Genomic DNA, 57,671 nt, shown 5'->3' with positions numbered 1-57,671 from the left:
TGGTTCTTTCCCATCGACAATGCGCATAGCGCGAAAGTCTTGCCATGCACCGGCATCATGGATACAGAACAGATTCCCGACCGCCCGTTTAAAATCACCCAATCAACGTCGAACGCCTTAGCTGGACCAGACAAATTAATGGTCGCCACTTCCCCCCCAGACAACCCTGTGCCCGTCACAGTAAGGCGTCGCGCGTGCGAAGGCGCCGCGCACAGCACCATCTCGATTGGACCGTCACACCATTCAACAGCTGGGGCATCGCCGAACCGGACCACGATACGAGCATCGCTGCTCAACGAGCAATAACCCTGAATCGACTTCAAATCTGGTGGCACCTCCACATAACACGTCAACGTGAACGTGCTACTTCCGAGCGACGGGTCCACGTCCAACTCGAGAACTGATCCCGACGGCGACGTCTTGATTTGCACTCGCTGAATACACGGCGCGCGAGAATCATCCGGAATAACGGAATTGTAGGATAATCCCTGATCACCAACACCTTCATCCGCGAGAGCCCAACAAACGTCCGCGGTCGTCAAACAGACGCACAAATTGTATTTTTGGGAAATATCCCTAAAATCAAAAATAACCGGGACAAGATTCATTATGCCCCTCCGATCATAAGAGCAAACGATCCCCTCTGCGTCACATTCGTTTCATCGATTTCCGACTCAAATCTGGCCCAACCGCCGGTTGACAAATCGACGCGACCCTGAATCAGCGATTCACTCGAATTCAGATATAGCGAGATTCTAAGCTCGTCACAAGCATTCGATGTTTTAAATGAAAGCCGACGACGATTTAATCCAAAACTACGCATCGGCATGACCCCGCCTCGAGGAACCTCAATTGTCATCTGAGTGACACCGATTCCCTTTCCGCCACTTGACCAATTCGCGTTACAGAAAGGATAGATTATAACATCCGCTTTTCCGTCGGCTGGCAATTGATAAAGCACGATAGTAACGGGATAGAGTTTCGAGGAATTCTCTGTAGAATACTGAGATCGGTCTCCTTTGATCGGCGAAATATGTGTCGGGGCTGAGCGAGCATGCACGTCGTCCGCCGAATCCGGGTGAGGCGAAGATCCGTCTGGTGGCGATGGCTCTCCCTTCATGCTTACAAGCTCGCTTTCGTTCACGTGGTCCATCGCGTACCTCGCAGGTCAGCAACCATCATTCAGATAAACAACTCAGCTCGAAGTGGCGCTCCATTACCTCTTGTCGCGATCATTAAAAACCCAATCATAAGTCGCCTGCCAACGATTATTGCTCAGTAGAGCTCTTTGACCGCAAAGCTCCACGGACGCGGTCGCTTCATACGAACTTCGGAAATACAGCGTCGCCTGCGCTGTGCCAGATACCGCGCTCAGAAAGGTATCGACATGAATCAATGAAAACAGTGGCGAGATCGCCTCAGTGTGCTTAACATCGGATGTAGCAGCAATATCTTCGCCCGCCACTTGCAGTGACAAAACATCACCTTGGGCGCTAAAAAGAGACAGGCCAATCGGAACTGTCCATTCCCGACCCACCACTGTCCGCTGAATCTTCAGGCATCCCTTTTCATCACCCACGGAGCAGGACCAGATCGTTGGCGCGTTGCTCGCCTCCTCGCCTGACAATCCCATTTTGTCGGTCGCGAGTCTGATTATTTCGCCCGGAACAAAATTCTCGAATCTAATCGTACAATTGTTGAATTCCGGATACGATTGGGTGATAGGCATATGACCTCTCATCTACTGCAGGATATCGATTCAGCGGCACACCGGTGGTCGACTCGACGCTCAACCCTCGGGACGGAAGTAGAAAGATCCGGTGAACTGAAGGTGATTCAACTTACATCCCACCGCCGGCGCTTTTGCGTCGTACACGTGAATCGTTAATTGCGCAGGCGGACTCGACACGGAAAGAGGGACCTTTGTCTTGCTCGTCACCGTATTGTCCGCCAGCAAAAAGAACTGGAGACTCATCCCATTGAAATCGGTATTCGGTGGGATTTTTATCTCAACGGCATTATGCAGATTTGCATCGACGGCAAGAATCGAAAAAGAGCAAAGCGGCAGCGCCAATGGCGAATCAAACGTGCCGGCTTGATTCATCACGGTCGTCCCACTCCCGCTCAGCGGATTGCACAACCCCCACGAAAAATGCTCACCCAAAGTTCCCAGCGTGCTCCATTTTATGGTGACCCCGTTCGTTCCACCATTAATAGGAGAGTCAGTTATATAGTCCACCTTGATCGGCATATATTGCGTTATGGGTCCCATATATCACTCCAAATTTTAAATATTGCTTAGATTAAAGCCATCAGTCATATATCAGACAGCACAACCGGCGAAATAGCAACTTGCTAATTCAGGGCTAGCGTGCAACACGATATAAATCTCGGAATAAAAATCGCATCTCACACGATTCAACCTACACCCAGCCTATCGAATTTACGCCACACCTCAAGCATCACATTCAATCGTTGTTGATAAAAATCAACGCGGAACTTTGAGGTTCGTCAAATGTCAGAACAGCCTTATTGGTTGAATCACTTCCATCTCTTATCGTGATCTGCAATTGAGTCGGAATAGCTGCTGCGGTGAAGTCAACTGGCGTTTTGTTTTGCACCGTTTTGTCTGCCAGCAGATAAAACTGAAATACCAAACCCGGAAAAGTAATACCCGTAGGAATTATTATCTTTACCGTATTAAGCAATGCAACGCTATCGTCGGCATCTTGGATGGAAAAATATGAAATATTAAGCGGCGACTTCGAGTCCCACGACGCGAGTTGATTCATGTACATGGCGCCCTCTGGGTTCAACGGGGACCATAGAGACCAAGCGAATGGCATCGGATCGTTCTGATCCATTCCCCACTCCACGGTTGTATCAGAATCGGGAGAATAGGGAGTACTAGGATCTAAAAGCGAATATTCGACTTGAATCGACATGTATTGCGTTGCGTTATTCATAAGCGATCTCCAAGATTCACAGGACGCCACGACTAAAAATCGAAGCAATTCGGCGTAAGCAACGGACATCACACAATAAGCTCGAGCGACTTTCTTTTTCGCCTTTCCCTCATTGCTTTCAATATCAAGTCTCAGTCTATCTTTACAAGGACAGCAGTCAACCCCACCGCAAGACCAACTCAATACATAAAATCAGATGTTGAGATTCTAAAATCAGTAACCGGGAAATGGCCCAGTTTCTCCGCCCCGCCACCCAATATTTGGTTAAATTCCATCTGTTTATGTCGATACGCAAGCAAACGGCAAAACACGAAGCACTTGGATTGCCGAGCTCCGTCCTGCGGCCGGCCACGACCACTCGACTTCCGCCTCCGGCCCGCCCCCGTGAAGGGGAATGCGCAGCACCCAAAGAAAGCGGCTTCGGCCCGCGACGCCGAGGCGACGAATTTCTGATTGCGGCGACTATGGCTGGATAATTCAAAATCGGACGAACCGTCGATGCGTGATCGGGATTCCAGGGCCTTTTGACGTACCCGATCACTCCGGGACCGGAGTTCGTGGCGATGCGGTCCCTGGGTAATCCTCCCGTCCAGTAAGCGGGATCAGAAGTAGAATTTCCAGCAAAGGGAGTTCTACGCAATGAAGAAGTCGAAGTTCACGGATAGCCAGATCATGGAAGCGCTCAAGCGAGCGGAAGCTGGCGTGGCGGTGCCGGAGATTTGCCGGGAGTTCGGCATTAGCACGGCGACCTTCTACAACTGCCCGATCAATTCTAGACAGACAATCTTCGTCATGTCATTTGCCATCGACGGCCGGTCAGATAAATCCACGGACGTTTTTTTTATTCCCGGATACTGGGCTTACGTCACGTGCTAAGGCGAAAAGAGCAGCGGATTATGCGAAATCGGTCGCAATCGGGCCGTTGAATAGAAGGCAAGTGGTCGTTTCTTAGATATTGAACAAGACCAACCGCAGCAACGCATTTGGTATTTTGCGATCCGGGCGGCGTTTCCGGTTTCGCGCGGTCATTTCACGACTCGCTATATCGTCACCCCACCCGCAAACCCTCCCTCTCAACCCGATACCGCTCGTACCGAGCCCCCTCTTCCTCGACCTGCTCGACCCACCGCATACCAATCTTGACCGCCACGCGTTTCGACGCAACGTTCCCGCTAGCGATATCCGCAATCACCCGGGGCAGCCTTCTCGTCCCAAGCGCATATGCAACCAACGCCCTCGCCGCCTCACTGGCAATCCCTCTCCCCCAAGCATCCCGAACGAGCCGCCACCCGATCTCCACCTCCGGCCCAACCCCATGATCGGGGATGAGCAGCACCCAGCCGACGAACTCCTCCGGCGCGCGGCGCTCGCGAATCGACCAATACCCGAGTCCCGGCGGATATGGCCGGGTGATGCGAAACTCGACAAACTTTCGATGCTCGGCGGGATCATTCCAAGGCCCTTTGATATACCGCGTCACTTCGGGATCGCGGTCCATGGCGATGCAATCTTCGAGATCGGCGAGCGTGCGCTGCCGGATCAAGAGGCGGGGCGTATCAAGGGGAGGCAAAACGGAGCCGGTCGACATACGAGCACTACCCATTTCGAAAGAAAAAATCGCAACAACTACTCAGAGCAGGCAAGACAAAAAACAAGACCATTAGCGAACCCAAGCATGGCTAGCCGCGCAAGCCTACACGCCATTTTCACCGCAAAAGGTAACCAACAGCAGGCTGCAAACCGCAAAACCGACCCATCCCTTTCAATCCCCCAACAATCAACGCGAAACCTGCGCATTCGCCCATCTTCCACGTAGGGATTAGCCCGCATACCCCCTCCCCGACCCTGCGTCCGCTTAAAGAGCGCGTACACTTGAACGGCCCCACGGGGCGATGCAAGCCCTTACGCCACATGTGCCAAAAGCATCCGAGACGACTCGCCAGTACACAGCAGCTGGAGCCAAAGGAGAATCTCAAATGACGTGGACCAAGGAACAACGAAACGTAACGATCGCCGCCTACCTGGGCTGGACGCTCGACGCATTCGACTTCTTTCTCATGGTGTTCGTGCTGAAAGACATCGCAGCCGAATTCCATACGAAAATCCCCGAAGTCGCTTTCGCCATCACCTTGACGCTCGCCATGCGCCCCATCGGTGCGCTGATCTTCGGCCGCCTCGCCGACAAGTTCGGCCGTCGCCCGACGCTGATGGTCAACGTCGCGTGCTACTCGCTGCTCGAATTGGTCTCCGGCTTCTCGCCGAACCTCGCCACGTTGCTCGTCTTGCGCGCGCTGTTCGGCATCGCCATGGGCGGAGAATGGGGTGTCGGTTCGGCCTTGACGATGGAAACCATTCCCGCCAAATCGCGCGGCCTCGTCTCCGGCCTCTTGCAAGCGGGCTATCCCAGCGGCTACCTAATTGCCTCGATCGTCTTCGGCGTGCTCTATCAATACGTGGGCTGGCGCGGCATGTTCTTCGTCGGGGTCGTCCCGGCGTTGCTCGTGCTCTACATCCGCGGCAACGTGCAGGAATCGCCGGCTTGGAAGGCGCTCGATACAAAGCGCGTTCGCCCGAGCATGCTGGCCACATTCAGGAAGAATTGGACGCTCGCGCTGTATTCGATCATTCTCATGACGGCGTTCAACTTCTTCTCGCACGGCACTCAGGATCTCTACCCGACCTTCCTTCGCGAGCAACATCACTTCGATCCGCATACGGTTTCGATCATTGCTATCGTGCTCAATATCGGCGCGATCGTCGGCGGCCTGTTCTTCGGTTCGCTCTCGGAGAAGATCGGCCGGCGCCGCGCCATCTGTATCGCCGCTTTGATCGCCTTGCCCGTCTTGCCGTTGTGGGCCTTCTCGAGCGGCCCCGTCCTGCTCGCGGTCGGTGCGTTCTTGATGCAGATTTCGGTGCAAGGCGCATGGGGCGTCATCCCCGTCCATCTGAACGAAATTTCTCCCGATGAAGTGCGCGCGACATTCCCGGGCCTGGTCTATCAGCTCGGCAACCTGATCGCGTCGGTCAACGCGACCATGCAAGCGTCCGTCGCCGTGAGCAATGGCAATAACTATGCGTTCGCGCTCGCCGTCGTCGCGGGTATCGCCTCGGTCGTCATCGCCATCTTCATCCTATTTGGCCCCGAAAAACGCGGCATCGATATGACACGTTCGGCGCAGGAAGTCGCCGCGTCTCCCGTTGTCTGACATCGCTCGTTGCACATGCGGGAAAGCGCTAAACGCGCCTTCCCGCGTTCGCTCCCGTTCCGTCCTCCGCCCGTATTGCTGCACTGCAACGCAAATTGGGGTTCCTCCGGCCACTAGAGGGCTCCACCCACAAAGAACGCTTGCCGCCATTTCCCAGCGTTTTTATCGTGCTAAAAATAACGAATTTCAAGCGGAGACTTGAATCGCTTGTTCGCGGCCGGTCACCGGCGTAGCTATGCATGGGAGCGGGGTCGAGCGCCAAAGCGTTCGCTCTGATCGACAGGGAGGCATACATGGCAGTTCGAACACCAAGCCGGACCACCGGCGATACCAAGGCGCGCATTCTCGACGCCGCCGAAGACATCTTCATCGAATGCGGCTACGAAGCCATGTCGCTGCGGCAAATCACGTCGCGCGCCGATGTGAATCTTGCCGCGGTCAACTATCACTTCGGCAGTAAGGAAGCGCTCATTCATGCAATGCTCGCGCGCCGTTTGGACACGCTCAATGTCGAGCGATTGAAGTTGCTCGATCGTTTCGAGGCTCAGCTAGCCGATCGCTTGACCTGCGAGCACGTGCTCGGCGCAATGTTCATTCCCGCATTGCGCCTCTCGCGCGATCCGCGTGCCGGCGGCCCCGCCTTTCTGCGTTTGCTCGGTCGCGCCTATACCGATCCGTCCGCCTTCATTCACGATTTCCTGAACGGCCACTACGCCGATGTCGCCGAGCGTTTCTTCGATGCGTTTCAGCATGCCTTGCCGCATCTGCCGCGAGAAGAACTCGGGTGGCGGTTGCATTTCGCGATCGGTGCGCTGTCGGGCGTCTTGGCCGGGGCGGACACCGACAACCTGATCGCCGAATTCTCCAAAGGGCAAGCGATCAGCGATCTGCATCTGATCGCGCGGCTCGCGTCGCTGATGGTCGCCGCGCTCAAAGCGCCGTTGCCTGATGGCACCCAACTTGCGGCGTTCGCCGCCGTGTTGGGCGATGCCGGCGACAGTTGCGACGCGGCCGCCGCCATCGGCGAATGTGGCCCGCTCGTTGCGCCTGCGCCGCACGACGAGGCACAGGGCGAGGTCAAGCCCGAGGAACACGCAGGCGCACCGGTAGCAGGCGCTCACGCATTGCAAGCGGCCGGCGCGCACGCCGGACAGCAGCAAGAAGGCGTGCGTCCCGCACTCTAACTGCGCACGGCGCGCATGCGCGCCGCACGGAGAAACGCACATGGCATCGCTCGTCGTGGCGCTCGTCGTCGCGGGTGCAATCTTGATCTTCAACGAAGCGGCGGCACTGTGGTGGCTGATCACGCTTGGCGCATGGGTCGCGATCGTGGCCGCGACGAAAGCCGCCGGGCTTGCCGCCTGCATCGCACTCGCCATCGTGCTCGTGCTGCCCGCCCTGATCATGACGCTCAAGCCGCTGCGGCGCGCGCTCGTTAGCGCGCGCGTGCTGTCGATGTTTCGTCGCGCGCTGCCGGAGATGTCGGCCACCGAGCGCGATGCGATCGAAGCGGGCACCGTCTGGTGGGACGCCGAGCTATTCACCGGCCGCCCCGACTGGGACGCCCTGCTTGCACACGGCCCGCCCGTGCTGACCGACGAGGAGCGCGCGTTCGTCGATAACGAGTGCGCGGCCCTGGCCGATAGCGCGAACGATTGGGAAACTACCGCGCGCTGGCAAGACCTATCGCCGCAATCTTGGCAGTACATCAAGCAGAAAGGCTTCCTCGGCTTGATCATCGACAAGGGCCACGGCGGCAAGGGCTTCAGCGCCTATGCGCATTCGCAAGTGATCGCGAAGCTCGCCTCGCGCTGCTCGGCGGCAACCGTCTCTGTCATGGTGCCCAACTCGCTCGGGCCCGCCGAGTTGCTGTCGCATTACGGCACCGAGGAGCAAAAGGCCTATTACCTTCCCCGCCTCGCTCGCGGCGAAGAAATCCCTTGCTTCGCCCTCACGAGTCCCTACGCCGGATCCGACGCCGCGGCCATCCCCGATCTCGGCGTCGTCTGCAAAGGAACGTATCAAGGCCGCGAAACGCTGGGCTTTCGCGTGACGTGGGATAAGCGCTACATCACGCTAGGCCCGATCGCCACGGTGCTCGGCCTCGCGTTTCGCGTGAGCGATCCCGAGCATCTACTCGGCCCCGACGACGAGCCCGGGATCACCTGCGCCTTGATTCCGACGGCGCACCCGGGCGTATCGATCGGCCGGCGTCACTGGCCGCTCAACGCGGTCTTTCAAAACGGGCCGAACTCGGGCAAGGATGTCTTCATTCCCATCGATTGGGTGATCGGTGGCCCCGCGCAAGTGGGCAACGGCTGGCGCATGTTGATGGAATGCCTCGCTGCCGGCCGCGCGATCTCATTGCCTTCCGGAGGCGTTGGCACGGCCAAGCTCGCCGTGCGCGGCACGAGCGCGTATGCGGCGCTGCGCCGCCAGTTCAAAACGCCGATCGGCAAGTTCGAAGGCATTCATGAAGCGCTCGGCCGCATGGGCGGCAATCTCTACGTCATCGACGCGATGCGGCGCTTTTGCGCGCAAGCGGTCGATCTCGGAGAACGGCCCGCCGTGCTGTCGGCCATCGCCAAATATCACGTGACCGAACGCGCCCGAAAGATCGTGAACGATGCGATGGATATTGCCGGTGGCAAGGGCATTTGTCTCGGGCCGTCGAACTTTCTGGCGCGCGCCTATCAGCAAATGCCGATTTCGATCACGGTCGAAGGCGCCAATATCCTCACGCGCTCGCTCATCATCTTCGGCCAGGGCTCGATTCGATGCCATCCGTATCTGCTCAAGGAGATGACAGCCGCGCGCGACGACGATGCACAGCGCGCGTTGATCGCCTTCGACAACGCGTTCTTCCGCCATGCCGCCTTTCTTGCATCGAACGCATTGCGCAGCCTCGTGCATGGCTTGACTTGCGGCGTGTTCTTGAAGAAGCCGCGCGGCGCGACGCCGGTGCTGGCCAAGTATTACCGCGCGGTCACGCGGCTTTGCATCGCTTTCGCATTCGTGGCCGACATGTCGATGCTGGTGCTCGGCGGCAAACTGAAGCGGCGGGAGCGATTGTCGGCGCGGCTCGGCGATGTGCTCTCCGCGCTCGTGCTGATGTCCGCCACGCTCAAGCGCTTCGAAGACGAGGGCGCGCACGCCGAAGATTTGCCGTTCGTGCGCTGGGGGCTCAAAGACGCGCTACTCGCGGCCGATCAAGCGCTCGAAGGCCTCTTCGCGAATTTCCCCAATCGCTTCGCCGCTGCGATCATGCGCACGCTCGCGTTTCCCTACGGCCTACGGCGGCGCCCGCCTTCGGATGCGCTGGCCAGCACCATCGCCCTGCTGCTTCAAACACCCTGCGATGCGCGCGAGCGCTTGCTGGCCGGCTCTCACGTGCCGAGCGAGCCGGATCCTCGCGATCCGATTGCATGCGGTGAGCGATTGCTCGCACTCGGCCAAGAAATCGCGGAAATCGAAGCGAAGCTGCACGAGGCCGTTCGTGAAGGCCGCGTAAAGCCGATGCCTCAAAATTTGGCCGACGTGCCCGGCTGGGCGCGTGCGCTCGAAGCAAGCGGGACGATCGACGCACGCGAGCGCGAGGCGTTGGTCAGCTATGCCCGCGACGGCGCCGCGTTGATTAGCGTGGACGATTTCCCAGCCGATTTAGACCGTTCTGAAGCGCAACCCGGCAGGCTGGAGCGGTCCGCACCGGCGCCCGCACCCGAAACATCACCGCCGATACGACCAGACAAGCCGGCCGATCTGTCGGTCGATGTGGACGGACATTGACCCAGTCGCTGAAACGCGGCGCCGCGGCGATCGAGGGATCGCCGATCGATCGCCGCGCTGCTCAAGAAGACGACGACAACAGGGACATCACGACATGAACCAGCCTTCCGCGCAGCAAGCCGCCACCGATCCCGCAAAAGCCCCCGCCAACGCGAGCGACCCGCCGCAACGCGCGGCGCAAAGCGCGGCGGATCCGCCCAACACCGATGGCATCTGGTACGCGTCCTATCCGCCCGGCGTACCGCATGAGATCGACGTGACGCAATATCAATCGGTCGCGCATTTCTTCGACGACTGCACCTCGCAGTTCCGCGGTCGCACGGCGTACGTCAGCGTCGGCTCGGAAATGACGTACGACACGCTGGCCCGCAAGGCAAAGGCGTTCGCCGCGTATTTGCAACGCGTGGGCATCCGGCGCGGCGATCGCGTCGCGATCATGCTCCCCAACACGTTCCAGTACCCCGTGGCATTGTTCGGCGTGCTCAAAGCCGGCGCCGTCGTCGTCAACGTGAATCCCCTCTACACGCCGCGGGAACTCGCGCATCAATTGAAAGACAGCGGCGCCAAGGCGATCGTCGTCTTCGAGAACTTCGCGAAGACGCTCGAACAAGCGCTGCCCGGGACGGCCGTAGAGCATATCGTCGTGACCGCGCTCGGCGATCTACTCGGCGATGGGCTCAATCTCAAGGGACGCTTGCTGAACTTCGTGATCAAACGCGTGCAAAAGATGGTGCCGGCCTACCGCTTGCCCCACGCCGTGCGCTTGCGCCGCGCACTCGCACTCGGCGCGAAATCGTCTCTCTCGCCGACGATCGTCGCGCACGACGAACTGGCGTTCCTGCAATACACGGGGGGCACAACCGGCGTCGCCAAGGGCGCGATGCTTACGCACCGAAACATCGTCGCGAATCTGCTTCAAGCGAAGGCCTGGGCCGAGCGGCAACTCACGAGCGAGATCGAGACGGTGCTGACGCCGTTACCGCTCTATCACATCCTCTCGCTCACGGTGAGCGCACTCATCTTCCTGGGCCTGGGCGGGCGCAACATCTTGATCGCCAACCCGCGCGACACCAAACGCGTCATGCAGATTTTGCGCAAGCGGACGTTCACGGGCATTCTCGCAATCAATACCCTTTATAAGGCGTTTCTGGACAACGAAGAATTCTGCAAGCGCGACTTCTCCAATCTGAAGCTCGCGATGGCAGGCGGCATGGCCACGCAACGCGCCGTCGCCGAACGCTTCAAAGCGGTGACGGGCAAACCGATCGTCGAAGGCTACGGCCTCACCGAATGCTCGCCCATCGTTGCGCTCAATCCCGTCGATCTCGAACACTTACGCGAATTCGACGGATCGGTTGGCTTGCCCGCCCCTTCGACACTCGTACGGTTCCGAAAGGACGACGGCACATGGGCCAACATCGGGGAAGCCGGGGAACTGTGCGTCAAAGGCCCGCAAGTCATGAAGGGATATTGGATGCGGCCCGACGAGACGGCGAAGGTCCTCGACGACGAAGGCTGGCTAGCCACGGGCGACATCGGCCTCATGGATTCGGCGGGCTTCATCCAGCTCATCGACCGCAAGAAGGACATGATTCTCGTGTCCGGCTTCAACGTTTATCCGAGCGAAATCGAGGATGTGATCGCAATGCACCCGGGCGTCAAGGACGTTGCCGCCATCGGCATTCCCGACGACGTGCAAGGCGAACGCCCCAAAGTGTTCATCGTCCCGCGCACACCCGGCCTCACCCGCGAAGAAATCCTCGATCACTGCCGCAAGAATCTCACCGGCTACAAGGTACCGAAGCTGATCGAGTTTCGCGACGAGCTGCCGCAGACCAACGTCGGCAAGATTTTGCGCCGCGCCTTGCGAGACGAAGAGCTCGCCAAGCTAGACAAATTGCGCGACGGTTCCGCACGCAGCAATCGTCACGACGATCGCAACGGCGAACACGGCGTGAGCGCCGGCATCGATCAGCGGAGCTGACGCGACAGCGCTGCACCCCGGCAAGCGTTCGGTCGAGCGGCCGGACACAGGTTGGTTGGCCCGCTTCGACTCCTCGATCGAGCGCGCTCGCGTGGGGCCAGCTGGACGCGAAGACAGCGCCTAGCCCGAGGTTCGAGGCGCGGCTCATCACTCCCCCGGGCCCTAGAATTTTCCGCATTTTGCTCATGCGGCGCGTGCGGCCGCGAAGTCGTAAGAAAACGTTACCAATTCGCGCCCTCCATTGGGCCGTTCACGCGCCAACACGGCGCTAGGCGGCCGCACGGCGCGCCAACGTCGTGCAAACCATCGTCGAGAAGCGCCTTGGCCGCGGCCGCGGCGCCTTCATCTTCGCCAAATCGACACACGCGTTGCGCACACGGGGTAAAATCCCCGCCAATCGTGCGTGTATCGTCGCGCAGCCGCCAACCAACCCTGGAGCAGCCCCCGCTGCAGTCCTAGCAATGCCGAATCCTTCCGAATCGCATCCGCAGAACGACTTCATGAACGCCGCGCGCAAGGAGCGCAAGCGCGTCGAGATCTATCTCGTCAACGGCATTCGCCTGACGGGATGCATCGAGTCGTTCGATCAATACCTCGTCATGCTGCGCACGCCCGTCGGGCTGCAAGGTATTTACAAACGCGCCATTTCCACGATTCAACTCGATACGGGCACGCGTCCCGGCCCGCGCGGGCCGCGCACCGGCGGCTACGGCGAACGCCATGGTTCGCGCGAGGGCTCCGGCCCCCGCGAAGGCCGCGAACCGCGCGAGGGGCGCGAACACCGGGAACCGCGTGAACCACGCGAGCATTACGGCGCCCCGGCAGGCCCGGACAATCGTTCGTCGGATGCGCCGGTGGTCGTCACGCGCCGGCGCCGCCCGTTCAGCACGCTGCCGGGCAGCCCCGGTAGCGCCGGCAATGACAACGGCAACACCGGCAACAGCCACGGCGATTCGGGCAGCCAAGACGAATAAGAATAGACGCCACTGCCGGCAGCGCGCCCCTTGCGGCCGCTGCCTCACCTGCCATGCGCGTTCGGCTCACGCCTTCTTGAACGAATAATCGCGTTCGACCTTGCAGATGCGCGTGACATATTCTTCATACCAGTTCTCGCGGCCCCGCCTTTGCGCGGTCAGATGCGTCGCGTCGGCCTTCCAAGCGGCAATCGATTCCAGATCGCGCCAATAGGAGACGGTTATGCCCACGCCGTCACGCGCCGACTCGGCCCCGAGGTAACCCGGTTGCTTCTCGGCGGCCTCGCACAAGATACGATCCATTTCCGCATAGCCTTCGTCGACCTGCGTGCGAATCGACGTAAAAATCACGGCGTAGTACGGCGTTGCTCCCGTCTTCGCGAACGACATTCGAGCCTCCTGGCTGGTGGTAGCTTGGTATACCATTATGCCAAATATTGCGGAAACGAATATGCAAACCAAGCTCGACTCCACCGCCGACGCTATCGCGGCATCGCTGCGCGCCTCGATCGCAATGGGTCAGTTGAGAGACGGCACGCGGCTCGTCGAGCGCGAGTTGGCCGATCGTTTTTCGGTCAGCCGGATTCCATTGCGCGAGGCGCTGCACAAGCTGGAAGCCGAAGGCCTCGTCGAAATTTTCACGAATCGCGGCGCCGTCGTGCGCGCATTGACGCAAAGCGATGTCGACGAGATTTACGGGCTGCGCACGTTGCTGGAAGGCGACGCGATTTTTCGCGCCGTCAAATGTATGACCGAGGAGACGCTCGCACGCGCCGAGCTCGTGCACCGGTTACTGGGCAAAGCGCCGACGCCCGACAAGCAAGGCGAGTTGAATCGTGAATTTCACGAGTTGCTGTATGCGCCGTGCGGCAACCGCAGGCAGTTGAAGGCGATCCGCGACTTGCGCGGGCAGGTCGAGCGCTACGAGCGATTGCAGAGCACGCTGCTCGCCGATACGGCCGCGTTTCAACATGAGCATGCGGCGATCTTGAAAGCGTGCCGCCTGCGCGATGCGCGCGGCGCGCGGGCCATGACGGTTGCGCATCTGGCGAGCGCAAAACGCATCGTCGAACGAGTGCTTGCGCAAGCGCAGGGGCAAGCCGATGCGGATATCGGCGCGGTTCGCGAACGGCGGCGCAAATAGCGGGAAGCGCCGCATCGAGGCCGGCTAACCGGCCTCGATGCGGCGATCGTAGTACGCTGCTCGGGGCATCCGGCGTTGCCTTAGCATCGTGCTGTCAATGCTTGCGGTGACGCGACGGATGCGTGTGCGGCAAGCCTTGATTCGTTTCACGCTGCAGCATGTGGATCTGCTGCTGCACCGCGTTCAGCTGCTCCTGTGCCGCCAGCTTTTGCGTCTGCAACGATGCCGCTTCTTCACGCGCCTGCTTCTGGCGGCTCGCGACCAGTTCCTGCTGCCTGCGCGCAACGTCGAGATCGGCCTGCAAGCGATCGGCGCGCGCTTGCGCCGCCGCGATCAGCGCTTCGGTATACGCCTTTTGCGCCGCGAGCTTCGTGCGTTTGATTTCGACGTCGGCAAGCTGTGCGCTGCGGCGCGTGAAATCGGCGTAGACGGCTTCCGCGTAATCCGCGTTCGTCGTCTTGATCACCCGCCAGAAATTCTTCTGCTGGAACAGAGCGACGTAGTACGTCATCTCCTTCCCATGCAGAAGCAGGCTTGCGCCATACGTGCCGTTGTACGCCCTGCGTAACTCGGAAAGCTCCGTGCCATGCATCAGCCGTTGTAATTCGGCAACATTTCCTTGGCCATCGCTCGCCTCGTCGGCAGCGGCCGCCGATGCCGGTTGGTCTGCCGACATCACGGGCGAAGCGCTCTGCGTCGATGCCGCCGCCGAACCGGCCGAGACCGGTGAAGGCGCTGCCGCAGCGACCAGTGCAACGTTTGCGGCGCCGTCCGAGCTGGACTGCGCCGTGGCACAACCATTTATCCCCATTCCCCCGATTGCGATCAGCGCTGCAAGCGCGGTCCCCCGTAAACACGAATAGTGGCTCATGTGTTGTTTCCTGCGCGAATAGTTCTACTTTTTGAGACAACTTTCACTTAAGCGCGCCATTATCCCTCACTTTCTCGCGTTTCGGGCTCCTCGTCGAAGATCTGGTACTTGCGCATTTTTTCCCAAAGAACCTTGCGGCTGATCCCAAGGTACTGGGCTGTGTCCTGCCGCCGCCACGCGTTCGCAGCGAGCGCCGCCAGCACGCGCGCGCGTTCGGCCATGTCCCACTTGCTGCGGTCGACGACGGGCTCGTTTGCGCTCTCGGCGGGCGCGGGCTGCGCGTTGCGTGCATGCGCAATGAGTCGGCGCAACCGCGGCGCATCCCACGCGCCGATCTGTCGCACCGTCACCCCGATACGCTCGGCCAAATTGCGCAGCTCGCGCACATTCCCGGGGAAATAGGTGTCGGCGACGGCGTCGGCCAGCCAATAGGGGATCTCGGGCAAGCTCGTCAGCCGTTCACCGCCTACCACGGAGGCGATGAACGCCTTGAAGATCGCGATCTTGTCGGCGGCGCCGCGCTCTTCGAGCGACGGAATGCGCAATTCGATCACCGCCAGCCGGTAGTAGAGGTCGGCGCGAAACGTTCCGTCCTTCACGAGTTGCGGCAGGTCTTTATTGGTCGCGGCCACCAAGCGGAAGTCGACTTTGACCGGCGTGGCCGAGCCCACCCGCGTGACGGCGCCGTCCTCGAGCACGCGCAGCAGTTTCACTTGTTGATAGAGCGGCAAGTCGCCGATCTCGTCCAGAAACAGCGTGCCGCCGTCCGCTTGCTCGAAGTAGCCCTTGTGCGCGCCCACGGCGCCCGTGAACGCGCCCTTGGCGTGACCGAAGAAGAGCGACTCGAACAGACCGTCGGGAATCGCGCCGCAATTGACGGGTACGAACGGCCCGGTCCGGTAGCGGCGGTGCTTTTCGTGCAACAACTGCGCAATGCGCTCTTTGCCGACGCCGGTCTCGCCGCGGATCAGCACGCTCGTATCGCAATCGGCGAACGTATCGACCTCGTGCAGCAGCGCTTGCATGCAATCGGAATGCGCAACGAGCGCCGTCGGCTCGAGCGTCTGAGCCGTATGGGCGCGCAATTGCGTCAGCAGCTTGGTCACCATGCCGCGCAGCTCCGCGCAGGTGAAATCGAGCGGCAGCACGTGCGAGTATTCGGGCGGATAGGTGGCCGGGTCGCGCTCGCGCGGCAACGCACCGACCCAGATCACGGGCATGCCCGTATGCGCCTGCCAATCGCGCAACCGGCCGCCGCCCCCGCTGCTGTCGATCACGCTCACGCTGATCACCGCCAGAGATGCGCGCGCCACGTTGCGTTCGGGCGCGTTGGTCATGTCGTCGGCGCGGATCACGTCGACGTCGAAGCTCGACATGCAGCGCACGACGCGCTCGACGATGTCGGCCTTGCCCTCCCAGACATAAATGTCCAGTTCCTCGATCGTATGGGCAGTTCTCATCGTTATTAGGTGTCCTAAGCAACGGTACGGCAATACGTCAATAAACGAGCTGCGCCGCTCCGCATGTCAGTGATAAATCATGGATCGTGGCAACGCCGACTTGCACGCCCAGCAACTGCAATAGCGGATCGATGGCCAAGTCGATCCCCGAAAGCAACGCGTCCAGCGCTGGCGACAACGCGGCAAGCAGCACGCTGTCGAGCAAACCGAGCGGCAGCGATAGGCCGCCGAGCAACGTCACGTCGAGCCCGCTCGGCTGCGCCAAAGAGGCGGCCACGCCGGAAAGCGCGTTGGCCAGCACGCTGCCGACCGCGTTGGCATTCGCGCTTTGATAATCGTCGTCGTTCGGCGTGACGCCGTCGAAGCTCAAGGTGGCCGCCGACGATTGCGGCACGACGGCGGGCAACGCGACGTTCGCCGTCACCTTCACGACGTTGGGCACGTCGATCAGCGTCGCGGGCGTCGCGCAACTGAACGGCTGCGATGCCGACAGATTGGCCGGCGCATCGCCCAAACATACCTGCGCGAGCCCGGGCTGCACGCCGATCGTCGAGGCGCTCGCCGCCTTCGTCGGCGCGCATCGCGTGCTCTGCAGCCACGCAGTGCCAGGCGCGGCCTCGAGCGAAAGCGGCAAGTTCATGCCGACGCTGCCGATCACGGGCAGCGTCGGCGTGCCGAGCGCCACGTTCAAGTACAAGCGAACCTGCGCGGTGTGCGCTTGCGTGCGCCACTGCTGCGTCGAGGGGTCTATGCCTGCCTCGCCGACAGCCAGCACGGGCGGCTCGATGATTTGCACCTTCAACGTCGCACCGAGACCGCCGATCGTCAGCCCTGCCGCCAGTTGAATCGGCGGCTGCCCCGCCTTCGCGATTTCGGCCGCGACGAGCAGCGCATCGAGCGGGCTCACCGTTGCATCGAGCGCGCTCTGCCGGTCGGCGAGGTCCAGCGCGAATACGCCGTTTCCGCCTGCGCCGCTGCCCAGCGCAAACCGCACCGTATTGGAGATGCCGCCGTGCGCGACCGCTTGCAGCGTGGCGATGTCGGTTTGCAAGTTGGCGTCGGCGATCGCTGTGGACGACAGCGCCGAGAGCATCAGCTCGGCCATTTGCGCGGCATCGACCTGCATCGACAACAATTGATCGATCGTGCCGACGCCCGCGGCCGCCATCACGTCGCGCATACGCACGCGCGCATTCGCCAACGATTCGTACGATGCGACCGATAGGCTCAGGTTGGCCCCGAGCAGCGCGTTCAGCAGCGAGTTCACGAGGCCATTTTGCAACTGTGCGAGGGCCGTACCGACGGTGAATGCACCCAGGTTCGTGGCCTTGGCCGTCGCCGTGGCGCTCAACTGCCGCGCAGGTCCTAGGAAGAAATACGGCACCTTGCGTTGCGCCGTCACCTGCACCGCGTTCAACGGCGCGTCGACGGTCCCAGCGGCGAAGTAACTCGGGGCCGCATTGGCCTGCGTATCCCAGCGTCCGCATACGACCACCAGCGCTTGTCCCGTCGCATCGGGGTCGAAGCCGTTGGCCGCGGCGTTCGCGCGCGCCGTTGCCAAAGGTTGCGTGCAGGCGTCGTCCATCGTTTGCGCTGCCGCCAAGGCGGCGAGATCGGCCGTTCGCTGCAGCGAACGGCGTGCGAAAAAGACATTGCCGACGTCGAGCGCACCGAGCGCGGCGACGACGATCGTCATGAACAGCGCGACGATAGGCGCAATTGCCCCCCGCTGCCGGAGGCGATGCGAGTGCCCAAGGCGCGGCGGACGCACGGGCACGGCCCGCGCCGTGCTCTCGCGTAGTTTTGCTGTCGATGTCGCCACGCACGGCACGATCAGCGGCGCCTCAGTTCGCCGCGCCCGTGGGTTGCGCGCCCCCCACGTTCGAGTAGTCGATCCGACCGGCATTGCCCGCGCCCGACAATGTCGATCCGAACGACGCTGGAATCTTGCTGCGGAACGAGTCCATATAGCGCTCGTAAGCCAAGCGGGCTTGCGCGCCGGGCGTGGGCAACGCCGGCGCCGCAGCGGCGTTCGTTCGCTGCAAGTCGAGCCACGCCGTCGTGGCCGAGCCCACGTCGCTCGCGCCGGTTCGCTGCAGCGCCCCCGCATCGCCCGCGTCGCCCGTCCCGCGCATCGTCGCTATCGGGCGCGCCTGCGCCCATGCCGGGCTGGCGGCAAGCGAACACATTGCCGCCAGCCCTATCCCTAGCGCCATCGCCGCGCGCATTGCGGCGTCCCTCGCCCACGTCCGATCCATCGTTTTTCTCCGTCGAGACCGCTCTGCCTGCCGACTTCTCGCTTCCATTCATCGGCAAGTGTGTTGCGCTCCTCATGATTCAATTGCGCGCCGACGCACCCGCGGCCCGAAAGCTGCGCGCGGCAGCCGCCACCTTCAGCGCGTCCTCGTGAATGGCCGAGCGCACCGCGGGCGAGTATTGCTGATCGTCCATCCAAGCCCTCGCCTCTTTCGCATGACCTTGCGCAAACAACAACAGCGCGAGATTCGATTTGATGCGCCCGCTGTGCGAGTCCAGTTCTGCAGCCTGCATCAACGGCACGCGCGCGTCGCCGACATCGCCTTCGCGCAGCAGCGCATAACCCAGATCGGACAATGTCGCCGCATCGGTCGGCGCGAGCGCCGCGGCATGCGCCAACTCGCGCGCCGCCTCGTGAAAGTCGCCCGCGGCGCCCGCGAGCAATCCCAGGCCGCGATAGCCGCGCGCTGCGAGCGGCGTCGAGAGCAAGACGCGATAGGCCGTCGCGCTCGCCGCAGGCTGTCCGGTTTCCCGCAATGCATCGGCGCGCAGCAAGGTCGAGTCGGGAGTCGCGCCGTACTCTTTCTCGTAAGCATCGATATGCGCCAGCGAGGCGTAATAGAGCCCCTGTCGCTGCATGCGATCGATCAACGCAAGATACATCCCGGGGGTATCTGGCGCGCTCTGCTTCTCGGCCACCGCCTGCGCCGCCGCGCGCTCGGCTTGCGCTCCGACGCCGTAGCCCGATTCCTTGAAGGCGCACGCGCCACAGCCAATCGCCAGAATAGCGGCGAGCAGCATGCGAAACGGTATGTGGATCGAATGCGGTTGCTTCATCGAAAGCTCTTTCGTCGAATGTTCATTCATGATGTCTAGGAAAGCATTCACGATCGCGAAACCTATCGCCAACCCCTCATCGATGCACCGTCGCCAGCGATCGCATGATCGCGAGCAAGCCGGGTCCGGCCGTCACGATCAACAGCGCAGGCAGCAACGTCACGATCATCACACCAGTCATCTTGACCGTTAGGTGTCCTATCTTTTCGCGCAATCGTGCGCGGCGCGTCTCGCGCAGCCGATCGCCGAATTGCTTGAGCGGCTCCTGTACCGCTCCGCCGTGGCGATCGACCTGGATCATCAATCTGACGATCGCGCGCAAATCCTCGTTGTCGAAGCTCGTGCCTAGACGCTGCAGCGATTGCTCGCGCGTGCGCCCCGCCGCGAACTGGCGCTGCGCGTGCTCGAGTTCGCCGCACAGGACAGGCAACATCGAACGGAAATCGTTGACGATGACTTGCAAGCTTTGATCGAGCGATAGGCCGACGCCCTGCAGCAAGCGCAGCAAATCGACGAGCACCGGCATTTCGTCGGCGACGGCATTGCGGCGCATCGCGGCGCGACGCCCCAGCGCGAACTTCGGCAACATGAAGCCGGCGACGAATGCCGCCGCCACGAACGCCACGTGGTAACCGGCAGGGACATAAGCGCTCCACAGCCAGCTTGCGAGCGGGGGGATCGCGAGTGCGCAAACGAGCCGCGACAGCAGAAAGAAGCCTCGCGCGTCGGCGTCGATAAAGCCGCATTGCTCGATCAACCGCCTGTCTTCGCTTGCGACGATATGCTTGCCGAGCGGCGTGTCGAGCCAGCGCACACCCGCGTGACCGAAGCGCACCCGCCACAGCGCCACGCGCGCAGCCAGGGTCGTGGGCGGCCCGCTCGATGTCGGGAGCGCCGCGGCAGCCGGTACGCGACGTTGCCCCGTCATAGGCGGCGCACTGCCCGCGGCCTGCGCGCGCAGTTCCCCGGCGCTTGCCGGTGCGGCCGCAGCGGCGGCAGCGCGTCGCTCGAGCGCATGGGCAAGCATGCGCGCGCCGCGTCTTGCCGCCGCCATGCGTAATAGGACGACATAAGCCAGGAGCAAACATCCGAGTACACCCAATGCGAGTGCCAGTGCAAAGAGCCGATCCGTTTGCATCGTCATGCCCTCAAGCGCGTCATTCGATACAGCACGTAGCCGCCGAGCGCTTGCAACGCGAAGGCGAGGTAGACGAGACGACGCCCCTCGACATCGCCCCACATCGCGCTGAAATACGCCGGGTTCGTCGCCACGAGAAAGCCCCCGATCGCAAGCGGCAACGCAACGAGCACCCAAGCGGAGAGGCGGGTTTCGGCCGACATCGCCGCAAGTTCGCGCTCGGCCTGCTCAAGATCGCGCATGAATGCGGACATCCGCTCGAGCATGACGTCCGCGCGGCCACCGTACTTGACCGATAGCCTCAGCACCGCGCCGACGAATTCGAATTCACGCGTCCGATACACCGCGGCCACATGAGTCAACGCCCGATCGATTTCGACGCCTGCGCGCAGCATCCTCGAAACATGATCGAGGCATTCGCGCAGCGGCGCTTCGGTCGTTTGCAACGCCGCTTGAAACGCGGATGGCACGCTGTTGCCAAGCGTCACCAGGCGTACGATGCCGTCGAGGAACGTCGGCAGCTGCACGACGATGGCCAAGCGGCGCCGTTGCGTGCGCGCAGTGATCACGAGCGCTGCTGCCGCCATCGATGCGATCGCGGCAGCACCGGCCGCGGTCGCTCCGGCGTGCAAGCCGGTCCAGACGATGCCGAGCGCCCATGCGCCGCACACGACAAAGGCAGGCGCACCCGCGCTCGAGAGTCCCGCGCGTACGAGAAAATGCTCGATATAGGGGGGCAGACGGCGACGCCGTTCCGGCAAGCCGCGCTCGACCCCGCGTGGCATCGCGCCTGCGCCGCTCGCGCGCTGCGCGGCCGCTGCGCCGGCCATGCCGCCAGCGCCCGGTAGACCGCCTGCGCGATACGCGCCGCTCATGCTGGCGCCCGCGACCCGCCTGTCCAGATAGCGCTGCGCGCTCACGTCGCGCTGGGTCCGCGCACCGCGCTGCCAAAGCAACAGCGCCAATGCGGCGCACAGCAGCGCTAGCGCGGCGACACCGGCGATGCCGCTAGACACGGAAGCCCCCTTGCGAGAACCCATCGTCGAAGCCCGAGCCCAGCATGTTCTTGAAGCGAGCCAGTTTCGGCGAATGCGGGTGAATGCCGAGCGAGGCCCAGTTGTCGACTTCCTCGCCGTCGGCATCGAGAATCGGTTCGTAACGATAGAGCTCTTGCGTTGCGATGATCGTATCCGACAAGCCCGTGACTTCGGTGATCGACAAGATGCGACGGCGTCCGTTGGACAGCCGTCCGATCTGCACGATGAAGTCGATCGCGTTCGCGATCTGCCGCCGCAAGCTCGACTCCGTTCCTTGAAAGCCGGCAAAGCCCGCCAGCATTTCCAGCCGATACAGGCACTCGCGCGGCGAGCTCGCATGGACGGTCCCCATCGAGCCGTCGTGACCCGTATTCATTGCTTGCAGCATCTCCAACACTTCACCGCCGCGCACTTCGCCCACGATGATCCGGTCGGGCCGCATCCGCAGCGTGTTGCGCAGCAAATCGCGGATCGTCACGAGCCCCGAGCCGTCGAAGCCGCCGGGCCGGCTCTCCAACCGCACGACATGAGGATGATTCAGCGACAACTCGGCCGTATCCTCGATCGTCACGACACGTTCGGGCTCGGGAATATGGAAGGCGAGCGCGTTCAGCAAAGACGTCTTGCCCGAACTCGTGCCACCCGACACGAGCACATTGCAGCGCGCCGCCACGGCCGCTTCGAGCAATGCGCAGATTTCCGCGTTGTAGGTTCCGTTCGCGAGCAGATCGGCGGGCCGCAGCGGATCTTTGCGAAATTTTCGGATCGACACGACAGGGCCGTCGATCGATAACGGCTCGATGACGACATTGACGCGTCCGCCATCGGGCAAGCGCGCATCGACCATGGGGTTCGATTCGTCGAGCCTGCGCCCGATCGGCGCGAGAATACGGCGCACGATGCGCAGCAGATGCGCGTTGTCCGCGAAGCGCACGGGCATCTTCGTCAAGATCCCGTGGCGCGAGACATACACGTCCCGGTAGCCGTTCACGAGGATGTCTTCGACCGCCGGGTCGCCCAGCAAGTCCTCGATCGGCCCGAATCCGGCCAACTCTTTCGTCAGCGCTTCGGCGATGAGCCGCACCTCGCTCTCGTTGATCGGGATATGGCGCAAGCGCACGAAGCTGTCCATTTCCAGATCGACGAACTGATTGATCGCGGCGCGCGACCATCGGCCGAACTCCGCGCCGAGTTCTTCGATGCGCGTGAGCAAATGCTCGTGCGCGGCGTTCTTGATGTCCTGAAACTGCTGCGTATGCTCGAACGAGGAGGCATCGTCGGCAAATTCGATTTCGTTTGCCATCGTCTATGACCGCTTCGGTGGAAGTTGAATGGACCGCATGGATCGCATGAATCGCGTAAGCCGTGCACGGAGCGCCGTCCCGCCGTCTCGATGGTCGAGCGCGCCAGCGTGCGCCTCGTTTGGCGGCGCAATGCGATCGGCAAGCGCATCGACCGCGCGCACATAAGGATCGCGCTCGGCCGTATCGAGCAGCAGCTTGCCTTGATTGGCCGCCAGCGTGAGCGGCACGCGTCGCGAGGGCAAGGTTGCGACCAGCGGCAATCCGAGCCGCGTCGCAATCTGCTCGGCCGACAACCCGAGCCGAGCGTCGAATCGCGTCACGACCACACCGACGCGCCCCGTGTCGAATTGCGCGGCCGCCAGTTCGCGCAGCAAATCGACGGCCGACACCACCGACGCGATCGCGGGTTCGCAGACGAGCCAAACTTCGTCGGCCGCCTGCGCGACCTGTGCGACGAAGTCGTGATTCGAGAAACCGCCGAGGTCGACGATTTGCTGGTCGAAGAAGGCGCGCAGCCGCGTGAGCAGCGCGACCGCCGACGCGTGCGACACCGTCCGCAACGCGGACAGATCGGGCGACAGCGACGTTAATGCAAGACCGCTCGCGTGGCGGGCCAGCGCCGTATGGACGAAAGTCTCGTCGAAGCGCCGCAGATTGCGCACGGCCTCCACGAAATCTAACTCGCTGCGCGTGTCGAGATAGAGCATGCCGTCGCCCGCGGGCAGGCCCAGGTCGATCAACGCGGCATGCCGTCCCGCTCGCGTCCCTCTGCGCTGCAACAGCACGCCGAGGTGGGCCGCGAGCGTCGAGACCCCCACGCCGGCGCGTGCGCCCAGCAATACGGTGAGGTGCCCATGGCGCGCCGGCATCTGCGCGACGTTTTCGAGCACCTGCCGCGTTACGCTGACCGCCTCTTGCACAGCGCCCGCGAGATCGACGAAGTCGCGTACCCCAGCGCGCAACGCGGCAATCGCGCTTTCGGGTTCGGCGAGCTTACCGACCGCGATCACCGGTACCTGCGGCGAGAGCGCGCGCACCGCTCGCACAGCGCGCGTCGCCGCGTCGATGCGCCCGCCGCAGAAATCGACGAAAACGAGCGATGGCCGCAACGCGATCATGCGTTGCCCGAGCGGGTCCGGGTCCGGAGACGCCGCTTCCACTACGCCCGTTGCCGCGAGCGCTTCGCTGAGCCAGCGCACATGCGCTTCATCGCTCGACGCGAACACGAAGTAATCCGCGACCACACGCGCTCGCTCAATCACAGACTGGGCTCGTGCATTCATGCTGGTCCCCTTGCGGCTCGATGCGCGCCCGCCGTCCCCGTGCCGGGTTCATCGTGAGAATCCTGGTCCGGCGTCGCTCGAAAGCGCGCCGCCTAAGTACGAGCGCCAGACCGGGCCGCTGCGCTGCTCCGATTGCTCGCCCGGCGTAGCAGGTAGCCGCGCGTTTTTCGCGAGCGGCGACACGAGGTGGGGCGTGACGATGATGATGAGTTCCTTGTCGTTTTGCTGGTAGTTCAGTTGCTTGAAGAACGCGCCGATGATCGGCAAATCGCCGAGCAGCGGAACCTTGCTGACGTTCGATAGCGTCTCCCGATCGATGAGACCGCCGATGACGAAGCTCTCGCCGTCGCCGAGCTCGACCGTCGTATCGGCGCGGCGCGTCGTGATCGCCGGCACCGATACGCCGTTGATCGTGACGGCGTTCTGAAAGTCGAGCTGGCTGGCTTCCGGCGCGATCTTCAATGCGATGCGCTGTGCGCTGAGCACCGTGGGCGTCAACGTGAGGCCCACACCATAGGGCTTATATTGGATCGACGTGGTGCCGAGCGCTTCGGGCACGGGCACCGGAATCTCCCCGCCCGCCAAGAAATTCGCGCTTTGGCCGGACAACGCGACGAGCGTCGGCTCGGCCAGCACACGCGCGAGGTTGTTGCTCTCCATCAGGCTGAGGTCGGCAAAGAGCCCTCGGCCCGCCGAATTGAGCACGAGGTTGAACGCCGAAGCGATCGGCACATTGCCTACCGCCTGGAAGGCGCCCGTGCCCCCTCCGGTAACGGTGTTCAGACCGGAGGGGCCGAACGAACCGAACGAAAATCCATTGTTCTGCTTGAACAAATTCAAGCCCGCCGCTTTCAAGACCGTGCGGCTGAATTCGACGACGCGCACGTCCACTTGCACCACGCTGCGCGTCGCGATCGTCGATTCGTCGACGATGGCCCCTGCTTCGTCGCTCGCATGCACCCCATCTCGTTTGCTTGCCGTTGCGCTGCGCTCGGCGCCGCGCGGCGCCTTCGAATGCGCCCGCTCGTTTGCCGCGAGCGTCGCGAGGTCGACGCCGCGTTGATGCGTTTCGAGCGTCGGCGTACGGCCGGAGAGGACGACGGCGCCGTCATAGGTGTCGACATGGGGCGCGGCGCCGTCGGCCAGCGCGGCCGCCGCGGCGGGCTTGACCGTCAGCGCAACCGTTTGCGGCGCGGCGCGGCCTCGCTCCCACAACATGAGGCTCGTCGTTCCCGGCGACTTGCCGACGATCAGCACGCCGCCGCGCCCGTCTCCCTCGCGAATCACCAGGACGTCGGCGACATCGGGATTACCGACCGCCACCCGCACGAGCGCTCGCCCGGCGCCGATTTGACGCTGTTCGCCAGCAGCCATGACGAGCGCCGACGCCGCCGCGCTCTGCGATGCGAGACCCGGCTCGTCCTGCGCATAGGCGGCGCCCGATAGGCCAGCGCATACGAACGCCATGCAGCCCCCGATACACGCGATGGCTATCCGCTTCCATTTAGCTACCGTTGCTTTCTTCGCCATGTCTTGAACGGCCCTCGCATAGGCCTTTTTTCGCTGATCGATGTGGACTGCGCCGCATCCGGCGCGTGTCGCGTTGCTTGTCATTTCGACATGTCTTTCACCGGCAAAGCGCGGATCGAGGCCATGCTCCCGTCAATTCGCCGATGCTTGCATCTGCCCCGCGCGGATGACTTCGATGCCGGCCACCGAGCGGATGGGCCGCGGCCCCGGTCGAGCAATCGTGCGCACCGGCGCTGTGCCTGCCGACAGCTCGCTCAAGGAAACCCCAGTTTCCGCCTGCACCGAGGCTTCGGTCCCATCGCCGCGGCCTACGCGTGAACTCGAATGAACGACGGCAGCCGCGCGCTCCCTCGCTGCCGGTTCGAGCGCCTCGGGATCGCGCGGGTTGCGCAGTGCCAAGAGCACGTGCCCGGCGCTATCGGCCAAACCGAGCCGGTCCACGTCCGCCGTCGGCACCGCGAGCACGGCGGTGTGCACGCCTACGCCGTACCGAGCCGGGTTGCCGGCGCCCGAGGCCGTGTTGCCGAACGCCAACACGCGCACACGCGAGAGCAACAAGCGCGTCTGCGATCGCGTGATTTCCGCGTTGGGTCCGACACTCGCGCCATCGCGCTTGAGCGTAAAGAACACGTCCACGAAATTGCCCGGCCGAATGCGATTGCCGACGGCGCTCGCTTCGTCGATATGCACTGCCACAGCCCGCTCGCCCGGCGCCACTTGCTCGGCGAAGCCAGACGAAAGCTGCGCCTCGAGCACGGGCACGTTCGCGCCGATGTCCGAGAGCGGCACGCGCTGGGTCACGAGCGACGCGTCGGAAAAAGCCCCGCTCGGCCGCATCGGCAGCATCACGACACGCAGGCCATCGCCTGCGATCGGCGCGCCCGCCGGTAATAAACGCGTCGCAACGACCACCGGAAAAGCGGCCTCGGGCGTCGCGCGCTTGACGACCGGCGCCGGCGGCGCCGTGTGACGGCTCAATGCCCATGCGTAGAGCCCGAGCAATAGCGCCACGGCGATCAACGCACCGGCCGCGATCTTCGTCAGATTCAGATGGGTCATGCTCGATTCCTCGCGGGCGATTCACGGTCGGGCCGTCGGCGCGCACAGTCGCGGCACGCACGAGCCAATGCGGCGCGGCGCCTCACAGCAGGTTCTCCGGATTGAGTTGCACGGTCGCCACGCTCGACAACGTACTCGGAAGCGCGAGGCTCAAGAGCGGCAGGGTCGGCACGATCGGATGACTCGCATAGTCATAGGTGAGCGTGACCTGCACGCAGTCCATCGCACTGTCGTAGCTGCAGCTTTGGCTTTGCGCCGCGCAGCGCGCGTAAGCGCCGAGCCACGCCGCGGCCTGGCTCGCCACGTTGCATGCGTTGCTGCTGCGAGCCGAGAGTGCATCGGCCACGCTCGCTGCGTTTTGGTAGTTGAGCGCCGCGCGTGCGCCCTCTTCGGCAGCCAATGTGAGGCTCTGCTCCGCGACGAGCAACACGCTATAAGTCACGATGCCGTACAGCACCGTGAACAACAGCGGAAACACGAGAGCGAATTCGACGGCCGCACTCCCGGCCGCGCTTCGGGCCGCGCGCAAGCGCGATGCACCGCGAGGTACGCGCCTCACGTGGCCGCCCCTCGCGCGACTGCGCCGAGCCAATGCGCCATCGCCGCGCAGCAGAGCAGCGCCGCATACGGGGTTGCCCGGCGGCCCGCCACCGCGAACGTTGGTTGAGCGCTGCGCCAACGCGACCGCGCCGGCGCCCACGTTGCGCGCGATCTCGCTCGCGCGGCGGCGATCAGCGCAAAGGCATGCACGCCTGCGGCGATGCTCGCCATCACCCACAGGTCGAGGAGCGCCGAGACACCGCACCATGCGCCCAGCACAGCAAATACCTTGACATCGGCCGCTCCCATGACGCCAAGCAAAAAGAACGGCAACAAGACGAAGCAACCAGCAACCGCCCCATAGGCGGCCTGCGTGATTACGATAGCGAACGGGGAGGCGTGCAGCGCGGCGCAGGCGAGCGCCACCGTCACGCCCGCCATGACGAGCCGATTCGGAACCCGGCGATTGCGCAAGTCGCACCCCACCACGGTTGCCGCCCACGCGATAAACAGGGCGCTCGCGAACGTCATGCTCATGAACGAATAGCCCGAAAAAGACCGAGTGAATCCCTGCCGATTACCGAAGCAATCAGCACAACGCAGCGATTTAAAGCAAATCGTAAATCGCCGTTAAAAAGCTTTATTACAAATCGCTTATGAAGGTTTGATCGCAGCGGCGACCGCGGTAAACACCGAGTTGATATTCGTGCCGATGTTGCCGACCACCGTGGCGATGGCAGCCGCGATGAGTCCAGCGATGAGCGCGTATTCGATGGCGGTTACGCCACGATCGTCACGCAAGAAACGCTTGATGAGCTGGTTCATATTGCTCCTCGTATAGTCGGTGAACGTCGTGCGGGCTTCGTTCGCGGACACATAACGAAAGGCCGGGAGCAAGCTTCGTTGCCCGACCGATTGATTGTGCTTCGTCTATTGCTTCGTTGGCGTGGCGTTAGCCCGCGACGCGACTTTGACCGCGCGATTCTAGTGATGACCTGCGTAGAAAGTGTCGATACGCACCTCCTTTGTGATCGGCGTTGTTTTTGTTGTAGCCGACGCTAGTTGAACGAGTCATGGCGCTACACGGCGACTCTACCCTCATTAGGGCTCCTTTGTGAGCGGTGCCAACTTAGGGGTTACGATAGTTTAGATTGATTCCACTAAATCGAACCAATACCAAACAATGCTCGTGTTACGGCGCAACCGGTAACGAGAAGCCTCGCTCGTTACGTTACGTTCGGTTTGTTCGACCCTGCCGCGCACCCAATTCCCCCGTTTACCGCTCTTCTCTGAAACCGGCTCCATAACGGCGAAACCCATACCCAGGTGGGCCATCGCGCTGTTTCGAATTGGTACGGCCGCATATTACGCAATGAACTGGCATGCGCATTGCAGTGCTTGCGCCCGCAACTATTTCGATAAACCCAATGCGAGGAGCAGCAATGAATCCAAATATATGTTACGGGGTATTGCGCAATACGTGGATAGCCGCAGCGGTCGCAACGCTGCTTTCGCTCACGGCCTGCGGCGGCTCGGGAACACTGAGCCAGGGGCTCGGCTCAGGTCCCGGCAGCGGCGGCAGCGGCTCGCTCGCCGCGGGAAGCGGCGGCTCGAACGGCGGGGGATCGTCGCCGACGGGCGGCTCGGGGACGAGCGGCAGCGGCACGGGCGGCGGCACGACGACGCCGACAGCCAACGCGACGGGCCAAGTCCTCGGCAGCACGGGCGGCATCGTCAGCGCCATCGGCTCGACGGTGTCCAGTACGGGAACGGCGATCGCACAACAAACGTTGCCGGGAGTCAGCCCGCAGACGAGTCAGGCCGCCGGGGACATCTTGCAGAACGTGGGCGGCGCGGTCTCCACGCTCGGCAACGGCGTATCGCAAGGTCTCGGTGAAATCGGTGCGACGAGCGACCCGGTTGGGACGACGCTCGCTAGCGCCGGGCCGGCCGTCGGCCAGCTTGGCAATGCCGTCACGAGTGCAGGAAATTTGGTGACGAGCCTGGGCGCCAGCGGATCGCTTTCGCCGCTCGCCCCAGTGACCTCCCCGCTGGGCGGCGCCCTCGCTACGGCCGGCGGCGCGATCTCGAGCGCTGGCGCTTCGCTCGGGGGAGCGCTCGCGAGCGGCGCGGTGCAGCAAGTTACGCAACCGCTGAGCACCGCCATCACGCCCATTACGTCGGTTCTCGGTTCGACGACGCAAACCATTGGAACGTCGACCGGAATCGGTCCGCAACTGACTGGCGTGTTGGGCACGATCAGCGGCGGCTTGAACCGAGCCGGCGGCGCGATTGCATCGACCGGCGGCAATCCTGTCACGAGCGCTGTCGCCGGCGTGCTGGCTTCGACCGGCGCCGCCCTGACATCGGTCGGCGGCCTAACTACGGGCGGCAGCGCAAGCACCCCGCTCGCACCGCTCACCGGCGCCCTTTCGGGCCTCGCGGGCGCGACGGGCGGCAGTGCGGCGGGCAATCCGCTTGCCCCGGTTACCGGTCTCGTATCGACCGTCACCGGCGCGCTCGGCTCGTCGACCACGACCTCTCCCGCCAGTGCGCTTGCCCCCGTGACCGGCCTCGTATCGACCGTGACCGGGGCGCTCGGCGCCCCCACCGGCGGTACGTCTGCCGGCACCAACCCGCTCGCCCCGGTAACGGGGTTGCTCTCCACGGTCACGGGCGCATTGACGGGCGGCAGCGGCACCACGAGCGGCAGCGCGAATCCGCTGTCGGGCCTTTCTTCGATCACGAGCGGACTCTCAGGATCGCTCGCGAAGAAATGAAGCAATCCATCACGAGGAGCACAACCATGTCGAAGACGAAGCAAACCCGTTCGATCGTCGCCGCCGCCCGCACCAATGCGACGACGCTGCGCGCACCGTTGACGGCGTTCGCCGTTGCCTACCTGCTGTCGGCCTGCGGCGGGAGCGAATTGTCCGCGCCGCCCGCCGCGAACGCCGGCGGCTCGGTAACCCCTCAGCCCCAACCCGACCCCACGCCCACGCCGACGGCCGCCGCCACTTCGGGCGCCCTGACCACGCTCGGCGCGACGGCCACGGACCTGGGCAACACCCTTTCCTCGACTGCGATTCCCGGCGTCAGCCCCGCGCTATCGCAAGGCGTGGGCGGCACCGTAGCCGCAACCGGAGGCGTGCTCGACGCAGCGGCCAACGCGGTAAGCAGCGGCCTCGGCCAGATCGGCTCCACCCCCGACCCGGTCGGCACGACGGTAGCTGGCACGGGCTCGACGATCGGCGCGACGGGCGCAGTGGTCGCGGGCGTCGCATCGACGGTCAACGCCCTCGGCCAGGGACCGCTTTCCCCGCTCGCCCCGGTGACGACGCCGATCGCCGGTGCGCTGACCACGGCCGCAAACGGCATTAGCGCCGGTGGTCAAGTGCTCGGCAACACGCTCGCTTCGTCAGCCGTTCAGCAGGTCACGCAGCCGCTCAGTTCGGCCGTCACGCCGCTCGTGATCACGCTCGGCCAACAAACCCAAAGCGTCGGCACGACGACGGGCATCGGCCAGCCGGTCTCGGGACTGCTCGGCCAGATCGGCGGTGCGCTCCAAAGCGCGGGTGCGCAAGTGGCCGGCACATCGGGCAACCCGCTCGCGGCGGATGTCGGCCATTTGGTATCGGGCGTGGGCACGACCATCACGAACGCGGGCGGCCTCGTCAACCCGAACGGACCCAACGGCGCCGCACCGATCCCGGGCCTCATCACGAGCCTCGTCGGCAGCACGACGAATGGCGTGCAACCGGGCACGCCCGCCACCGGTGGCGGCGCCGGTAGCACGAGCGGACCGCTGGCATCGCTAACGGGGCTGCTGTCGGGCGCCGGCGCCGCCAGCCCGCTGTCACCGCTCACGAGCGCGCTCGGCTCCGCGGGCACGGCGAGCACCGCAACGAGTTCGCCCACGGCCGGCCTGAACTCGTTGCTTGGAGGCGCCTCGCCGCTGGCCGGCAAACTGCCTTGAACACCTTGACACCTTAACGCCTTAAACGCCGCAACCGACGCGCGAGCCCGCCACGGCCCGCGCGGTCGGAGAAACATTGCGCTCGAGCACGCTCAGCGCCGCATGCACGCACGAACGAACAACCAAAGCAGAGCCCCAAAGGGCTCGCTCAAAAAACAGGCCAACGAGGACGACAAATGATTAGGACACCGAACCAATGGTTTTGGCTCGCCATTGCCGCCGCGAGCGCGGCAAGCTCGGCATTCGGGCAGGCACGGCCGGCCGCGAGCGGCAACCCGCTCGATGCCTTACCGCAAATCCGAACGCCTAGCCGCGAACCGCACATCAGCGTGCAGATCCAGCCGAGCACTCAGCACCTGGAGCAACTGCTCGCCACCCATCTGACGCCAAGCAAGGTGCAGATCGACGGCGTGAAGGCGATCCCGTTCGCCGATGTCGCTCGGCATTTCAGCGCGCTGGTGGGCAAAGACATCACGATCGGCGCGCTCGTCGAAGCCGCCAATGCAGTGACTCGCCTATATCAAACGCGCGGCTACGCACTCTCGTTCGCATTCATCCCCGCTCAGACGTTCGAAAACGGCGTCGTGCATGTCACGGTGGTCGAGGGCTATGTAGCGAGCGTCGAAATCAAGGGCAACCCCGGCGGCACGGAACATAAGATCTGCGCCATCGCCGCTCACATTCGCAACGAACGCCCGCTGCGCCGCGCCACGTTCGAGCGTTACGTCAATGCCTTGGGGCTGCTGCCCGGCGTCAAAATCGCCGCGTCGGTGCAGCCGCCGCAAACCACCGACGGCACGACCACGCTCGCGCTGAACGTCGAGCGCAAGCCCTTCAACGTCGCCACCGGCATCGACTTTCATCACCCCGGCATACAAGGGCTCGTGACCGTCACGGAAAACGGGCTCGCTTCGCTCGGCGAAGAGCTGAGCGCCTCCACGCTGGTACCGAAAGGCCGCGACAATCAAAGTTTCTACGCCCTGCAGGGCGCGTTGCCGATCGGTGACGAAGGATTCGTCGCCAAGCTCAACGGCTCGCACTATCGCGGCAATCCCATCGACAACCCGGGCCTTCCTTCGTATATCAGGCGCACCGTGGTGAGCGAGAAACTGGGGCTGGCGGCTGCCTACCCGGTCTATTTGAGCAATTCGCGCAGCCTCATGGGCACCGTGTCCGCCTACGCCTCTCATGACGAGAACAGTTACCTGAATACGCTCACGGGAGCGACGCTTTCCTTGCGTTCGCAAGTGCGCGTCGTGCAAGCTCAGCTCGACTATGCCGATACCCGCCAGGGGCAAACGCGCCGGGCCAGCCTGAACGTCGCCAAGGCGTTCGATGTGCTCGGCGCATCGAAGGCGGCGGACACGAACCTGCCCGGCGTGACCGAAACGAACCCCGTCTCCCTCACCTTCGTTCGCACCGCGGCGAGCTTTTCGCAGACGAACGAATGGCCGTTCAAGATCGGCACGACGGTAGCCCTCACGGGGCAATACAGCCCGGATTCGCTGCCGACATCCGAGCAAATCGCATTCGGCGCACAACGCTTCGCCCTCGGCTACGAGCCGGGCGAAGCGGCGGGCGATTCGGGATTCGGCGCATCGTTCGAAGTCAACCGCGCGATTGCGGTGACGTCCCGCTATTTGCAGACGCTGACGCCCTATGTCTCGTTCGACATGGCGCGCGTCTATCTGCATACCGGACCCGCCGCGCCGAGCAAACTGGCGTCGTTCGCACTCGGTTTTCGCATCAGCGATAACAAGCACTACAACCTCGATCTTTCCATCGCCAAGGCCGTTGGGGACGCGCCGATCGAAAGCCCGTCGCGTAGTCCGCGGCTCAATGCCACGTTTTCATATCAACTCTATTGAGCGAGGGCGCGATCCACGTGTATCGACGTCTTTCGACTTCTGTCGACTTCCGTCGAATGCGATCGAACGCTCTCAGAACGCGACCTCGATGCCCGGCCGCGTCATTCCGATTAGAGGTACCACTATTAAACGAGCGGAATTTTTCGCGCGTATCCTGGGCGGATTCATAGAAGACGCGACGCGACTCGATGCGCCGCCGCGCGCTGGAAAACGACAGACGGTTCACAAACAGGAGGAAACATGACGCACTTCTCGCATCACGCCAAGACGACCGCATGGAACGCTGTCAAACGCGCCGCCGTCGCGGGCGCATTGCTCGTCGGCGCCGCCGCCGCGTTCGCGCAGGGCAGCCAAACGCCAGTGGGCGTGTGGCAAACCATCGACGACAACACCCATCAACCGAAGGCGCTCGTGCAGATCTCGCAAGGCGAAGACGGCACGCTGAGCGGAAAAGTCATCAAAGGACTCAATCCGGCCGACAAGCCTGGCAAGCGCTGCACCGCCTGCACGGATGAGCGAAAAGACCAGCTCATTCTCGGTATGACGATCATCAAGAACATGAAGCAAGACGGCGACAAGTGGGACGGCGGCAACATCCTCGACCCCGAGAACGGCAAGGTCTACAAGTGCAACATGCACCTAGAGGATGGCGGCCAAAAGCTCGTCGTGCGCGGCTACATCGGCTTTTCGCTGATCGGCCGGTCGCAAACGTGGATTCGGCAAGACTCGACCGCGCAAGCGCAGAACTAACCCGCCCGGCCGCGTGAGCAGCATCGACATTCGCGCAGCGCATAGCCGGCCACCGAGCGGTGGCCGGCTCTAACGTCGCGGCGCCGTCATGCCGCGCGGCGCAGCGAGGCGAGATAGGTTAGCTTCGGCACATTTACCGTGACGAAAGGTGTCGCCGGCATCCGGGGCTGCTTGACAGGGCTTTTCACCCGCATGCGCGCCTTGATGGTTTCGCACAGCTCCAGCGCCGCGTCGCCGTATAGCCGCGTGAGGACTTGCTGGAACACACCCGCGTCGTGCCATGCCTTGAAACGCCGATGGCACGTTTGATAGGCCGGATAGCGCTTGGGTAAGGATGCCCAAGCCGCGTTGCTATAGATTACCCATAGCACGCCATTGAGCACCGCGCGGGTATCGGTCAACGGGCGGCCTCGACCCCGGCCGCGAGAATTAAACTCCGGAAAGAGCGGCTCGATGCTCCGCCATTGCTCATCCGTCATGTCGCTGTATGGGGTCATACGCGCCTCCTTCTCAGAACAAGGAAATGCACGATATGCCCGGGCAAGCGAGATGACTATCGGAATACTCCGAAAATGCATTCGGCGCCGGCGAGCGCCCCGCCCGAATCGTTTACGTCAGCGACGTATCGGCCACGCGACGCGGCGTTTCGAGGTATTCCTTGGACTGCATCTCGACGAGACGCGAAACGGTCCGGCTGAACTCGTTCGCCATCGGTCCTTCGACATAGAGGTCGTCGGCCGGCACGGCTGCGGACATCAGGAGCTTGACCTTGTGGTCGTAGAACACATCGACGAGCCACGTGAACCGGCGCGCCTCCGAGGCCATACGCGGTGACATTTGCGGCACGTCCGAGAGGATGACCGTGTGAAAGCGTGTCGCGAGTTCGAGATAGTCGTTCTGCGAACGCGGGCCGCCGCATAGCGTGGCGAAGTCGAACCATACGACGCCGTCGGCGCGGCGCAGTGCCTTGATCTCGCGTTTCTCGATATGTAGGATCGGACTTTCGTCGGGCACGGCGGCCAGCTTGGCGTAAGCCGCACGCAACGCACGGTCCGCCTGTGCGCCGAGTGGCGTATGGTAGACGCTGACCTGCGCGAGCGTGCGTTGGCGATAGTCGACTCCGGCATCGACGTTGAGCACATCGAGCCTGGACTTGATCAGCTCGATCGCGGGCAACACGCGATCGCGATGCAATCCGTCGGGGTAGAGCGTGTCCGGGTCGTAGTTCGACGTCATGACGAACTGCACGCCGTTCAGGAACAGCCGGTCGAGTAGCCGATACAGAATCATCGCGTCGGCGATGTCCGATACATGGAACTCATCGAAGCAGATCAGGCGATACCGCTTCGCCGTGCGCCTTGCAAGCTCGTCGAGCGGATCGGCCTGCCCTTTCAGTTCTTCGAGCACGCGATGCACTTCGCGCATGAATTCGTGGAAGTGAATGCGCGTCTTGCGCTGGATAGGCACGATCGCATAGAAGCTATCCATCAGAAAGCTCTTGCCGCGCCCAACGCCGCCCCACATGTAGACGCCGCGAGGCAATTCCGGGTGAATGATCAGCTTGCGCAGCGCGTTCGATCGACGCGCCTTGTAAGCCACCCACTCTTCGTAGCATCGCTGCAAACGCTCGACGGCCGCCAATTGCGCCGGATCGGGCGCGTAACCCCGCGTCTCGAGCTCGTTCTCGTAGTATTCGATGACGTTCATCGTGGAAACACAAAAAACGAAGGCGGGTGGGATGTGCCCGCCCGCCTTCGTCGTGGCCTGCCCGCCCGGCCGCAACGCCGGGCGCCAGCCATTACTTGTTGAGCGCGCGCTTGTCGACGTCGAGCGCCGCCTCGCGCATCACTTCGGACAAGGACGGATGCGGGTGGCAGATACGGCCGATGTCTTCCGACGCGGCCTTGAACTCCATTGCTACGACAGCTTCGGCGATCAAATCGGAAGCGTTCGCCGCAATGATATGCACCCCGAGCAGTTCGTCCGTTTTCGCATCGGCGATCATCTTCACGAAGCCGTCCGGCTTCGCGATACCAAGCGCACGGCCGTTGATCGAGAACGGGAATTGCCCCTTCTTGATCTCGCGGCCTTCCGCCTTCAACTGCTGCTCCGTCTTACCGACCCATGCGATTTCAGGCTCGGTGTAGATGACCCACGGAATGCAGTTGTAGTCGATATGCGGCTTCTGACCGTCGATGATTTCGGCCACCAGCGTGCCTTCGTCTTCTGCCTTGTGCGCCAGCATGGGTCCGCGCACGACGTCGCCGATGGCATAGACGTTCGGCACGCTCGTGCGGCAGTGGTCGTCGACGTCGATGAACCCGCGCTCGTTCGCCTTCAGGCCGATCGATTCGAGGCCGAGGTTATCGGTGTTGGGCACGCGCCCGACCGATACGATCAAGCGATCGGCTTCGAGCGTTTGCGCGTTGCCGTCCTTGTCCGCATAGGCGATCGTCACACCGTTCTTCGAGGTCTTCACCTCGTTGATCTTCACGCCGAGGTGAATGTCGAGGCCCTGCTTCTTGAACAGCTTCGCCGCTTCCTTGGCGAGCGCTTCGTCCGCCGCGCCGAGGAACTGGGGCAACGCTTCGAGCACCGTCACTTCCGCGCCCAGACGGCGCCATACCGAGCCGAGTTCGAGGCCGATCACGCCCGCGCCGATGACGGCGAGCTTCTTCGGCACCGAATCGAACGCGAGCGCGCCTTCGTTATCGGCAACGATCTTGTTGTCGACGGGCACGTTCGGCAGGTGACGCGCCTTCGAGCCGGTCGCGATGATGACGTTCTTGGCCGTCACGACTTCAGTCGCGCCTTCGCCGCTCACTTCGATCTGCACGCCGCCGTCGTTCTTGCCGGCGAACTTGCCGTGACCTTTGAGCCAAGTGATCTTGTTCTTCTTGAACAAATACTCGATGCCGCCCGTCATCTTCTCGACGATGCCGTCTTTGCGCGCCATCATCTTCGCGACGTCGATCTTCACGTCGCTCGCGCTGATGCCATGCACTTCGAGGTGGTGCGACGCGTTTTCGAACTCTTCCGAGGAAGCGAGCAATGCCTTCGACGGAATGCAGCCGACGTTCAAGCACGTGCCGCCCAGCTTGAGCGCGCCGGCCGGGTTCTTCCATTTTTCGATACAGGCGACGGTCTTGCCGAGCTGCGCGGCGCGGACCGCGGCGATATAGCCGCCCGGGCCGGCGCCGATCACGACGACGTCAAATTCTTGGGACATGACAATCCTTTTGCTGACGCATCGGGGCGCGATGGATAACGCGCCGCGATGCGGTTTCGTTCAGTGCGATTGAATGTGCTCGCCGGCGTGCGGCGAGCACGAGCATTACAGATCGAGCAGCAGGCGGGCCGGATCCTCGAGCGCATCCTTCATCGCCACGAGCGAGAGCACGGCTTCGCGGCCGTCGATGATCCGGTGATCGTACGACAGCGCGAGGTAGTTCATCGGGCGAATGACGATCTGGCCGTTTTCGACGACGGCGCGCTCCTTGGTGGCATGCACGCCGAGGATGGCCGATTGCGGCGGGTTGATGATCGGCGTCGAGAGCATCGAGCCGAAGACGCCGCCGTTCGAGATCGAGAACGTGCCGCCCGTCATTTCTTCGATCGACAGCTTGCCGTCCTTCGCCTTTTGGCCGAACTCGGCGATCTTCTTCTCGATGTCGGCGAGCGACATTTGATCGGCATTGCGCAGGATCGGCACGACGAGGCCGCGCGGCGATCCGACGGCGATACCGATATCGAAATAGCCGTGATAGACGATGTCGTTACCGTCGATCGACGCGTTCACGAGCGGGAACTTCTTCAGCGCATGCACCGCAGCCTTGACGAAGAACGACATGAAGCCGAGCTTGACGCCGTGCTCCTTCTCGAATTTGTCCTTGTACTTGTTGCGCAGGTCCATCACGGGCGCCATGTTCACTTCGTTGAACGTCGTGAGGATGGCGTTCGTTTGCTGCGACTCGAGCAAACGCTCCGCGATACGCGCACGCAGACGCGACATCGGCACGCGCTGCTCGGGGCGGTCTTGCAGCCAAGCTTCGGCCGAAGCCGGCGCCTTGACGTCCGGCAGCGACGGCTTGGCCGGTTTTGCAGCAGGTGCGGCAGCCGGCGCGCGCGCGGCGGGCGCGCCCGCCGCCAGCACGTCGCCCTTCGTGATGCGGCCGTCGCGGCCTGTGCCTGCGACCTGATCGGCCGTGAGGTTCTTCTCGGCCATCAATTTGCCGGCGGCCGGCGAAGGCGCACCGCCTGCCGTGGCAGCAGCGGGTGCGGGTGCGGGTGCGGCTGCGACTGCGGCAGGCGCAGCGGCAGCCGCAGTCGCGGCAGCTGCAGCCGGAGCCGCCGCGGCGCCGGCCTTGCCTTCGGTGTCGATCTTCGCGAGCAACTGCTCCGATTCCACGATCGCGCCGTCGGCGACGAGCACCTCGGCGAGCACGCCCGAATCGGGGGCCGGGACTTCCAGCACGACCTTATCGGTTTCGATTTCGACGAGGATCTCGTCGCGCGTCACCGCTTCGCCCGGCTTCTTCTTCCACTGCAGCATCGTGCCTTCCGAAACCGACTCCGAAAACTGCGGAACCTTGACCTCAACAATAGCCATTTGAACTTTCCTAAACTCTTGATCTGGTGTGGGAGGCGAACCGGCCTCGCGTCGTCGCTCGCGCATCGCGCTTCGAAGCGACGCGGGAAAGCGCCTCGCGCCTTCCCGGTTCGCAATCGTCTAGTTATTTAGCGATCGATGCGCTCTTGAGCCGGCCGAACGCGCCTTCGATCAGCGCCTTCTGCTGCTCGTAGTGCTTCGCGTAGTAGCCGACCGCGGGCGAGGCCGAAGCCGGGCGGCCGCTGTAAGCCAGCTTCTGCCCTTCCCTCATGCCTTCCTTCAGGTGGTGCTCGATGTAGAACCACGGCCCTTGGTTTTGCGGCTCGTCCTGCACCCACACCACTTCCGTCGCGTTGTCGTACTTCTTCAGCTCCGCTTCGAACTGCTTGTGCGCGAACGGGTACAACTGCTCGATACGGACGATCGCCACATCGTTCGCCTTCGCTTCCCGGCGATGGGCGAGGACGTCGTAATAGACGCGGCCCGAGCAGACGATCACGCGCTTGACCTTCTTCGCATCGATCGCGCTGTCCACTTCGCCCAAAACCGGCTGGAACGACCCACGCGCCAGTTCGGAAAGATCCGACACCGCTTCTTTGTGGCGCAGCAGCGACTTCGGCGTGGCGACGATCAGCGGCTTGCGGAACAAGCGGATCATCTGGCGGCGCAGCAGGTGGAAAATCTGCGCGGGCGTGGTGGGCTGCACGACTTGCATGTTGTGATCGGCGCACAACTGCAAGAAGCGCTCGATCCGTGCCGACGAATGCTCCGGCCCCTGGCCTTCGTAGCCGTGCGGCAACAGCATCGTGAGGCCGGACACGCGGCCCCACTTCACTTCGCCCGACGAGATGAACTGGTCGATCACGACTTGCGCGCCGTTGACGAAATCGCCGAACTGCGCTTCCCAGGCGACGAGCGTATTCGGCTCGGCCGTCGAGTAACCGTATTCGAAGCCCAGCACGGCTTCCTCGGACAGCACCGAGTCGATGACCGTGAACTTCGCTTGGCCGTCGGCCACGTTCTGCAGCGGAATGTAGGTACCGTCGTTCCAACGCTCGCGGTTTTGGTCGTGCAGCACGGCGTGCCGGTGCGTGAACGTCCCGCGGCCCGAATCCTGGCCCGTGAGGCGCACGGCGTAACCCGATGCGACGAGCGATGCGTAGGCCAGATGCTCGCCCATGCCCCAATCGAGCGACGACTCGCCGCGGCCCATCGCGCGGCGGTCATTAATAACGCGCTCGACGAGCGGGTGCAGCTTGAAGTTCGCCGGAATGGTCGTGACGCGTTCGGCCAGACGCTTCAGTTCAGCCAGCGGCACGGCCGTATCGGCCGCATCCGTCCATTTGCGGTTCAGGAACGGCACCCAGTCCACAGCGTACTTGCTCTTGTAGTTCGAGAGCACCGGGTCGATCGTGTGATGGCCTTCGTCCATCGCTTGGCGGAACGCCTTGATATACGTCTCGGCGTCTTGCGCCGCGATCACGCCTTGCTGTGCGAGCTTGTCGGCGTAGAGGGCGCGCGTGCCGGGGTGCTGCGCGATCTTCTTGTACATCAGCGGCTGCGTGACCGCCGGCGTGTCCTGCTCGTTGTGGCCGAGCTTGCGGAAGCAGACGATGTCGATCACGACATCCTTCTGGAACTGCATGCGGAAATCGATCGCGATCTGCGTGGCCAGGACGACCGCTTCCGGATCGTCGCCGTTCACGTGCAGCACCGGCGCTTCGATCATCTTGACGACGTCCGAGCAATACAGCGTCGAGCGCGCATCGCGCGGGTCGGACGTCGTAAAGCCGATCTGGTTGTTGATGACGATGTGCAACGTGCCGTGCGTGCCGTAACCGCGCGTTTGCGCGAGGTTCAGCGTTTCCATCACGACGCCTTGGCCTGCGAAAGCGGCATCGCCGTGAATCTGCACGGGCAGCACTTGCGCACCGCGTTCATCGCCGCGGCGATCCATCCGCGCCTTGGCCGACCCTTCGACGACCGGGTTGACGATTTCGAGGTGCGACGGGTTGAACGCGAGCGACAGATGCACCGGACCGCCTTCGGTGGAGACATCCGACGAGAACCCTTTGTGATACTTGACGTCGCCGGCCGGCAGATCGTCGACGTGCTTGCCTTCGAATTCGGCGAACAGATCCGACGGCATCTTGCCGAGCGTGTTGACGAGCACGTTCAGACGGCCGCGGTGGGCCATGCCGATGACGATTTCTTGCACGCCCTTCGCACCCGCGTGGCGAACGACTTCGTCCATCGCCGCGATGAAGCTCTCGCCGCCTTCGAGCGAGAAACGCTTCTGACCGACGTATTTGGTGTGCAGATAGCGCTCGAGGCCTTCGGCGGCCGTCAAGCGGTTGAGAATGTGCTTCTTCTTATCGGCCGAGAAATTCGGCGTGGCGCGGATCGACTCGAGCCGTTCTTGCCACCAGCGCTTTTGCTCGGGATCGCTGATGTACATGAATTCGGCGCCGATCGTGCCGCAATAGGTGTCGCGCAGGCCCTTGACGATATCGCGCAGCGACGCTTGCTCGAACCCGAAATACAGATTGCTCGCGCTGAACGTCTGGTCCATGTCGGCTTCGGTGAAGTCGTAGAAGCCAGGCTCCAGCTCGGGAATGGCGGGACGTTCGCGGCGTTTGAGCGGATCGAGATTGGCCCATTGCGAGCCGAGGAATCGATAAGCGCTGATGAGGGACTGAACGTGGACTTGCTTGCGTGCAGTGCCCAGATTTTCGCCGGCTTCGCGTGGAATGAACGCATTGGCCTTCGCGCGCTGGGCGAACGATTCGACGATGGGGCCGTGGGCCACGTCGCTCGCCGCGCTGCCGTCCGAGGCAGGCACGTTCTGCAACGCGTCGAAGTATTCGCGCCAGTTGTCGGGAACGGACGCCGGGTTATCAAGGTATTGCTCGTACATTTCTTCAACGTACGGAGCATTGCCGCCGAACAAGTACGAGTTCAGCTGGAATTGCTTCATCATGTTTACGCTCACCTTTCTTCGAGCTTCTCGAGAAATAGCGGGTTACTCAACCTTCCGCGACACGGCCTGACCGTTTAGCGGATTGCGCGAATCAAGTCTTGCTTGGAAGGACCTAAAACTAGCAGCATCGCGCAGCATAGCACAGAACGGATATTTGAGATTGGCGACGACGTAGGATTCGCCCGCCCAATACGCCGAAAACCGCCCTCGGCGGCTCTGCAAGCGGGTAGCGCCTGCGGCGCCGCGCCAACCCGGACGTTGTCCAACCGAGCATGCGACGCGCGCCGCGCGAAGTCGTTACTGGCCAACGATGGCAGCCACGCCAAGTGCGATGAACAAGGAACCCGTTGCCAGGAGAGCGCGCCACGGACCGTTACTTGCGGCCCGTTGGGGTGGTGGGGAATTTCGATGCCCTCGCAGCGGCGTCCAATACAAAACGGCCCGGTCACTCACGTGACCGGGCCGTTGAATCGCGACCATTTCGCTCTGGCATCAAGCTCCTTCAAAGGACCTTGATGAAACAGCAACGCATCCAGATCCCCAACCGCACGCCTCGCGTCTGCGGGCGTGTAACCGACCCGCCCAACTGGTGTGCCGAGCAGCCGTGGGCCAGATTAATCGACCGACGCTTCGCGGCTAGCGCGACGGCGCTCGTGCTCCTTCAGATGACGCTTGCGCAGACGAATGGACTGCGGCGTGACTTCGACGAGTTCGTCGTCGTCGATGAATTCGACCGCGTATTCGAGCGACATCTGGATCGGCGGCACGAGACGCACGGCTTCATCGGTACCCGATGCGCGCACGTTGGTCAGCTGCTTGCCCTTGATCGGGTTGACGACGAGGTCGTTGTCGCGGCTGTGAATGCCGATGATCATGCCTTCGTACAGCGCATCGCCCGGCTTCACGAACATACGGCCGCGGTCCTGCAACTTCCACAGCGCATAGGCCACGGCGGCGCCGTCGTCTTGCGAGATCAACACGCCGTTGCGGCGCTCGCCAAGCGTGCCCTCCTTGACAGGCGCGTATTCGTCGAACACGTGGCTCATCAGGCCCGTCCCGCGCGTGAGCGTCATGAATTCGCCCTGGAAGCCGATCAGGCCGCGCGCCGGGATCTTGTACTCCAGACGCGTGCGACCGCGCCCGTCCGACGCCATGTCGAGCAATTCGCCCTTGCGGCGGCCCAATTCCTCCATGACGCCGCCCTGATGGCCGTCTTCGACGTCGACGGTCAACAGCTCGTACGGCTCTTGCTTGACGCCGTCCACTTCGTGCAACACCACGCGCGGACGCGACACGGCCAGTTCATAGCCCTCGCGCCGCATGTTCTCGATCAGGATCGTCAGGTGCAGCTCGCCGCGGCCCGACACTTCGAAAACCGTTTCGTCGCCGGTGTCGCGCACGCGCAACGCAACGTTGTGATTGAGCTCGCGCGTGAGGCGATCGCGAATCTGGCGGCTCGTGACGAACTTGCCTTCCTTGCCCGCGAGCGGCGACGAATTCACGAGGAAGTTCATCGTGAGCGTGGGTTCGTCCACCGTGATCATCGGCAGCGCCTCAGGCTTCTCGGGCGCGCAGATCGTCGCGCCGATGCCGATGTCTTCGATACCGTTGATGAGCACGATGTCGCCGGCTTGCGCTTCGTCGACCTGTACGCGGTCGAGCCCGTGGAACGAGAGCACTTGGTTGATCTTGCGATTGAAGACTTCGCCTTCCGGACCGAAGCGCAGCGCAACGGGCTGACCGGGCTTAATGCGGCCGCGCGCGATGCGGCCCACGCCGATCCGGCCCACGTAGGTCGAATAATCGAGCGAGGTGATCTGCAACTGCAGCGGCGCGTCGGGATCGGCCGCGCGCACGGGCACATGCTCGAGAATCGCCTCGAACAGCGGGCGCATATCCCCTTCGCGAGCGGCCGGATCGAGCGAGGCGTAGCCGTTCAGGCCTGACGCGTAGACGATCGGGAAGTCGAGCTGCTCCTCGGTCGCGCCCAGCTTGTCGAACAAATCGAAGGTCTGATTGATGACCCAGTCGATGCGCGCGCCGGGACGGTCGATCTTGTTGACGACGACGATGGGTTTGAGGCCCAGCGCAAGCGCCTTCTTCGTCACGAACCGCGTTTGCGGCATCGGCCCTTCGACGGCATCGACGAGCAACAGCACCGAGTCGACCATCGACAAAACGCGCTCCACCTCGCCGCCGAAATCGGCGTGGCCCGGCGTGTCGACGATATTGATGTGCGTGCCCTCGTACTCGACGGCGCAATTTTTCGCCAAGATGGTGATGCCACGCTCTTTTTCGATGTCGTTCGAGTCCATCACGCGTTCCGCGATCTGCTGGTTTTCTCGGAACGTGCCCGACTGGCGAAGCAGCTGGTCGACGAGCGTGGTTTTGCCGTGGTCGACGTGGGCAATGATGGCGATGTTGCGAAGGGCGCGAGTCATAGAAGTAAGAGACGGTTGCGTACGCGAAACGGAAACTGGATGCCCACGCCGCGATGCCGTTGGGAGACATCGGGCGAGCGGCGGGAAGCCGACCTCGAAAACTGGCGCGCGTACTTTTTGGGTAACTTGGGATTCTACCACGCGCAGGTGACGCCAGCCTCGCAAACTCACAAAGCCGCTGGAAAGCCTCCCGACCTCCCCTCGCATCCTGACCTGTCGAGTTGCAAGCAGCGTTCCGCATCGGCCGTCATAATGGGCGCTTGCCTTAAGAAGTTGCTTAAAAAAGACACGCGCGCGGAACCGATGCTTGTCGAGTCAACTTGGCGGTGCGTATAATCATGCCTAGTCAACTATTGCAATCGCACGGAAATCGCCATGTCAGACTCGTCCACCCCGCTCCCGCCGGAGCTATGCGGCTATCAGCTCGATGAAAGCGTCGGCTATCTGCTCACGCGGGTGAAGTCGAGCCTCTCGAACCTCGTGACGCAGCGCACGCTCAGCGAACTGGGCATTACCAGCACCCAAGCGAGCATGTTGTTCATGATCGCGAGCGGCCGGTGCTCGTTGGCGGCGGAGCTCGCCCGCGACTACGGGATCGATGCGAGCGCGGTCACTCGGCTGATCGATAGGCTGGAAAAGCGTAATCTGCTTTCCCGGGTGCGCAGTTCGGAGGATCGGCGCGCGGTTCATCTGGCGGTGACACCCGAAGGACGACGGCTGGCGGCGCGCATGCCCGAGATCTTCGGCGGCGTGGTCGAGAAAGCGCTGGCCGGCTTCACGCCCGAGGAAGTGGGTTTTCTGAAAAGCATGTTGCGCCGGATTCTCGCCAACACGGTCGATCCGGCCGCGGATTAATGTGACGGCGCAGGGTTGTCAGCGTTTATGGCTGACACAGCAACGAGTTTCGATCTTCAATCGCCCAAAATAAGTTGCAAGGTCCATGATTACACTCTCTTCGAAAAGCCGTGAAACAGCGTTCCCGCCCGCATCGGCCCAGGTGCGCCGCGGGGCGATCGCCGCAGCCATCGCCGCGCTCGTGCTGGCGGGGTGCGCCAACTACGCTGGCATTCACAGCGACAAGTCGATCACCGAGCCCGCCACGCTCGAGTCGAGCCAGAGCCTGCCGGGCGAAGGCGGGGCGTGGCCGTCGCTGGACTGGGCGCGCGAGTTCGGCGATCCGCAGTTGCCCAAGCTCATCGACGAAGCCTTGGCCGGCAGTCCCTCCATCGCTCAAGCGCAAGCGCGCATCGCCAAGGCGCAGTCGTACATCGAGAGCACGCGCGCCGATCTGCTGCCCAAGGTCAACGGCAGCTACTCGGTCACGCGCGAATTGCTCTCGGGCAACGGCCTCTATCCGCCGCCCTTTGGCGGCAACTGGTTCACCGAGCACAGCGCGCTCGCAAGCGCCTCGTGGGACCTCGATCTTTGGGGCAAGAACCGCGAGCGCGTGAAGGCCTCCGTCTCGCAGGAAAAGGCGGCGCAAGCTGACATGCAGGAAGCGCGCATTACCCTGGCCTCGTCGGTCGCGCGCACTTATAACCAATTGGCGCAGCTTTACGCGCTGCGCGATATCGCCCAGCGCGAGATCCGCAACCGGCAGGATGTCGGCTCGATCACGAACGGCCGCGTCACCGCCGGCCTCGACACCAATGTCGAAAAGCAAACGGCGCTCGGCAACGTCGCGACCAGCCAGGCCTCGCTCGCCGATTTGGACGGCCAAATCAAGTCGGTGCGCTTTCAGCTAGGGGCCTTGCTCGGCAAGGGCCCCGATCGCGGGCTGGCCATCGACGCGCCCGTGCTCGGGCCGGGCGGCGCAGTCGCGTTGCCCTCGAACTTGCCGGCCGATCTCGTCTCGCGCCGCCCGGACATCGTCGCGGCGCGCTGGCAAATCGAGGCCGCGCTTGCCAACGTGAAGGAAGCGAAAGCCGAGTTCTTTCCCGACATCAACCTCGCCGCGGCGATCGGATTCGACGCGTTCGGCTGGAGCCGTTTCCTGACCGCGGCGAGCCGCACCGTCCAGGCCGGCCCGGCGATCCACCTGCCGATCTTCGACGCCGGTGCGCTGCGCGCGCAACTGAAGGGACGCTATGCCGATTTCGAGCTCGACGTGGCGAACTACAACCAAGCGCTCGTCAACGCCATGTCCGATGTCGCGACGCAAGTCTCGTCGATTCGCGCGATCGATGCGCAGATGAGCGATGCGCAGCGCGCCCTCGACGCGTCGACAGAGGCCTACCGGTTGGCGGTGATTCGCTACAAAGCGGGCCTCTCGCCGCAGTTGCAAGTGCTGACGGCGGACAGCAATCGCCTCGCGGCCGAGCAAACGCTGACCAACCTGAAGATGAAGCGTCGCGATTTGCAGTTCGCGCTGATTCGCGCACTCGGCGGCGGCTTCGATGCACAAGCGGCCGGCGTGGCCGCGCCCGCGCCGAACGGCGTCGCGGCGAAAGCGCCGTCCGCGGGCTAAACGGCGCTGCACCCCTTGAACGACAACGCAAGTTTCAACGATTGAGCTTCGAGAAATCGAGACTCGAGAAACGGAGAGCATTTCCATGAGCGACACTAAACAAACCGCCGCGAGCGCGCAGTCGCAAAGCAACAACGGCAAGCGAAAGCGCCTGATGACGCTGCTCGTGGGCGTCATTCTCATCGCCGCGATCGCCTACGGCTTGTACTACTTCCTCGTCGCGCGCTTTCACGAGGACACCGACGATGCCTACGTCAACGGCAACGTCGTGCAAATCACGCCGCAAGTGACGGGCACAGTCATCGCCGTCAACGCCGACGACACGCAGACGGTCAAAGCGGGCGATCCGCTCGTCGTGCTCGATGGCGCCGACGCGCGCGTTTCGCTCCAGCAGGCCGAGGCCAATCTCGCGCAGACGGTGCGGCAAGTGCGAGGCATGTTCGTCAACAACGATCAATACCAAGCGCAAATCGCCCAGCGTCAAGCCGATCTGTCGCGCGCGCAAGACGACCTGCGCCGGCGCCTAACGATCGCGCAAACGGGCGCCGTCTCGCAGGAAGAGATCTCGCACGCGCGCGACACGGTGAAGGCTGCGCAAGCCGCGCTCGATGCGGCCGAGCAGCAACTCGCCTCGAGCCGCGCGCTCACGTCCAATACGACCGTGGCGACCCATCCGAACGTGCTGGCCGCCGCGGCCAAGGTGCGCGACGCGTATTTGAACAATGCGCGCAACACGCTGCCCGCGCCGGTCACGGGTTACGTCGCCAAGCGCTCCGTGCAGGTCGGCCAGCGCGTCGCCCCGGGCACGCCGCTGATGGCGATCGTGCCGCTCGGTTCTGTCTGGGTCGACGCGAACTTCAAGGAAGTGCAGCTCAGGCACATGCGCATCGGTCAACCTGTCGAACTGACGGCCGACGTGTACGGCTCGTCCGTCGTCTATCACGGCAAGGTCGTGGGCTTCTCCGCTGGCACCGGTTCCGCCTTCTCGCTGCTGCCCGCGCAAAACGCGACGGGCAACTGGATCAAGGTTGTGCAGCGCTTGCCCGTGCGGATCGAACTGGATCAGAAGGAACTCGACGCCCACCCGCTGCGCATCGGCCTATCGATGCAAGCGGACGTCGACATCAAGAACGAAAGCGGCACGCAGCTGAGCACCGCGCAAAACACCGTCTACCAGACGAACGTGTTCGACAAGTACGGGGCAGAAGCCGATGCCGAGATTGCGCGCATCATCGCCGAGAACGCCGGTTCGAACGCCAGCGCGAATGCCGGGCTGGCCCATCAAAAGCAACCTGTGCCCAGCACCCACGCGCATTCGAGCCGCACTGCAAAGGTCGCGAGCCGCGGCTCGCTGATGTAAGCGGCGCGGCGCTCATCGACACCACAACGAAGGAACCGAGGTCACTCGCCCAATGGCTCAGCCCCAAGTCCCGCACCCGCCGCTCAGCGGCGCCCAACTCGTGATCGGCACGATCGCGGTGTCGCTCGCCGTATTCATGAACGTGCTCGATACGTCGATCGCCAACGTTTCGATTCCGACGATCTCGGGCGACCTGGGCGTGTCCTCCGATCAGGGCACGTGGGTCATCACGTCCTTCGCGGTCGCCAATGCGATCTCGGTGCCGCTCACGGGCTGGCTCACGGAGCGGCTCGGCCAAGTGCGCTTGTTCCTCGCGTCGATCGTGCTGTTCGTGATTTCGTCGTGGATGTGCGGGCTCTCGCCGACGCTGCCGTTCTTGCTCGTGTCGCGCGTGATCCAAGGCGCCGTGGCGGGCCCGATGATTCCGCTGTCGCAAACGCTGTTGCTCGCGAGTTACCCGCGCGCCAAAGCGCCCCTTGCGTTGTCGATGTGGTCGATGACCACGCTGATCGCCCCTGTCGCCGGGCCGATTCTCGGCGGCTGGATCTCTGACAACATCTCGTGGCCGTGGATTTTCTACGTCAACATTCCCGTCGGGATCGTCGCGGCGATCGCCACCTGGGCCATCTTCCGCACGCGCGACTCGGTGATCAAGAAAGCGCCGATCGATTCGGTGGGCCTCGGGTTGCTCGTCATTTGGGTTGGGTCACTGCAGGTGATGCTCGACAAGGGTAAGGATCTCGATTGGTTCTCGTCGACGACGATCGTCGCGCTCGCGCTCACCGCGCTGATCGGCTTCGCGTTTTTCGTCGTATGGGAATTGACGGCCGATCATCCCGTCGTCGATTTGTCGTTGTTCAAGAAGCGCAACTTCACGGGCGGCACCGTCGCGCTATCGGTGGGCTACGGGCTCTACTTCGGCAATCTCGTGCTGCTGCCGCTGTGGCTGCAGACGTATATCGGTTACACAGCCACCGATGCGGGCCTCGTCATGGCGCCGGTCGGGCTCTTCGCGATTTTGCTCTCTCCCGTGACGGGCAAGTTCTTGCCGCGCACGGATCCGCGCAAGATCGCCACCGCCGCCTTCGTCGTCTTCGCGCTGTGCTTTTGGATGCGCTCGCGCTACACGACCGGCGTCGACACCTGGTCGCTCGCCATGCCCACCCTCATTCAAGGGATCGCGATGGCGGGCTTCTTCATTCCGCTCGTCTCGATCACGCTGTCTGGGTTGCCGGGCAATCGGATCGCGGCGGCGTCGGGGCTGTCGAATTTCGTGCGCATTATGTGCGGCGGCATCGGCACCTCGATTTTCACGACTGCCTGGGATCACCGCACGAGCTTTCACCACGCCCAGCTGACGGAGCGCGCGAGCGCGTTCGATCCTACCTTCGGCCAATCGATGACGCAGCTCGGCTCGCTCGGCCTCGATACCTCGCAGCGCTACGGCATGTTCGATCGACTCGTGACGCAGCAGGCGGCCCAACTCGGCGTGAACGACCTGTTCTATATCTCGGCCGTCATCTTCATCGTGCTGATCGCGCTCATTTGGATTACGCGTCCGGAGCGCGCGGGCGGAGGGGATTCGAGCGCCGCGGCGTCGGCTGCGCATTGAAAGCCAGGGCCTGTCGCGCTCGTTGCACGCCTCGCCGTAGCGTCGCCGCTGTTTCACTCCCGCGTTGGACCAAGAAAAAGAGCGCTCGGTTATTCGCCGAGCGCTCTTTTTTGCATCGATGCGGTAGAGGACGAACGCGCATCGCCGGCCGCCAGCGGCATCAACGACGCTATACCGGCGTCGGCGTGCTGACGATCAAACGTTCCGGCGCAAGCACCCCGTTCGCCGCGCGCGCAACGCCAAGCAGTGCGCCGTCTTCCTCACGATAGACCCGAACCCGAGCGTCGCCCACTGCATCGTCGCGCGCCGCGTCGTCAGCACAGATCGGCGGCAATTCCGACAATCGAAGCCGCTGACCATGAAGAAAGCGCTTCGCCTCGTCCGCCCCCAGCCGCACCGCCGGGAACGTCGACAACAATGCATCGACCGGACGCAAACAGGCGTCGCGCGCAGCCGCGTCCATTTGCTCGAGCGTCTCGAGCGTCACGGCATGTTCGAGCGTGAGCGCCCCCACGCCCGTGCGCCGCAGCGCAACGAGATGCGCACCGCACCCCAACGCCGCGCCGATATCCTCCGCAAGCGTTCGCACATACGTGCCCTTGCTGCACGTGACGCGAAACGTGACGTCGGGCAATGCGACGCGCAGCAGATCCAGCGCATGGATGGTTACCGCTCGGGCAGCTCGCTCGACGACTTGGCCCGCGCGCGCATATTCGTATAGCGGCTTGCCGTCGCGCTTGAGCGCCGAATGCATGGGAGGCACCTGCAAGATCGGCCCGCGAAAACCGGCGAGCGCCGCTTCGATCTCGGCCGCGCCGACTTGCACGGCGCATGTCTTCAGAACTTCGCCTTCCGCGTCTGCGGTGCTCGTGCGGATACCGAGGCGCATCGTCGCCTCATAGGTCTTGTCGGCTTCGAGCAAATCCTGCGAGAACTTGGTCGCTTCGCCGAAGCAAAGCGGCAGCAGACCCGATGCAAGCGGATCGAGCGTGCCCGTATGCCCGGCCTTTTGCGCGAGGAACAGGCGCTTGGCCCGGACCAGGGCGTCGTTGCTCGTGAGGCCGAGACCTTTATCGAGCAGTAAGACGCCGTCGAGCGCGCGACGCGGCACACGAGGACGTTGGGGTTGTTTCATCGACGAATCACTTAAAGAGCAGAAAGCCAGGCGAGACCGAGTGCTCGACCGTTTGCGGTCAGTCGTCTTTCGCGCGCGTGGCGTTCGCTTCGTCGATCAGGCGCGACATTTCCACGCCTTTCTCGATCGATTTGTCGTAATGGAAATGCAGCGTCGGCACGGTATGAATGTGCAGGCGCTTGAATAGCAAATTATGCAGATGACCGGCGGCGTGATTGAGCGCCACCTGCGTGACCTGCGCATCGCCCGTCAGCGTCGTGAAATAAACCTTGGCATGCGCGTAGTCGGGTGTGAGTTCGACGCTTTGAATGGTGACGAGCCCAATGCGCGGATCTTTCACTTCGCGCATGATGAGTTCGGACAGATCCCGCTGAATTTGATCGGCAATCTGGACGTTTCGATTGGGAGAACTGCGTTTTTTCGACATGATGAACCCGCCTTGCGGTGAGGCCGCGCTGCATGCGGCCCGGGGCGTATCGCACGCGAGCGCACGTGCCATGCACGCTCGCGCCCATGCGCCGCCACAAAAACAACGGGGCGGAGAGGCTTGCCGCCTGCTCCGCCCCGAGCCGCGCACTCGCCTATTAGAGCGTGCGCGCGACTTCCGTGACTTCGAACACTTCGAACTGATCGCCTTCGACGATATCGTTGAAGTTCTTGATCGACATACCGCACTCGAAGCCTTGCTTCACTTCCTTCACATCGTCCTTGAAGCGCTTGAGCGAATCGAGCTCGCCCGTGAAGATGACGACGTTGTTGCGCAGCACGCGCACCGACGACGAGCGCTTGACCACACCGTCGGTGACCATACAACCGGCCACTGCGCCGATCTTCGGCACCTTGAACACTTGGCGCACTTCGACCATGCCCGTGACGATCTCGCGCTTTTCGGGCGCGAGCATGCCCGACATCGCCGCCTTCACCTCATCCACCGCGTCATAGATGATGTTGTAGTAGCGGATATCGATGCCGTTCGTCTCGGCCAGTTTACGCGCCTGTGCATCCGCACGCGTGTTGAAGCCGATGATGACGGCCTTCGACGCCGTTGCCAAGTTGACGTCCGATTCGCTGATGCCGCCGACTGCGCCATGCACGATCTGAACGCGCACTTCGTCGGTCGAGAGCTTTTGCAGCGCCTGAACCAGCGCTTCCTGCGAACCCTGCACGTCGGCCTTGACGATGAGCGGGAGCGACTGGACTTCGCCTTCGCCCATTTGCTCGAGCATGCTTTCGAGCTTGGCCGCCTGCTGCTTCGCGAGCTTGACGTCGCGGAACTTGCCCTGACGGAACAACGCGATTTCGCGCGCTTTGCGCTCGTCGGGCAGCACGATGACTTCCTCGCCCGCGCCCGGCACTTCGGACAAGCCCTGGATCTCGACCGGAATCGAGGGACCCGCTTCCTTCGTTGCCTTACCCGTTTCGTCGAGCATCGCACGCACGCGGCCATACGCGCTGCCAGCAAGCACGACATCACCGCGCGAGAGCGTACCCGACTGGACGAGGATCGTGGCCACCGGACCCTTACCCTTGTCGAGCTTCGCTTCGATGACGAGACCCTTCGCCGGCGCGACCACGGGCGCCTTCAATTCCAGCACTTCCGCTTGCAGTAGCACGTTCTCGAGCAGATCGTCGATCCCCGCGCCCGTTTTGGCCGACACCGAGACGAATGGCGAATCGCCGCCGTACTCTTCCGGCACCACGCCTTCGGCCACGAGTTCTTGCTTGACGCGCTCGGGATTCGCGTCCGGCTTGTCGATCTTGTTGATCGCCACGACGATGGGCACGCCGCCCGCTTTCGCGTGGGCGATGGCTTCCTTCGTTTGCGGCATCACGCCGTCGTCCGCGGCCACCACGAGAATGACGATGTCCGTGGCTTTCGCGCCGCGCGCACGCATAGCCGTGAAGGCCTCGTGACCCGGCGTATCGAGGAACGTGATGACGCCGCGCGGCGTCTCGACGTGGTAGGCGCCGATATGCTGCGTGATACCGCCCGCTTCGCCGGCCGCAACCTTCGCGCGGCGAATGTAGTCGAGCAGCGAGGTCTTGCCGTGGTCGACGTGACCCATGACCGTGACAACCGGAGGACGCGGCATTTGCTCGGCATCGGTCGCCTCGCCTTCGACGAGCAACGCTTCGGGATCGTCGAGCTTGGCGGCAACCGCGCGGTGACCGAGTTCCTCGACGACGATCATCGCCGTTTCCTGGTCGAGCATCTGGTTGATCGTGACCATCTGACCGAGCTTCATCATCACCTTGATGACTTCCGACGCCTTCACGGACATCTTGTGGGCGAGGTCGGCCACGGTGATCGTCTCGGGCACGTGCACTTCGCGCACGATCGGCTCGGTGGGCGCTTGGAACGACGTGGCGGCATCCTGATGCTTGCCGCGCCCCTTCGGGCCGCCGCGCCAGCCGCGGTCGACGCCGCCGCTCGAATCGCCGCGCGTCTTGATCCCGCGGCGCTTGGCGGCGTCATCCTGCCAGCCGCCCTTGCCCGCTTGCTTCTTCTTATCCGCGCCAGGCGCCGTGGAAGGCTGGGCCGTAGCCGGCGCAGCCGTTCCGGGCGTGCTCTTGCGCGCGGCGGCTGGGCGCGGCGCTTCGCCGGGCGGGCGCACGGGCTTGTGCAGCGTGCCCTTCGCTTCGCCTGCCTTCGCCGCTTCGGCCGGCTTCGCGACCGGCGCCGGCTCGGGGGCCTTCACCTGCGCCTTGCGCGGCGTGTTCATCATCTCGCGGATAGCGCGCGCCTCGGCCTCGGCCGCTTCGCGACGCTTACGAATCTCTTCTTGCTCGGCGCGCGCCTTTTCGGCGGCTTCGCGCGCCGCATCTTCGGCCTTCTTGGCCGCTTCGCGCTGAGCGGCGCGCTCGGCAGCCGCTCGCTCGTCCTCGACGGCCGTGCGCTCCGCTTCCTCGCGAGCCGCGGTTTCGGCATGCTTGGTCGCCGCTTCTTGCTCGGCCCGCAGACGCTCGGCCTCGGCCGCGCGTTCACGCGCCTGGCGCTCCGCTTCCTCGCGCTCGAGCCGCTCCTGGCGCTCGCGCAATTCTTGCGCTTGCTGCTCGAGCAACTCCGCCTCGCGGCGCGCTTCTTCCTCGCGGCGCTGCAGTTCGGCGCTCTCGTCGACGGCCGGTGCGGCTTCGGCGGCCGCTTCCGTGGCGCCATCGGTTGCCTCGTCGCGCTTGACGAACACACGTTTCTTGCGAACTTCGACCTGAATGGTGCGAGCCTTGCCCGTCGCGTCGGATTGCTTGATCTCCGACGTGTGCCGGCGAGTCAGCGTGATCTTGCGCTTATCGGTATCGGCCGAGCCGTGCGACTTACGCAAGTGGTCGAGCAGACGCGCCTTGTCCGATTCGGACAAAGCATCGTCCTCACTCGCTTTCTGGACACCCGCCGCCTGAAGCTGCTCGAGCAGCACTCCGGCTGGCATTTTGAGTTCCGCGGCAAATTGGGCTACGTTGTTACTCGCCATTCATTCCTCTTAATGCAAGGACTCATTCCTTGCGGTTAGCATCGGGTCATGCGATCGCAAGATCGCTGTCTAATCAGTGCGCCATGGTCATTCACTCACTGGAACCAATGTTCACGTGCTTTCATGATCAACGCCTTAGCGGCATCCTCTTCCATTCCGATCATTTCAACCAATTCGTCGACGGCCAATTCCGCTAGGTCGTCGCGCGTTTGGATTTGGTGCTCGGCCAGCTTCGCGAGCAGGTCGGCATCCATTCCTTCGAGGCTCTTCAGATCGAGCGCCACGCCCTCGACCTTCTCCTCGTTCGCGATCGCCATCGTCAGCAATGCGTCGCGCGAGCGATTGCGCAACTCATGGACGGTGTCTTCATCGAACGCTTCGATTTCGAGCATCTCGTTGAGCGGCACGTAGGCGATCTCTTCGAGACTCGTGAAGCCTTCGTCGATCAGGATGTCGGCGACTTCTTCATCCACGTCGAGCCGCGCCATGAACAAGTCGCGCAACACGCCGCGCTCCTGGTTCTGCTTCTGCGCCGACTCGTCGGGCGTCATGATATTGATTTGCCAGCCGGTCAATTCACTGGCCAGACGCACGTTTTGGCCGCTGCGGCCGATAGCGACCGCAAGCTCGTTTTCGTCCACGACGACGTCCATCGAGTGCTTCTCTTCATCGACGACGATCGACTGAACGGCGGCCGGCGCGAGGGCGCCGATCACGAACTGGGCGGGATCCTCGGACCATAGCACGATGTCGACGTTCTCGCCACCGAGCTCGTTGCGCACCGCCTGCACACGCGAGCCGCGGATGCCGACGCACGTGCCGATCGGGTCGATCCGCTTGTCGTATGCCACGACCCCGATTTTCGCGCGCACGCCCGGGTCGCGGGCCGCCGCCTTGATCTCGAGCAGGCCCTGCTCGATCTCGGGCACTTCCATTTCGAACAGCTTCATCAGAAACTCGGGCGCCGTGCGCGAGAGCTCGATCTGCGGGCCGCGGGCCGTGCGATCGACCTTGGCGATGTAGGCGCGCACGCGGTCGCCCACGCGCAGATTTTCCTTCGGAATCAGTTGGTCGCGGCGCAGCAGCGCTTCCACGCGCCCCGATTCGACGATGAAGTTGCCTTTATCGAGGCGCTTGACCGCGCCCGTCATGATCTTTTCGCCGCGCTCGAGGAAATCGTTCAGGATCTGCTCGCGCTCTGCGTCGCGCACCTTTTGCAAAATCACCTGCTTGGCCGCTTGCGCGCCAATGCGACCGAACTCGATCGACGGGATCGGCTCTTCGATGTATTCGTCGATCTCGATATCGGGCTGTTGCTCGCGCGCTTCGAACAGCAGGATTTCCTGATCCGGCTCTTGCAAACCGGCTTCGTCCGGCACGACGCGCCAGCGGCGATACGTTTCGTGCTCGCCCGATTCCCGATCGATATGCACGCGAATGTCCACGTCTTCTTCGAAGAGCTTCTTGGTGGCCGACGCAAGAGCGGCTTCGAGCGCAGCGAACACGACATCTTTATTGACGTTTTTTTCGCGCGCCAGCGCATCGACCAGCATCAGTACTTCGCGACTCATTGTTTGCGGCTCCTAAAGTCAACCTGCGGGACAAGGCGTGCTCGGTCCATGTCCGCGAGCGTGAAATCGAGCATCGCGGCGCCCTCCTTCCCTTCGAATTCCAAACCGACCGTTTCCCCGTTCGGCGCATGCAGGATGCCCCGGTACGTCTTGCGCCCGTTCAACGGTTTTTTCAATGTCACGACCGCCTCGCTGCCCGCGAAGCGCAAGAAATCCGCCAATTTCTTGAGCGGGCGATCCAGTCCCGGCGACGACACTTCTAGCCGTTCGTAGTCGATGTTCTCAACCGTCAGAACGTGCTGGAGCTGACGCGTGACTTTTTCGCAATCCTCGATCGCAATACCGGCGCTTTGGTCGATATAGACGCACAACATGCCGCGCCCGGTGCGCTCGAGGTCCACGAGCTCATAGCCCATGCCAGAGACCGTGGTTTCTATCAGTTCCGTCAGTTGCACAGTGCCCTCTAAGGTGTTCGCGCGGACGCGCAAGCACCCAACGGGCCGCGCGCCGCGCCATGCCGGCGCGCGAAAAGGTATAGCTTGCGGAGATGCCGAACCGTTACCGCCAAAAAAAAATGGGCTTCACGCCCATCATCTTCTTTACCGGTGGTCGCATCTGAGCCGCACAGAAAGCCGCACGCCCAGCGACTTTGTGAGTTTAGCATTTTTCGCCGCGCGTTGCAAAGGAGAGCGGCCAGCGTGCGATGCTCCCGGCCAGCGGTGGCGCTGCAATGAGCGCGTTTTCGAATAAGACGCGGGGTTCGCATCGGAAAACGCATCGGCGAGCGCCGCGATGCGTGCATGAGCGCATGCGCTCATGCAACGACGCGAGGCTCCGGCTGCGCAGAGCCCCGCGCGACATGCTCGAGCAACGCGTCAACGACCCCGCGAACGGCCACGCGGCGCAGCAGGCCGCGGGCCCGCACCGCCGCTGCGGTTGCCACCGCCGCCGGCCCGATTGCCGCCGCCCGCGCGGTTGCCGCTCGGGCCGCTCGACCCGCGATTGCCGTCCGCGTTGCCGCCGCCGAAAGCGCGCTTGCCGCCTGAGGGGGCGCGGTTGCCGCCGCCCGACGGCGCGCGGTTGCCATCCACCTCGCCGCGCGGCGGCCGGCCCTTTTGCCCGCCGCCACGGTTGGCGCCGCCGCGGTTACCGAAGCCCCCGCCCGCGCTATCGCCGAAACCGCCCAGGCCGGCTCCGCCGAAGCCACCGGCGCCACGCCGCCCTTGGCCGCGCCCCGGCTGATCGAAGCGGCCATGCGCCGTCAATACCGGCTCGCGGCTGATAAAGCCCATCGAGGTCTGCATCGGATCGGGTTGACGCCGCTCCTGCCCTTGGCGCCGCGCGTTTTTGTCTTCGACCGGCGCTTTCAGACCGACAGCCGCCATCAGGCTACGCACCTGGCTGTCCTCGAGCTCCTCCCAGCGGCCGCGCCGCAGACCGCGCGGCAGCGAGATCGGGCCGTGGCGCGTGCGAATGAGCCGGCTCACCATGAGTCCGACGGCTTCGAACATGCGCCGCACTTCGCGATTGCGCCCTTCCGCCAGCGCGACGTGGTACCAATGGTTCGTGCCCTCGCCGCCGCCGTCGCGAATGCGCAGGAAATTGGCGGGGCCGTCCTCGAGTTCCACGCCGTGCAGCAGCTTTTGCCGCGAGGCTTCGGACAACTCGCCCACGACGCGAACCGCGTATTCGCGCTCCACGCTGTACCGCGGATGCATGAAGCGGTTCGCCAAATCGCCGGACGTCGTCAACATCAGCAAACCTTCGGTGTTGAAGTCGAGACGGCCGACGGCAAGCCACTTCGCCGTTTTCATCGGCGGCAGCTTGTCGAAGACGGACGGACGACCTTCCGGATCCGCATGACTGACGATCTCGCCGGTAGGCTTGTGATAGAGCAAGACGCGCGGCGGCTTGGTTTGCACGCGGCGCTTGACGGGTTTGCCGTTGATCCGCACCTGATCGGTCGGCATGATGCGCTGGCCGATGTGGGCCGGCTCGCCATTGACCGACACGCGCCCGGCCACGATGAGTTCTTCCATCTCGCGACGCGAACCCATTCC

General features: G+C 63.2%; 45 protein-coding genes and 2 pseudogenes (2 of these 47 cut by a window edge). 15 read left to right on the top strand and 32 right to left on the bottom strand.

The features are described from left to right. The 4 genes from MMB74_RS01225 to MMB74_RS01210 all read right to left on the bottom strand — a co-directional run. Positions 1-608, bottom strand: the 5' portion of a protein-coding gene (locus MMB74_RS01225; RefSeq protein ID WP_277426766.1) for a hypothetical protein. It extends 220 nt beyond the left edge of the window; only the first 608 of its 828 coding nucleotides appear in the window; the start codon lies at positions 606-608; its stop codon lies beyond the left edge, outside the window. Positions 609-1,216: 608 nt separating this feature from the next. Continuing rightward, entirely contained in the window at positions 1,217-1,729 is a 513-nt protein-coding gene (locus MMB74_RS01220; RefSeq protein ID WP_277426765.1) for a hypothetical protein, read from the bottom strand. Positions 1,730-1,789: 60 nt separating this feature from the next. Continuing rightward, a complete protein-coding gene (locus MMB74_RS01215; protein ID WP_277426764.1) occupies positions 1,790-2,272 on the bottom strand; it encodes a hypothetical protein in 483 nt (160 codons plus the stop codon). A gap of 196 nt (positions 2,273-2,468) precedes the next feature. Further along, entirely contained in the window at positions 2,469-2,966 is a 498-nt protein-coding gene (locus tag MMB74_RS01210) for a hypothetical protein (protein ID WP_277426763.1), read from the bottom strand. Positions 2,967-3,605: 639 nt separating this feature from the next. Between MMB74_RS01210 and MMB74_RS01205 the strand changes: the two are divergent. Next, positions 3,606-3,722, top strand: a pseudogene (locus MMB74_RS01205) (transposase); the annotation flags it as partial. A 292-nt stretch (positions 3,723-4,014) separates the two neighbouring features. Here the strand turns inward: MMB74_RS01205 and MMB74_RS01200 are convergent. Continuing rightward, positions 4,015-4,554 (bottom strand): GNAT family N-acetyltransferase, encoded by a 540-nt coding sequence (locus MMB74_RS01200; protein ID WP_277426762.1) that lies wholly within the window; start codon positions 4,552-4,554, stop codon positions 4,015-4,017. 388 nt (positions 4,555-4,942) lie between these two features. Between MMB74_RS01200 and MMB74_RS01195 the strand changes: the two genes are divergently transcribed. The 5 genes from MMB74_RS01195 to hfq all read left to right on the top strand — a co-directional run bounded on the left by MMB74_RS01195 (position 4,943) and on the right by hfq (position 12,916). After that, the gene (locus MMB74_RS01195; protein ID WP_277426761.1) at positions 4,943-6,172 is read left to right on the top strand and encodes an MFS transporter; all 1,230 of its coding nucleotides are present in this window, start codon (positions 4,943-4,945) and stop codon (positions 6,170-6,172) included. 293 nt (positions 6,173-6,465) lie between these two features. Then, positions 6,466-7,356, top strand: a complete 891-nt coding sequence (locus MMB74_RS01190; RefSeq protein ID WP_277426760.1) for a TetR/AcrR family transcriptional regulator — start codon at positions 6,466-6,468, stop codon at positions 7,354-7,356. A 40-nt stretch (positions 7,357-7,396) separates the two neighbouring features. Then, positions 7,397-9,958: an acyl-CoA dehydrogenase gene (locus MMB74_RS01185; protein ID WP_277426759.1), complete on the top strand. Its 2,562-nt coding sequence runs from the start codon at positions 7,397-7,399 to the stop codon at positions 9,956-9,958. A gap of 94 nt (positions 9,959-10,052) precedes the next feature. Then, entirely contained in the window at positions 10,053-11,942 is a 1,890-nt protein-coding gene (locus MMB74_RS01180) for an AMP-binding protein (protein WP_277426758.1), read from the top strand. Between the two features lie 461 nt (positions 11,943-12,403). Beyond that, a complete protein-coding gene (gene hfq / locus MMB74_RS01175; RefSeq protein WP_277426757.1) occupies positions 12,404-12,916 on the top strand; it encodes an RNA chaperone Hfq in 513 nt (170 codons plus the stop codon). Between the two features lie 66 nt (positions 12,917-12,982). On the opposite strand, the gene MMB74_RS01170 is transcribed toward hfq, so the two are convergent. After that, the gene (locus MMB74_RS01170) at positions 12,983-13,306 is read right to left on the bottom strand and encodes an antibiotic biosynthesis monooxygenase (protein ID WP_277426756.1); all 324 of its coding nucleotides are present in this window, start codon (positions 13,304-13,306) and stop codon (positions 12,983-12,985) included. 61 nt (positions 13,307-13,367) lie between these two features. Between MMB74_RS01170 and MMB74_RS01165 the strand changes: the two genes are divergently transcribed. After that, on the top strand, positions 13,368-14,060 hold the full coding sequence (locus MMB74_RS01165; protein WP_277426755.1) for a GntR family transcriptional regulator: 693 nt from the start codon (positions 13,368-13,370) through the stop codon (positions 14,058-14,060). Between the two features lie 94 nt (positions 14,061-14,154). On the opposite strand, the gene MMB74_RS01160 is transcribed toward MMB74_RS01165, so the two are convergent. The 14 genes and pseudogenes from MMB74_RS01160 to MMB74_RS01095 all read right to left on the bottom strand — a co-directional run bounded on the left by MMB74_RS01160 (position 14,155) and on the right by MMB74_RS01095 (position 28,200). Next, positions 14,155-14,931, bottom strand: a complete 777-nt coding sequence (locus tag MMB74_RS01160; protein WP_277426754.1) for a DUF2968 domain-containing protein — start codon at positions 14,929-14,931, stop codon at positions 14,155-14,157. A gap of 59 nt (positions 14,932-14,990) precedes the next feature. Beyond that, the gene (locus MMB74_RS01155) at positions 14,991-16,391 is read right to left on the bottom strand and encodes a sigma-54 dependent transcriptional regulator (RefSeq protein ID WP_277426753.1); all 1,401 of its coding nucleotides are present in this window, start codon (positions 16,389-16,391) and stop codon (positions 14,991-14,993) included. Positions 16,392-16,428: 37 nt separating this feature from the next. Then, positions 16,429-18,162, bottom strand: coding sequence for a TadG family pilus assembly protein (locus tag MMB74_RS01150; protein ID WP_277427115.1), 1,734 nt, complete (start codon positions 18,160-18,162; stop codon positions 16,429-16,431). A 73-nt stretch (positions 18,163-18,235) separates the two neighbouring features. Continuing rightward, entirely contained in the window at positions 18,236-18,649 is a 414-nt protein-coding gene (locus MMB74_RS01145; RefSeq protein ID WP_346780659.1) for a DUF3613 domain-containing protein, read from the bottom strand. Positions 18,650-18,761: 112 nt separating this feature from the next. Then, a pseudogene (locus MMB74_RS01140) lies at positions 18,762-19,448 on the bottom strand (pilus assembly protein); the annotation flags it as partial. A 112-nt stretch (positions 19,449-19,560) separates the two neighbouring features. Further along, positions 19,561-20,622 (bottom strand): type II secretion system F family protein, encoded by a 1,062-nt coding sequence (locus MMB74_RS01135; RefSeq protein ID WP_277427113.1) that lies wholly within the window; start codon positions 20,620-20,622, stop codon positions 19,561-19,563. Positions 20,623-20,624: 2 nt separating this feature from the next. Beyond that, entirely contained in the window at positions 20,625-21,662 is a 1,038-nt protein-coding gene (locus MMB74_RS01130) for a type II secretion system F family protein (RefSeq protein WP_277426752.1), read from the bottom strand. Beyond that, positions 21,631-22,962 carry a CpaF family protein gene (locus MMB74_RS01125; protein ID WP_277426751.1) on the bottom strand — a complete coding sequence of 444 codons (1,332 nt, stop codon included), beginning with the start codon at positions 22,960-22,962 and terminating at the stop codon, positions 21,631-21,633. Before MMB74_RS01125 ends, MMB74_RS01130 begins: the two co-directional genes overlap by 32 nt. A gap of 3 nt (positions 22,963-22,965) precedes the next feature. Further along, positions 22,966-24,246, bottom strand: a complete 1,281-nt coding sequence (locus MMB74_RS01120; RefSeq protein ID WP_277426750.1) for a fimbrial protein — start codon at positions 24,244-24,246, stop codon at positions 22,966-22,968. A gap of 48 nt (positions 24,247-24,294) precedes the next feature. Then, on the bottom strand, positions 24,295-25,713 hold the full coding sequence (locus MMB74_RS01115; RefSeq protein WP_277426749.1) for a type II and III secretion system protein family protein: 1,419 nt from the start codon (positions 25,711-25,713) through the stop codon (positions 24,295-24,297). A 195-nt stretch (positions 25,714-25,908) separates the two neighbouring features. Further along, positions 25,909-26,835: a Flp pilus assembly protein CpaB gene (gene cpaB, locus MMB74_RS01110; RefSeq protein WP_277426748.1), complete on the bottom strand. Its 927-nt coding sequence runs from the start codon at positions 26,833-26,835 to the stop codon at positions 25,909-25,911. Between the two features lie 82 nt (positions 26,836-26,917). After that, positions 26,918-27,394: a TadE family protein gene (locus tag MMB74_RS01105; RefSeq protein WP_277426747.1), complete on the bottom strand. Its 477-nt coding sequence runs from the start codon at positions 27,392-27,394 to the stop codon at positions 26,918-26,920. Then, the gene (locus MMB74_RS01100) at positions 27,391-27,912 is read right to left on the bottom strand and encodes an A24 family peptidase (RefSeq protein ID WP_277426746.1); all 522 of its coding nucleotides are present in this window, start codon (positions 27,910-27,912) and stop codon (positions 27,391-27,393) included. Before MMB74_RS01100 ends, MMB74_RS01105 begins: the two co-directional genes overlap by 4 nt. 117 nt (positions 27,913-28,029) lie before the next feature. After that, positions 28,030-28,200 (bottom strand): Flp family type IVb pilin, encoded by a 171-nt coding sequence (locus MMB74_RS01095; RefSeq protein WP_277426745.1) that lies wholly within the window; start codon positions 28,198-28,200, stop codon positions 28,030-28,032. Positions 28,201-28,817: 617 nt separating this feature from the next. On the opposite strand from MMB74_RS01095, the gene MMB74_RS01090 reads away from it, so the two are divergent. The 4 genes from MMB74_RS01090 to MMB74_RS01075 all read left to right on the top strand — a co-directional run bounded on the left by MMB74_RS01090 (position 28,818) and on the right by MMB74_RS01075 (position 33,969). Further along, on the top strand, positions 28,818-30,155 hold the full coding sequence (locus tag MMB74_RS01090) for a collagen-like triple helix repeat-containing protein (RefSeq protein WP_277426744.1): 1,338 nt from the start codon (positions 28,818-28,820) through the stop codon (positions 30,153-30,155). A gap of 26 nt (positions 30,156-30,181) precedes the next feature. Next, positions 30,182-31,351 (top strand): collagen-like triple helix repeat-containing protein, encoded by a 1,170-nt coding sequence (locus MMB74_RS01085; protein ID WP_277426743.1) that lies wholly within the window; start codon positions 30,182-30,184, stop codon positions 31,349-31,351. 176 nt (positions 31,352-31,527) lie between these two features. Beyond that, positions 31,528-33,219 (top strand): POTRA domain-containing protein, encoded by a 1,692-nt coding sequence (locus MMB74_RS01080; protein ID WP_277426742.1) that lies wholly within the window; start codon positions 31,528-31,530, stop codon positions 33,217-33,219. Between the two features lie 240 nt (positions 33,220-33,459). Continuing rightward, a complete protein-coding gene (locus tag MMB74_RS01075) occupies positions 33,460-33,969 on the top strand; it encodes a DUF2147 domain-containing protein (RefSeq protein ID WP_277426741.1) in 510 nt (169 codons plus the stop codon). Between the two features lie 86 nt (positions 33,970-34,055). On the opposite strand, the gene MMB74_RS01070 is transcribed toward MMB74_RS01075, so the two are convergent. The 6 genes from MMB74_RS01070 to typA all read right to left on the bottom strand — a co-directional run bounded on the left by MMB74_RS01070 (position 34,056) and on the right by typA (position 43,999). After that, positions 34,056-34,466: a transposase gene (locus tag MMB74_RS01070; RefSeq protein ID WP_277426740.1), complete on the bottom strand. Its 411-nt coding sequence runs from the start codon at positions 34,464-34,466 to the stop codon at positions 34,056-34,058. A gap of 112 nt (positions 34,467-34,578) precedes the next feature. Continuing rightward, a complete protein-coding gene (zapE, locus tag MMB74_RS01065; RefSeq protein WP_277426739.1) occupies positions 34,579-35,676 on the bottom strand; it encodes a cell division protein ZapE in 1,098 nt (365 codons plus the stop codon). A 91-nt stretch (positions 35,677-35,767) separates the two neighbouring features. Beyond that, positions 35,768-37,198 carry a dihydrolipoyl dehydrogenase gene (gene lpdA / locus MMB74_RS01060; protein ID WP_277426738.1) on the bottom strand — a complete coding sequence of 477 codons (1,431 nt, stop codon included), beginning with the start codon at positions 37,196-37,198 and terminating at the stop codon, positions 35,768-35,770. A gap of 105 nt (positions 37,199-37,303) precedes the next feature. Next, positions 37,304-38,578 (bottom strand): 2-oxoglutarate dehydrogenase complex dihydrolipoyllysine-residue succinyltransferase, encoded by a 1,275-nt coding sequence (gene odhB, locus MMB74_RS01055; protein WP_277426737.1) that lies wholly within the window; start codon positions 38,576-38,578, stop codon positions 37,304-37,306. Between the two features lie 124 nt (positions 38,579-38,702). Continuing rightward, a complete protein-coding gene (locus tag MMB74_RS01050; RefSeq protein ID WP_277426736.1) occupies positions 38,703-41,558 on the bottom strand; it encodes a 2-oxoglutarate dehydrogenase E1 component in 2,856 nt (951 codons plus the stop codon). A gap of 614 nt (positions 41,559-42,172) precedes the next feature. After that, complete coding sequence (typA, locus tag MMB74_RS01045; protein WP_277426735.1) at positions 42,173-43,999, bottom strand: translational GTPase TypA; 1,827 nt, start codon at positions 43,997-43,999, stop codon at positions 42,173-42,175. A 375-nt stretch (positions 44,000-44,374) separates the two neighbouring features. Between typA and MMB74_RS01040 the strand changes: the two genes are divergently transcribed. From MMB74_RS01040 to MMB74_RS01025, 4 genes are all read left to right on the top strand, one after another. Next, positions 44,375-44,854: a MarR family transcriptional regulator gene (locus tag MMB74_RS01040; RefSeq protein ID WP_277426734.1), complete on the top strand. Its 480-nt coding sequence runs from the start codon at positions 44,375-44,377 to the stop codon at positions 44,852-44,854. A gap of 85 nt (positions 44,855-44,939) precedes the next feature. Then, a complete protein-coding gene (locus MMB74_RS01035) occupies positions 44,940-46,466 on the top strand; it encodes an efflux transporter outer membrane subunit (protein WP_277426733.1) in 1,527 nt (508 codons plus the stop codon). Positions 46,467-46,551: 85 nt separating this feature from the next. Beyond that, positions 46,552-47,826 carry an efflux RND transporter periplasmic adaptor subunit gene (locus tag MMB74_RS01030; RefSeq protein WP_277426732.1) on the top strand — a complete coding sequence of 425 codons (1,275 nt, stop codon included), beginning with the start codon at positions 46,552-46,554 and terminating at the stop codon, positions 47,824-47,826. Positions 47,827-47,878: 52 nt separating this feature from the next. Further along, positions 47,879-49,438, top strand: a complete 1,560-nt coding sequence (locus MMB74_RS01025; protein ID WP_277426731.1) for a DHA2 family efflux MFS transporter permease subunit — start codon at positions 47,879-47,881, stop codon at positions 49,436-49,438. A gap of 169 nt (positions 49,439-49,607) precedes the next feature. On the opposite strand, the gene truB is transcribed toward MMB74_RS01025, so the two are convergent. The 6 genes from truB to rluB form a co-directional block, all read right to left on the bottom strand. After that, positions 49,608-50,573 (bottom strand): tRNA pseudouridine(55) synthase TruB, encoded by a 966-nt coding sequence (truB, locus tag MMB74_RS01020; protein WP_277426730.1) that lies wholly within the window; start codon positions 50,571-50,573, stop codon positions 49,608-49,610. Positions 50,574-50,631: 58 nt separating this feature from the next. Further along, positions 50,632-51,000 carry a 30S ribosome-binding factor RbfA gene (gene rbfA, locus MMB74_RS01015; protein WP_277426729.1) on the bottom strand — a complete coding sequence of 123 codons (369 nt, stop codon included), beginning with the start codon at positions 50,998-51,000 and terminating at the stop codon, positions 50,632-50,634. 157 nt (positions 51,001-51,157) lie between these two features. Next, positions 51,158-54,040 carry a translation initiation factor IF-2 gene (gene infB / locus MMB74_RS01010; protein ID WP_277426728.1) on the bottom strand — a complete coding sequence of 961 codons (2,883 nt, stop codon included), beginning with the start codon at positions 54,038-54,040 and terminating at the stop codon, positions 51,158-51,160. 95 nt (positions 54,041-54,135) lie between these two features. After that, the gene (gene nusA / locus MMB74_RS01005) at positions 54,136-55,611 is read right to left on the bottom strand and encodes a transcription termination factor NusA (RefSeq protein WP_277426727.1); all 1,476 of its coding nucleotides are present in this window, start codon (positions 55,609-55,611) and stop codon (positions 54,136-54,138) included. Further along, positions 55,608-56,066, bottom strand: a complete 459-nt coding sequence (rimP, locus tag MMB74_RS01000; protein WP_277426726.1) for a ribosome maturation factor RimP — start codon at positions 56,064-56,066, stop codon at positions 55,608-55,610. Before rimP ends, nusA begins: the two co-directional genes overlap by 4 nt. 420 nt (positions 56,067-56,486) lie before the next feature. Next, positions 56,487-57,671 carry the 3' portion of a 23S rRNA pseudouridine(2605) synthase RluB gene (gene rluB / locus MMB74_RS00995; RefSeq protein ID WP_277426725.1) on the bottom strand. The gene runs 594 nt beyond the window's last position, so the window shows 1,185 of its 1,779 coding nt (coding positions 595-1,779); its start codon lies off the right edge, out of view; the stop codon is at positions 56,487-56,489.

This window comes from Trinickia sp. Y13 (genome assembly GCF_029522115.1).
Classification (GTDB): Bacteria; Pseudomonadota; Gammaproteobacteria; order Burkholderiales; family Burkholderiaceae; genus Trinickia.
This window is presented reverse-complemented; position numbering and strand designations above follow the sequence as displayed.

What these genes read in the sequence shown, in the direction of transcription:
- MMB74_RS01220 (WP_277426765.1), bottom strand. Translation starts at nt 1,729, where the DNA reads ATGCCTATCACCCAATCGTATCCGGAATTCAACAATTGTACGATTAGA.
- MMB74_RS01215 (WP_277426764.1), bottom strand. Translation starts at nt 2,272, where the DNA reads ATGGGACCCATAACGCAATATATGCCGATCAAGGTGGACTATATAACT.
- MMB74_RS01210 (WP_277426763.1), bottom strand. Translation starts at nt 2,966, where the DNA reads ATGAATAACGCAACGCAATACATGTCGATTCAAGTCGAATATTCGCTT.
- MMB74_RS01200 (WP_277426762.1), bottom strand. Translation starts at nt 4,554, where the DNA reads ATGTCGACCGGCTCCGTTTTGCCTCCCCTTGATACGCCCCGCCTCTTG.
- MMB74_RS01195 (WP_277426761.1), top strand. Translation starts at nt 4,943, where the DNA reads ATGACGTGGACCAAGGAACAACGAAACGTAACGATCGCCGCCTACCTG.
- MMB74_RS01190 (WP_277426760.1), top strand. Translation starts at nt 6,466, where the DNA reads ATGGCAGTTCGAACACCAAGCCGGACCACCGGCGATACCAAGGCGCGC.
- MMB74_RS01185 (WP_277426759.1), top strand. Translation starts at nt 7,397, where the DNA reads ATGGCATCGCTCGTCGTGGCGCTCGTCGTCGCGGGTGCAATCTTGATC.
- MMB74_RS01180 (WP_277426758.1), top strand. Translation starts at nt 10,053, where the DNA reads ATGAACCAGCCTTCCGCGCAGCAAGCCGCCACCGATCCCGCAAAAGCC.
- hfq (WP_277426757.1), top strand. Translation starts at nt 12,404, where the DNA reads ATGCCGAATCCTTCCGAATCGCATCCGCAGAACGACTTCATGAACGCC.
- MMB74_RS01170 (WP_277426756.1), bottom strand. Translation starts at nt 13,306, where the DNA reads ATGTCGTTCGCGAAGACGGGAGCAACGCCGTACTACGCCGTGATTTTT.
- MMB74_RS01165 (WP_277426755.1), top strand. Translation starts at nt 13,368, where the DNA reads ATGCAAACCAAGCTCGACTCCACCGCCGACGCTATCGCGGCATCGCTG.
- MMB74_RS01160 (WP_277426754.1), bottom strand. Translation starts at nt 14,931, where the DNA reads ATGAGCCACTATTCGTGTTTACGGGGGACCGCGCTTGCAGCGCTGATC.
- MMB74_RS01155 (WP_277426753.1), bottom strand. Translation starts at nt 16,391, where the DNA reads ATGAGAACTGCCCATACGATCGAGGAACTGGACATTTATGTCTGGGAG.
- MMB74_RS01145 (WP_346780659.1), bottom strand. Translation starts at nt 18,649, where the DNA reads ATGGATCGGACGTGGGCGAGGGACGCCGCAATGCGCGCGGCGATGGCG.
- MMB74_RS01135 (WP_277427113.1), bottom strand. Translation starts at nt 20,622, where the DNA reads ATGCAAACGGATCGGCTCTTTGCACTGGCACTCGCATTGGGTGTACTC.
- MMB74_RS01130 (WP_277426752.1), bottom strand. Translation starts at nt 21,662, where the DNA reads ATGGGTTCTCGCAAGGGGGCTTCCGTGTCTAGCGGCATCGCCGGTGTC.
- MMB74_RS01125 (WP_277426751.1), bottom strand. Translation starts at nt 22,962, where the DNA reads ATGGCAAACGAAATCGAATTTGCCGACGATGCCTCCTCGTTCGAGCAT.
- MMB74_RS01120 (WP_277426750.1), bottom strand. Translation starts at nt 24,246, where the DNA reads ATGAATGCACGAGCCCAGTCTGTGATTGAGCGAGCGCGTGTGGTCGCG.
- MMB74_RS01115 (WP_277426749.1), bottom strand. Translation starts at nt 25,713, where the DNA reads ATGGCGTTCGTATGCGCTGGCCTATCGGGCGCCGCCTATGCGCAGGAC.
- cpaB (WP_277426748.1), bottom strand. Translation starts at nt 26,835, where the DNA reads ATGACCCATCTGAATCTGACGAAGATCGCGGCCGGTGCGTTGATCGCC.
- MMB74_RS01100 (WP_277426746.1), bottom strand. Translation starts at nt 27,912, where the DNA reads ATGAGCATGACGTTCGCGAGCGCCCTGTTTATCGCGTGGGCGGCAACC.
- MMB74_RS01095 (WP_277426745.1), bottom strand. Translation starts at nt 28,200, where the DNA reads ATGAACCAGCTCATCAAGCGTTTCTTGCGTGACGATCGTGGCGTAACC.
- MMB74_RS01090 (WP_277426744.1), top strand. Translation starts at nt 28,818, where the DNA reads ATGAATCCAAATATATGTTACGGGGTATTGCGCAATACGTGGATAGCC.
- MMB74_RS01085 (WP_277426743.1), top strand. Translation starts at nt 30,182, where the DNA reads ATGTCGAAGACGAAGCAAACCCGTTCGATCGTCGCCGCCGCCCGCACC.
- MMB74_RS01080 (WP_277426742.1), top strand. Translation starts at nt 31,528, where the DNA reads ATGATTAGGACACCGAACCAATGGTTTTGGCTCGCCATTGCCGCCGCG.
- MMB74_RS01075 (WP_277426741.1), top strand. Translation starts at nt 33,460, where the DNA reads ATGACGCACTTCTCGCATCACGCCAAGACGACCGCATGGAACGCTGTC.
- MMB74_RS01070 (WP_277426740.1), bottom strand. Translation starts at nt 34,466, where the DNA reads ATGACCCCATACAGCGACATGACGGATGAGCAATGGCGGAGCATCGAG.
- zapE (WP_277426739.1), bottom strand. Translation starts at nt 35,676, where the DNA reads ATGAACGTCATCGAATACTACGAGAACGAGCTCGAGACGCGGGGTTAC.
- lpdA (WP_277426738.1), bottom strand. Translation starts at nt 37,198, where the DNA reads ATGTCCCAAGAATTTGACGTCGTCGTGATCGGCGCCGGCCCGGGCGGC.
- odhB (WP_277426737.1), bottom strand. Translation starts at nt 38,578, where the DNA reads ATGGCTATTGTTGAGGTCAAGGTTCCGCAGTTTTCGGAGTCGGTTTCG.
- MMB74_RS01050 (WP_277426736.1), bottom strand. Translation starts at nt 41,558, where the DNA reads ATGATGAAGCAATTCCAGCTGAACTCGTACTTGTTCGGCGGCAATGCT.
- typA (WP_277426735.1), bottom strand. Translation starts at nt 43,999, where the DNA reads ATGACTCGCGCCCTTCGCAACATCGCCATCATTGCCCACGTCGACCAC.
- MMB74_RS01040 (WP_277426734.1), top strand. Translation starts at nt 44,375, where the DNA reads ATGTCAGACTCGTCCACCCCGCTCCCGCCGGAGCTATGCGGCTATCAG.
- MMB74_RS01035 (WP_277426733.1), top strand. Translation starts at nt 44,940, where the DNA reads ATGATTACACTCTCTTCGAAAAGCCGTGAAACAGCGTTCCCGCCCGCA.
- MMB74_RS01030 (WP_277426732.1), top strand. Translation starts at nt 46,552, where the DNA reads ATGAGCGACACTAAACAAACCGCCGCGAGCGCGCAGTCGCAAAGCAAC.
- MMB74_RS01025 (WP_277426731.1), top strand. Translation starts at nt 47,879, where the DNA reads ATGGCTCAGCCCCAAGTCCCGCACCCGCCGCTCAGCGGCGCCCAACTC.
- truB (WP_277426730.1), bottom strand. Translation starts at nt 50,573, where the DNA reads ATGAAACAACCCCAACGTCCTCGTGTGCCGCGTCGCGCGCTCGACGGC.
- rbfA (WP_277426729.1), bottom strand. Translation starts at nt 51,000, where the DNA reads ATGTCGAAAAAACGCAGTTCTCCCAATCGAAACGTCCAGATTGCCGAT.
- infB (WP_277426728.1), bottom strand. Translation starts at nt 54,040, where the DNA reads ATGGCGAGTAACAACGTAGCCCAATTTGCCGCGGAACTCAAAATGCCA.
- nusA (WP_277426727.1), bottom strand. Translation starts at nt 55,611, where the DNA reads ATGAGTCGCGAAGTACTGATGCTGGTCGATGCGCTGGCGCGCGAAAAA.